This window comes from Devosia aquimaris (assembly GCF_020169335.1).
Classification (GTDB): Bacteria; Pseudomonadota; Alphaproteobacteria; order Rhizobiales; family Devosiaceae; genus Devosia; species Devosia aquimaris.
The window spans coordinates 1,353,238-1,409,222 of record NZ_JAIEZN010000001.1 but is presented as its reverse complement, the minus strand read 5'-3'; the positions used below and the strand labels follow the sequence as shown (position 1 = coordinate 1,409,222).

Here is a 55,985-nt window from a genome sequence, read left to right as displayed (position 1 = left end):
GCAGCCGAGAAATGCGCGTGTTCGCCAAAGATCTGCGGGTCGGGGTGGAAGCGCGTGCTCGTGCCGCGGCGATTCTGCACACGGCCAAGGGCCTCGATCTCGCCGACCGGCTTGCCGCGCGAAAACGCCAAGCGGTGCAACTGCTGCTCCCGCGCCACTTCCACGATCATGCTGTCGGAGAGGGCATTGACCACCGAGACGCCCACGCCGTGCAGGCCGCCTGAGGTCTCATAGGCCTTGGAGTCGAACTTGCCGCCGGCATGAAGCACGGTGTGCACGATCTCAAGCGTGGAGCGGCCCGGGAACTTGGGATGGTTCTCTACGGGAATGCCGCGACCATTGTCGACGACGGTGATGAAGCCGTCTGCGCCCAGATGCACCTCGATGCGCGTGGCATGGCCCGCAATGGCCTCGTCCATCGAGTTGTCGATGACTTCGGCAAACAAATGGTGCAGCGCATTGGTGTCGGTGCCACCGATATACATGCCCGGTCGCCGGCGAACAGGCTCGAGGCCTTCAAGCACCTCGATGTCGGCAGCCGAATAGGCCCCGGCCTGCGCGGCTGGCTTGGAGGGTGACCGGTTTGTCTCGGAAGGCTGCGGCGCTGGCTCAGCGCCGCCGAATAGATCTTCTGCTTGCGACATGCACGTTCCGTCTTTGGCGCCCGAATCAGGCGTTCTGAACGCTAGCATAAACGACGGGCCTGCTGGGGCGGGCCTCCGGCAGCGCTGCGGTTACGCTTTCCCCATAAAGCTGAACTGCCGATGAACAGGTGGTTGGTGTCCGGTTCAACGGGGCGCAGATAGAAACGGACACAAGGGACCAGCGTCGTCCCACCAGACAGCAGGAGCTTCCCATGACCAACTTGACCAACAAGACCCGTTCCGCCTTTCGCAATGCTACCCGTGCCGCCGTGGTTACGCTTGGCCTTGGCCTTGCGGCGGTTTCCGTAGCGCCCGTGGCGGCGCAGGAATTCTCCATTCAGATGCAGGCTGGCGGCAACGGTGGCCAGGGGTTCGGTGACCGTCACCATGGTGGCCACAACGGCGGCTGGAACAACGGGCCGGGCTACAACATGCGCTGCCTGACCAATCGCGAAGTGATCCGCGGCGTATCGGCTTACGGCTATCGCAATGTGCAGATCGTGCGCGAACTGCGCCGCGACCGTGTTGAGGTCCAGGCTGTCAAGCGCGGCTACGTCTATGAGATGCGTGTCGACAAGTGCACCGGCCGGGTGAGCACGCCCGAGCGCATTGGCCGGATCGGTGGCGGGCATGGCGGCTTCAACGGTGGCTACAACAACGGTGGCAGCTTCGGCTTCCAGTTCAATTTCGGCAACTGAAGGCGGCTTTGACGCTGCCAGGAGGATGTGAAGATGAAGTGGGCATCGGCAATGATGCTGACGATGGTTCTGGGTCTGGGCCTGGCGGCCCCGGCTCAGGCCCAGCGCTTCGGCATCATGTTCGGCGATGAGCGCTCTGACTTCTTTCCAGAGCGCATCAGCTGCATGAATGACTATGAAATTCGCAATGCCGTGGCGGACCGGGGTTATAGCCAAATCCTGCTCAATGTGCCGGACAGCAAACATGTGCAGGTGCAGGCGACCAAGGGGAACTGGGTCTATCTGCTCGATTTCAACTACTGCACGGGGCAGATCGAAAGCCATCGCAAGCTTCGGCCGGCGCGCTGACCAGGCCAGATCGAAACAAAGTCGTCCCAAGATCGGGCGTCCGATTTACGTTCCGTTTGCTTCTTGGGAGCACTTTCTTAAACGCCCGCTGATAGACCAGTGGACATACGGTTTTTGTCTGGAGTTGCCGTATGCGAACCGATCGGACTCTTCGTTCTGCGTATCAGAATCCGGCTGGTTCGGTTTCCTTCGGTGTTTGGCCGCAAGCCGGGTTTTCTGGTATTGCGTACCGGCTGGCCAAGCTCTGTGTTCCGCGTGGCGCGGCGGTTTTTCTCGTCTCTGCCTTGTTTTACCTGGTCTGATTGGCTGCGGATTGATTTCCGTGGCCCGTTTGGCTATCGCTAGTGTTGTCGTCAACACCAGTCACAGGAGGGCTGCATGATCGTTTTCGAGCATCATCGTCAGTGTGGCCCTGTGTGTGCCCTGCAGCATTTGATGCAGGGCTGACCGGAGCTGGTTCGGACGCTTTTGGCTATCCCCCTTTCTGGTTTGCCCGTCGTGGCGGTCTTTTGACTGCCTTGTGATGGTCTACAGGCGCCTGTGTGGCGCCACTCCGGAAAGTTCATGACATGGGTTCGATCAGCCTCCGCAATGCTGGCCTGGTAGCCACTGAAACTCTTTTCTCCAATCTCAATGTCGTCATCGGCGACGGCGACCGTGTGGGTCTGGTGGCCGGCAATGGTCGCGGCAAGACCACGTTGCTGCGCGCCATGGCGGGGCAGGGCGAGCTGACCTCGGGTGAGCTTGTGCGCTCACGCGGGCTGACCGTGGGATATGTCGAGCAGGATATGCCTGCCAGCGCGATGGGTATGACGCTCTATGACTCGGTGCTCGACGCGCTGCCGGAAGCCGACCGAGCCAGCGACAGCTGGCGGGTCGATGTCGTTCTGGACGAGTTTGAAACGCCCGAGGCGCTGCGGGGACGGGTGCTCAGCCAGCTCAGCGGCGGATGGCAGCGCATTGCGCTGATTGCCCGCTGCTGGGTGCTGCAACCCGATGCGCTGCTGCTGGACGAGCCGACAAACCATCTGGACCTGGCAAAGCTGTTCCAGCTCGAGGCCTGGATCAATCAGGCGGCGCGCACTATCCCGGTGGTCATTGCCAGCCATGACCGGCAGTTCCTTGACGCCACGACCAACCGCACGCTGTTCCTGCGGCCGGATGCGTCCCCCTATTTCGCCTTGCCCTATAGCAAGGCGCGGCTGGCGCTGGCCGAGGCCGACGAGGCAGCAGAGGCCAAGCGCGAACGCGAGCTCAAGGAAGTCACCCGGCTGCGCAAGCAAGCCGCCAAGCTGACCAATGTCGGCATCAACTCGGGTAGTGACCTGCTTGTCGTGAAGTCGAAATATCTGCGCGAGCGGGCCGAGAAGATCGAGGCCGCGCTGCAGTCGGTGCACAAGGAGCGCAGCGGCGACATCCGGCTGGGCAATAGTGGTGCACAGGCACGGGTGATGCTGGCCGTGGACAATGTCGCGGTGACCACGCCGGCAGGTGAGATGCTGTTCCGCATCGAAAAGCTGCACATCTTCCAGGGGGACCGCATTGTCATTCTGGGTCGCAATGGCGCGGGCAAGTCGCAGTTCATGGGCCTGCTCAACCGGGCGCTGGCGGGAGAGGCGGTGGAGGGAATGCGGGTCAGTCCGCAGATCGTGGCCGGCTATCTCGACCAGGCCATGGCCTATCTGCCGGCCAAGAGTTCGCCGCTCGACTATATCACCGGGCGCTTCGACCTGGGCGATCAGCGCAGCAAGAGCCTGCTGGCGGGCGCTGGCTTTGTGGTGGAAAAGCAGGAACGGCCGATCAGCGAGTTGTCGTTCGGACAGCGGGCGCGACTGGGCCTGCTGGCGCTCCGGCTCAGCGAGCCCAATCTCTATCTGCTGGACGAGCCAACCAACCACATCGACATTGCTGGCCAGGAGCGGCTTGAAGACGAGATCCTCAGCCACGGTGCGACGTCGATCCTGGTCAGTCACGACCGCAGTTTCGTGCGTGGCCTGGGCAGCCGGTTCTTCGAGATCGACCGGCGACGGCTCAAGGAAGTCCCCAGCCCGGAGGCGTTCTTTGCAGCGATGGCCGCTGAAGCGAGCTAACGGAACGGGGCAAACCCTGAATGGTTCGGCCGAAAGGTCGGGCCATTTGCGCGGGCGAATTAAATGCCGCGTTTACGGCATAAGCCTAGGCTGGCAGCACGTGATTGGAGGAGGAGTGCTGCCATGACAGCCAAGTCGCCCGCCGACCAGCTGCACTACATCAGTAGCGTGGCTGGCCGCTATACGTTGGGAGACCGTCCGCAAATTCCCGGGATCAACATCCTGGCGTGCCGCTTACGCGCCATTTCGGAGACCTCGCTGATTGCTACGGCACCGGTTCTGGGCAAGGTGGGCGAGCCCATCAGCTTGCGCTTTGCGCCCTTCGGCACCTTGAGGGGCCACATCAGCCGGCATGTTGCCGATGGCTTTGTGGTGGCGCTTGACAGTTCAGAAGACGAGAGCTTGGCGCTGGGCGACCGCATCGGCCAGTATCAGCACCGGCTATGGACAGGCATGGCGGACAAGCGGGCGCAGAAGCGCTTCATGCCGGCCGAACCGCGCTCGGTGCTGATCCGCGAAACACAAGAGATGCTGCCCTGCCTGGTGGTCGACTATTCGGCTTGTGGCGCGGCTGTGTCTGCGCAGGTGCAGCCCGAACTGGGCGAGCACGTGATGGTGGGGCAGGTGGAGGCTGATGTGGTGCGGCTGTTCGATGTCGGCTTTGCTGTGCATTTTGCCGAGCCGCAGTCGATCGAGGAGATCGAGAGCCTGCTGGAGTCACCGCAGGAGTGGCGGCTGGCGGTGGCCGTGTTGCCGCCACGGGTGGCCGACAGCGACGAGACCATCGAATTCGCCGATCTCATCGGCTTTTGTGACTGAGATATCCGGATAGCCGCACGGTACCTGGCGCCGCCTGGTTGCCAGCCAAAAGAAAAAGGGCCCCTTGCGGGGCCCTTCGTCGTTTCGTACCGGGCGCTTAGGCCGAGTAGTACATTTCGTATTCGACCGGGTGCGGGGTGTGCTCGAACTTGACCACTTCCTGCATCTTGAGGTCGATGTAGCTGTCGATGAAATCGTCGTCCATGACGCCGCCGACCTTGAGGAACTCACGGTCCTTGTCGAGGTTTTCCAGGGCTTCACGCAGCGAGCCGGACACGGTCGGAATTTCCTTGAGCTCTTCCTTGGGCAGCTCGTAGAGGTCCTTGTCCATCGGATCGCCGGGGTGGATCTTGTTCTTGATGCCGTCCAGGCCAGCCATCAGCAGAGCCGTGAAGGCGAGGTAGGGGTTCGCCAGCGGATCGGGGAAGCGAACCTCGACGCGCTTGGCCTTCGGCGACTGGCCGAAGGGGATACGGCAGGACGCCGAACGGTTGCGGGCCGAATAGGCCAGCAGCACGGGGGCTTCGAAACCGGGCACCAGGCGCTTGTAGCTGTTGGTGGTCGGGTTGGTGAAGGCATTGATGGCCTTGGCATGCTTGATCACGCCGCCGATGTAGTACAGGCAATCCATCGACAGACCGGCATACTGGTCACCGGCGAACAGCGGCTTGCCGTCCTTCCAGATCGACTGGTGGCAGTGCATGCCCGAGCCGTTGTCGCCATAGACGGGCTTGGGCATGAAGGTTGCCGACTTGCCATAGGCATTGGCGACCTGCTGGATGACATACTTGTAGATCAGCACGTCGTCGGCCGACTTGATCATCGGCTGGAACTTGATGCCGAGTTCGTGCTGAGCCGACGCCACTTCGTGGTGGTGCTTCTCGATGACGACGCCCATCTGGCCCATGGCCTCGAGCATTTCACCGCGCATGTCCTGGGCGCTGTCCAGCGGGGGAACCGGGAAGTAGCCCTTCTTGAGGCCGATGTGGTGGCCGTTGTTGCCGCCTTCGTACTCGCTGTCGTTGTTGGTCGGCAGCTCGGAGTGATCGACCTGGAAGCCAACCTTGTAGGTGGTGTTGGAATACTTCACGTCGTCGAAGATGAAGAATTCGGGCTCGGGGCCGAACACGACCGCGTCGCCGATGCCGGACGACTTGACCAGGGCTTCAGCCTTCTTGGCGATGGAGCGCGGATCGCGGTTGTAGGGCTGGTAGGTGGCGGGCTCGAGAATGTCGCAGTTGATGGCGAGGGTCGAGGCCGAGAAGAAGGGGTCGATATAGGCCGAGTTCGGATCGGGCATCAGCACCATGTCGGACTCGTTGATGGCCTTCCAGCCGGCGATGGAGGAACCGTCAAACATGACGCCTTCCTCGAACATGTCGGCATCGACCACGGAAGCGTCCATGGTGACGTGCTGCAGCTTGCCGCGCAGGTCGGTGAAGCGCACGTCGAGATACTTGATGTTCTCGTCCTTCATGCGCTGAACGATATCGGCTCCGGTGGTCATGAGGTCTTCCCCTGTCTAATTCGGAATGCTTGTTGGTCGGAACGGCGGAACGCCCGGGACTTCTGCCCTAGAGTGCGTCGTCGCCGAATTCTCCGGTGCGGATGCGGATGGCCTGCTCGATCGAGTAGACAAAGATCTTGCCATCGCCAATGCGACCGGTTTGCGCAGCGTTACGGATGGCCTCGATGGCCTTTTCTGCCAGGGCGTCGGGGCACACGACCTCGACCTTCACCTTGGGCAGGAAATCCACGACATATTCCGCGCCGCGATAGAGTTCGGTATGGCCCTTCTGGCGGCCAAAGCCCTTGGCTTCGGTGACGGTGATGCCCTGGAGCCCGACTTCCTGCAGTGCTTCTTTGACTTCGTCGAGCTTGAACGGCTTTACGATAGCCTCGATTTTCTTCATTTGAGCCTCCCGGGTCTATCTGCACACATACCGCAAACCGGTATGCACGGCCTGTGCCAGCTGAATCTGCGATGCAATTGCCTAGTTATATCAATGTGTTAAGCGCAACTCCGCCGCCTGTGACGGGGGTGGTGCCGGCAAGGCGTGACCATAAAATAGGCAATATGCACTCAAACTAGGCAGAATTGGCGATTTGGTCCAGCCGATCGTGGCAATTTCGCCGCTACATTGTGCAGTGTCGTGACGCTATCGATGAAACGCCGCGCAAAGCCGTCGTCGGGCCTCTGGCATTCGGCGCAAAACGCGCAGCAAGGCTTTGACTGGCTTTCCGTCTTCATATAGATGCAACGCCAACCCGGCCAACGGGTCCCCTGCGGGTGTGGCGGAACTGGTAGACGCACTGGATTTAGGTTCCAGCGCCGCAAGGCGTGGAGGTTCGAGTCCTCTCACCCGCACCAAACATGGGCCCTGGCCCCCTGATCAATGAATACGGGATTGAACCGAATGCAGGTTACCGAAACCCTCAATGAAGGCCTGAAGCGCAAGTTGAGCGTCACCATTCCGGCCGCCGACCTCAATACGCGCCTGAGCGCCAAGCTCGAAGAGCTCAAGGGCCAGGCCAACATCAAGGGCTTCCGTCCCGGCAAGGTTCCGCTGGCGCATATCAAGAAGATGTTCGGTCGCTCGGCCATGTCCGAAGTGATGACCGACGCCATCAACACCACCGTTTCCGAGACCCTGGACAAGCGCGACGAGCGCGCTGCTGCCCAGCCCAAGGTTGACCTGCCCGACGATCAGGCCGTTATCAACGACGTCCTGGACGGCAAGGCCGACCTGGCTTTCGAAGTCGAATACGAAGTGCTGCCGCCGGTCGCGCTGATGGACCTCAAGGGTGTTCCGCTGACCAAGCCGGTCGTGGCCATCACCGATGAGGAAGTGACCGCCGAAGTGAACCGCGTGTTCGCCCAGAACCGTGGCTACACCGACAAGGGCGACGGCGCTGTCGTCGAGACCGGCGATCGCCTCGGCCTGTCCTTCGTGGGCAAGATCGACGGCAAGGCGTTTGACGGCGGTTCCTCCGACCATGCGCATCTGACCGTTGGCTCGGGCGAATTCATCCCCGGCTTCGAAGAGCAGCTGGTGGGCATGAAGAAGGGCGAGCCGCGCGAAGTGAAGGTGACCTTCCCCAAGGACTACCAGAACGCTGAACTGGCCGGCAAGGATGCAACCTTTGACGTGACCGTGCTGCACATCGACGGCCCCAATGCCGGCGAGCTGGACGATGAATTCGCCCAGCGCCTGGGTGTTGAGAACGTCGAAGCTCTGCGCAAGGCCGTCAAGGACCAGATGGAAGCCGCGCTGGGTTCCATGAGCCGCCAGCACATGAAGCGCCAGGTGCTCGATGCCCTGGACGATGGCCACAAGTTCGACGTCCCCGCCCAGCTGGTCGAGGCCGAGTTCGCCACCATCTGGCAGCGCGTCGAGCATGAAGTGCAGAGCCATGGCCGGTCCTTCGAAGACGAAGGCACCACCGAGGAGGCTGCCCGTGAGCAGTATCGCTCGATTGCCGAGCGTCGCGTGCGTCTGGGCCTGGTTGTTGCCGAAATCGGCAACAAGAATGAAGTGAATGTGACTGAGGAAGAACACCAGCAGGCGCTTATCGCCGAGGTGCGTCGCTTCCCTGGCCAGGAACAGCAGGTTTACGACTACTACCGCAAGAACCCGCAGGCTCTGGCTGGCCTGCGCGCCCCGGTGTTCGAGAACAAGGTCGTCGACTTCATCATCGACCAGGGCAAGATCTCCGAGAAGGCCATGAGCCGCGAAGAACTCGCCAAGCTCATCCAGGCCGACGAGGACGAGGTTCCCGAAGAGCATCACCACTAAGATGTCTCGCGCTTGATTTTGAAGCCGCCCAGAATTGGGCGGCTTTTTCGTTTCCAGTGACTGGCGTCCAGTATCCCAAGCGAGTTTTCATGGCTCCCACCAGCATCGATATTCTCCTCACGCCGCAGCAGATGGCCCAGGCTGATCGCCTCGCCATGGAGGCGGGCACTCGTTCGCTCAAGCTGATGGAGTCTGCCGGCAAGGCTGTCGCCGAGGCCGTGATCGAGCATTACTACCAGCGCTCTGTGCTGGTGCTGTGCGGGCCGGGCAACAATGGCGGCGACGGCTTTGTGGTCGCCAGGTTGCTCAAGGACAAGGGCTGGCCAGTGCAGGTGCGTCTGGTGGGCGAGATGGCCGCCCTCAAGGGCGACGCAGCGGCCATGGCGGCGCAGTGGAGTGGCCGCGTCGTGGCGCCGAGCGTGCAGGATATCGAGGACGCTGACCTGGTCATCGATGCGCTTTTGGGCGCGGGGCTTGACCGCGATGTCGAGGGCCCAATGGCCGAGATTATCGAGGCCGTCAACGCCAGTACGCGGCCGGTGGTGAGCATCGACGTCCCCAGCGGCCTGGATGGCGCGCTGGGCCGCGCCCGGGGCACGGCCATGATTGCCGAGATGACGGTCACCTTCTTCCGGCTCAAGCCGGGGCATCTGTTGCAACCGGGTCGGGACCTGTGTGGCGAGGTGGTGCTGGCCGATATCGGCATTGCCTCAGACGTGCTGGAGACCATTGGCGCCCGGGCGTGGCAGAATAGCTCGACGCTTTGGACGCTCCCGTCAGCGGAGACTGGCGGCAACAAGTTCGACCGTGGCCACTGCATCGTGGTCTCCGGCGGCGCCCTGCAGACCGGCGCGGCGCGCCTGGCGGCAATGGGCGCGTTCCGGGTTGGCGCAGGACTGGTGTCACTGGCCGGGTCGGAGGAGGCTCTTCTGGTGCACGCGGCGCATGTTACGGCCGTCATGCTCAAGCCCGTCGAGGCCCCCGAGGATCTTGTGGACCTGCTGAGCGACAGCCGGATCACGTCAGTCGTGATCGGGCCGGCAGCCGGAGTCGGCCCGCAGACGCGCGCGGCAGTGCTCAGTGTGCTCGAATCCGGCGCCGCGGCCGTGGTGGATGCCGATGGGCTCACCAGCTTTACCGGCGGTGCCGAGACTTTTTTCGAGGCTGTGAAGGCAGCCGATCAACCGGTGGTCATTACGCCGCATGAGGGCGAGTTCGAGCGCCTGTTTGGCGCGGTGCCGGGCAGCAAGCTGGAGCGGGCGCGCGCCGCGGCGGATCATAGTGGGGCCATCGTCGTGCTCAAGGGCAGCGATACGGTTATCGCCAGCCCGGATGGGCGTGCTGCCATCAATGCCAATGCGCCGGCCTGGCTGGGCACTGCAGGGTCGGGCGATGTGCTGGCAGGGATGATCGCCGGATTGATGGGGCAAGGCATGGATGGCTGGGAAGCCGCCTGTGCCGGGGTCTGGATCCATGCCGAGGCCGCCAACCGCTTCGGCGGCCCAGGGCTGATCAGTGAAGACTTGCCGCTCCTGGTCCCGGGTGTCCTGGCGAGCCTTTAGTCCCAGCGCACCATGAGCTTTTCCAGCCCGTGGAAATGGTAGACGTCGTTGTAGCGTGGGGCCTCGGCAAGGCGTAGCCGGGGCAGGCGGCGGAACAGCTCGCTCATGGCGACCTGCAGTTCGATGCGGGCCAGCGGTGCGCCGATGCAGAAATGGATGCCGGCGCCGAAGCTGACATTGGCGCCGTCCTTACGGAACGGGTCGAAGCGGTCGGCATGGGCAAAGCGGGCAGGGTCACGATTGGCGGCGCCCAGCATGAGGCCGACGACATCGCCCTTTCGCAGGTGGATGCCCTCGTATTCGAAGTCGCTCAGGGCATAGCGGGTGAACAGATGCAGCGGCGCATCAAAGCGCAGGCATTCTTCCACCGTCGCTTCGGTCTGCTCAGGGGTAGCAAAAAGCGTAACTGGATCGATACCGCTTTCGAGGATCGATTTGACGCCATTGCCCGTGGTGTGGACCGTGGCCTCATGGCCGGCATTGAGCAGGAGGATGGCGGTGGACATGACTTCGTCGTCGCTGAGACGGTCGCCGCCGCGATCTGAGGTCAGCATGTGGCTCAGCAGGTCTTCGCGGGGTTGCTTGCGGCGCTCGGCAATCACGCTGGCCAGATAGTCCATGAAGTCCTGCGATGCCTGATTGGCATCGAGTTCTGTTTCGTGGCTGACTCCATACATATACATGGCCACCATGCGGTTGGACCAGGCGAGCAGCTGCGGGGCGCTCTCTGCAGGCAGGCCAATCATTTCGGCAATGATGATCGCCGGCAGCGGCGCGGCGAAAGCCTTGATGAGATCAACGCTGTCCTCGCCCTCGAAGCCGTCGATGATTTCGTTGGCGAGCTTGATGATGCGCGGACGCAGTTGCTCAACATGGCGCGAGACGAAGGCCCGGTTGACGAGGGTCCGCAGGCGGGTGTGGGCTGGGGGCTCGAGATTGAGCAGGGAGTGCTTTTCGGTCAGGTCAAAGGCGGCAGTGTGGGCCTTGGGTTCAGGCAGGCCGATTTCCTCGCGTGTGGCGACATGCAGGATTTCGCGGCCGAAGCGCTTGTCGCGGAGCAGGGCGCTGACTTCCTTGAAACCAGCAAAACACCAGTGACCATATTGCTCCCAGAAGAAGTTGGGTGCTGTCGCATGTCGCTCGGCATAGAAGGCATAGGGGTTCTGAAAGAAGGCAGGATCACGCGGGTCGGCGCTGGCGCGGTGGGCGGCGGAAACGTCAGTGATCGGCTTGATCTGGAGAATGGCGGCCATGATGGTCCAAGCGAGGTAAATCGCTGACACCATAGGCGGCGGCAGCGCCGTTGCAACTGCTCTTGCGTGTGACTTGCGCGTGGCCGCACAAAAATAGTCGATTGGAGGCGGAGCCGTTCGTCGGGTCTGTGCTCAACACCTGGAGACCTGACCATGAAGTTTCTCTGCCTAGTCCATTTCGAGCCCGATGCCTTCGCCGACGCGAGCCCCGACGAGATGCGGCGCCTGGACGACGCCACCATTGCCCATGACCACAAGCTGCGAGAGAGCGGGCACTTGTTGATTGCCTCGCCGCTGATGGCGCCAGAGACCGCGGTCAATATTGACCGGCGGACCCGAATGACCATGGACCGGCTGGATGGTCCGTTTGCCGAAGCCAAGGAAATGGTGGGCGGTTTTGTGCTGATCGAGGCCGCCGACATGGCCGAGGCGGTGGCGCTGTTCGACGATGACCCGATTGCCGCCTATTCCCGGGTCGAGATCCGGCCCCTGATGGTGGATCACCGCCACAGCGAAACCGGCGTAGCGCGACCAGATTTTGAGGCGCGGTGAGCCTTCGAGACTGTCTCGGAGTGGGCAATGCGGTCAGACGGCTTGAGCGCCGGCGCCGCATTGCCGTCAAAAGGGCTTGGCAAGGGGCGTGCAATCATGTCTTGAAGGCGGCCAAACGACCAAGGACTTTGCCATGAGCGACATCACCGTTTCCCAGGCGATCGATGCGATCTACGCCTCGATCAAGAACAACAACGAAGACATTGACCTCCATATCGCGGCGCTCAAGGCTGCCATGGCTCGCGAAGGCGTGACCGAAGCGGTGTTCGAGCCGTCCAAGCTGGCGCAGCCCAATCGGCAGGGCCGCAAGATCATGCAGTCCTACTTCAAGAAGAAGGGCGTCACCGTCGGCTTTTCGGCCTGACGGGGCCTGGGAGCGGCTCTGACGGGGTAGTGGCCCTATTAACCCCGCCGAGGGAGAAATTGGTGAGCGCCCCGACCGCCTATTGAAGCTGGGGCCATTGCCGCCTATCTCTGCCTTTACCGCGCGTTAAGGCGGTCTGGTCTGCAATCGACCAGTACCGCTGATTCGAATTCGACATGATTGCGCTGGTCCGGGCACTCGCCCCGGTCACTGATCGTGTCCCAAACAAACGACACCGCTCGCCCGGTCCGCGACCCGGCACAGCAAAGGGGCATTCCATGCGGGATCCGCACGATACTTATATGAACACCCTCGTTCCGATGGTGGTGGAGCAATCCAACCGGGGCGAGCGCGCCTTCGACATCTATTCGCGCCTGCTGCGCGAGCGCATCATTTTCGTGACCAGCGTTGTCGAGGACAACATGGCTTCGCTGATCGTGGCGCAGCTGCTGTTCCTCGAATCAGAGAACCCGAAAAAGGAAATCTCGCTCTACATCAACTCGCCTGGCGGCGTTGTGACGGCTGGCCTGTCGATCTACGACACCATGCAGTTCATTCGCGCACCGGTGGCGACGATGGTGATGGGGCAGGCTGCTTCGATGGGCTCGCTGCTGCTGGCCGCCGGCGAGCCGGGCATGCGCACTGCGCTCCCCAATGCCCGCGTGATGGTGCACCAGCCGTCCGGCGGCTTCCAGGGTCAGGTGACCGACATCCTGATTCATGCCAAGGAAGTCGAGGGTTTGAAGCGGCGTCTTAATCAGATTTATGAGAAGCACACCGGCCGCACCTACGAGGAAATCGAGAACGCGCTCGAGCGCGATCGTTTCCTGTCGCCCGAAGAAGCCAAGACGTTTGGCCTGATCGACAACGTCTGGGACAAGCGCGTCGTTCCGGAGTCGGCGAGCTGATTGGGCGTGCGTTAAGCACATTGCTGACACGCCGTGGACTGTGATCCGCGTGCGATTGCACCGAGCCGGATCGATCTTTAGGATCGGTTCGGCTTAGACTTTCTTTAGGCTCAAGCGATACCGTCAGGGAATGGCTTGGTTTTGGAGGCGCTCTGCCTCCGGGAGTAACAGGATGTCCAAAGAGACAACGAACGGCGAAACCTCCAAGAACACGCTTTATTGCTCGTTCTGCGGGAAATCCCAGCATGAGGTTCGCAAGCTGATCGCCGGCCCGACCGTCTTCATCTGCGATGAATGCGTCGAGCTGTGCATGGACATCATCCGCGAAGAGAACAAGACCAGCATGGTCAAGTCCTCCGATGGCGTGCCGACACCTGCCGATATCTGCAAGGTGCTCGACGACTACGTCATCGGCCAGTTCCGCGCCAAGCGCGTGCTCTCCGTGGCCGTCCACAATCACTACAAGCGTTTGCACCACGCCACCAAGAACCAGGACGTGGAGCTGAGCAAGTCTAACATCCTGCTGATCGGGCCGACCGGCTCGGGCAAGACGCTGCTGGCACAGACGCTGGCGCGCATTCTGGATGTGCCCTTCACCATGGCCGATGCGACCACGCTGACCGAAGCCGGCTATGTCGGCGAGGACGTGGAAAACATCATCCTCAAGCTGCTGCAGGCTGCCGACTACAATGTCGAGAAGGCGCAGCGCGGCATCGTCTATATCGACGAAGTCGACAAGATCAGCCGCAAGTCCGACAATCCGTCGATCACCCGTGACGTTTCGGGCGAAGGCGTGCAGCAGGCGCTGCTCAAGATCATGGAAGGTACCGTGGCTTCGGTTCCGCCCCAGGGTGGCCGCAAGCATCCGCAGCAGGAATTCCTGCAGGTGGACACGACCAATATCCTGTTCATCTGCGGTGGCGCCTTTGCGGGCCTGGAGAAGATCATCTCGGCGCGCGGTGAAGGCTCGGGCATCGGCTTTGGCGCTACCGTCAAGGATCCGCAGGACCGTCGCGTGGGCCAGATCCTGGCCGATGTGGCGCCGGAAGACCTGGTGCGCTTTGGCCTGATCCCGGAATTCATCGGCCGCCTGCCTGTGCTGGCAACGCTGGAAGACCTGGACATTGCCGCACTGATCGAAATCCTGACCTCGCCCAAGAACGCCCTGGTGCGTCAGTACCAGCGCCTGTTCCAGATGGAAGAGGTCGAGCTGACGTTCCACGAAGACGCCCTCAAGGCGATCGCGGAAAAGGCCATTGAGCGCAAGACCGGCGCGCGTGGTCTGCGCTCGATCATGGAAGGCATCCTGCTCGACACCATGTATGACCTGCCGTCGCTGGAAGGCGTGGAAGAGGTGGTGATCTCGGCCGATGTGGTGAATGGCAAGGACGTGCGTCCGCTGTACATCTACTCGGAGCGCAAGAAGGAAGACCTGCCCGCTGGTGCATAAGGTTTTCGTCAGACCGAATTGAAAACGCCGGGCCCTTGGGTCCGGCGTTCTTGTTTTTGGATTCCGATACGGTCACGCGGCTTGCTGCGGCACCGGCCCCACATAGACGGACATGGGACGGATGAGGCGGCCGGTCTCTGCCTGTTCGCGGGCATGGGCGAGCCAGCCGCCCGTGCGGCCCATGGCGAAGACGCAGGTGAAGGCGTCGCGCGGGAAGCCCAGGGCCTCGAGCAGCAGGGCGGTATAGAACTCCACATTGGTGTCCAGCGCCCGGTCGGGCTTGCGTTCGCGCAGCACGACGAGGGCCGCGGCTTCGACTGCTTCGGCGAGAGCCAGGCGTGCGGCGTCGATGGCGCCGCCGCTGGCCAGGATCTTCACTGCGCCCTTGAGGGCATCGGCACGGGGGTCGCGCACACGATAGACACGGTGGCCGAAGCCCATCAACCGGTCACCACCATCGAGTGCGGCTTCCAGCCAGGCGCGGGCATTGGTGGGCGTGCCAACACCGTCGAGCATGTCCAGCACCGGACCGGGCGCACCGCCATGCAGCGGGCCCTTGAGGGCGCTGAGCGCGGCCAGAACGGATGACGTGAGCCCCGCTTTGGTGGAGGCGACGACGCGGGCAGCGAAGGTCGAGGCATTCAGGCCATGGTCGGCAACGGTGACCAGGTAGCGATCAAGTGCGGCGGTCTGCTGCGGGCTGGGTAGGGCGCCGTGCAGCATGCGCAGGGTATCGGCAGCGTGGGTGAGGCTGGCATCGGGCGCAAGCGGCGTTTTCCCGGCGCGCAGGCGCAGCAAGGCTGTGGTGAAAACGGCCGGGCCGGCGACGAACTGCAGTGCTGTGTCGAGGTCCTCGCCGTCGCCCAGCCTAGCCAGTAGGGCGCGCATGGCATCAACAGGTGGCAGGGCAAGCAGCGCGGCGTCCGCGGCAGCAACATGAGCAAATACGGTCTCCCGGGCCCGCCCCAGCGCCAGGCGCAGATCATCGGGCTCAGTGAAGAAGCCGTCAAACAGCAGTGCCAGCACGTCCTCGTAGCGGCTGTGGCTCACCAGTTCATCGAGGGACTGCCCGCGCACGATCAGGCGCCCATTCTTGCCGTCGACATCGGATAGCACCGTCTGAGCAGCGATCACATCTTCCAGACCAGAGTTCATGGTCATCTCCTGTGGTTGTTGCGCGGCAAATTAGGAGCATTTACATTGACGTCAATCTTGACCAATTGGATCAATGTATTGCCATGGACTGGTTGACCGCCGCCGAGGCTCTGGCGCTGTTGGGCACGCAGCCGCAGACGCTCTATGCCAATGTCAGCCGGGGCCGCATCAAGGCACGGCGCGACCCCGCCGACAGCCGCAAGAGCCTCTATCGCGGCGATGACGTGCGCCGGCTGGCACAGCGGGCCGCCGGCCGCCGCAAGCAGGAGGCGGTGGCTGCTGCCGCCATCGACTGGGGCGAGCCCGTGCTTCCCACAAGGCTCTCCACCGTCCAGGGCGGGCGGCTGCTTTATCGTGGTGTAGACGCTGTGGTGCTGGCCGAAACGGCGACGCTGGAGGATGTTGCGCGGCTGTTGTGGCAGGCGCCGTGCCGAGTGGGAGACGCTGGTCCGCAATCGACAGGTTACGGTTTGCGCGGCGCCTTCCTGGCGCTGGCGGCTAGAGCCGCCGAGCCAGCAGGACAGATGCTGGGCCCCGCAGCGCTGGGGCAGCAGGCCGGTGTTGTTCTTGACGCGGTAGCGGCGGCTTTGTGCGGTCAAAGCGATCTCGGGCTGCCGCTGCATGCGCGGCTGGCAGAACACTGGGAGCGACCGGAGGCTGCTGACATCATCCGCCGCAGCCTAGTGCTGCTGGCGGACCACGAGCTCAATGCGTCAACATTTGCCGCGCGCGTCGCGGTATCGACCGGGGCGTCGTTGTGGGCCGGGGCGCTGGCCGGGCTGGCGACGCTCAATGGTCCGCGGCACGGCCTGGCGTCGCGCAGTGTCACTGCGCTGGCTGAGGATATCGGCAGTGAACCGGCGGGGGCCAGCGCGGCGCTGCGTGACTGGCTGGACGAGGGGCGCGCGGTGCCTGGCATGGGCCATCCGCTCTATCCGGATGGCGATGTCCGCAGTACGGCCTTGCTTGAGTGCTTTGACGTGCCGCCCGCCTTCATCGCCTTCCGCGCGGCTGCGGAGGCGATAACGGGGGACGTTCCCAATGTGGACTTTGCTCTGGCGGCCATGGCGAAGGCCTATCAGTTGCCCACCAATGCACCATTGGTTCTGTTTGCCCTGGCGCGCAGCGTCGGGTGGTTGGCGCATGGCATTGAACAGGCTTCCAGCGGGCAGCTGATCCGCCCGCGGGCGCATTATCTTGGTCCGGGTGCTGCGGGCTAGATGGCGGTCGGCGCCTCGCTAATGCCGTCCTGTACGGTCTGGCGCGGCATAATCTGGCGACCAAACAGGCTGGCCGTCAGATCGACCAGCAGGCGGGCGCTCATGCCGGCGTGATCGAGATAGGGGTTGAGCTCGACAATATCGAGCGAGCCCAGCGTGCCGCTGTCGTGGATCATCTCCATGGCCAGATGCGCCTCGCGGAAGGTCAAACCGCCAGCGACAGGCGTGCCGGCGCCTGGGGCAATGGCGGGGTCAACCGCATCGACGTCGAGGCTGACATGCAGATGCGCCCCGGCCGCCGTCACACGGGAGAGGACGTCGCGCATCAGCGCCACCACACCCATCTCGTCGATCTGGCGCATGTCGATGACGGTGACGCCGCGGCGTTCCAGCAATTGCCGCTCGGGCCGGTCAATGGAGCGGGCACCGAAAACGGTGACGTTGCGCGGATCCACGACATTGCGCCAGGGGCCGTCATAGTCGGCGCCGAAGTCCGGTTCACCGCAGAGCAGGGCCAGCGGCATGCCATGGATATTGCCCGTCTCGGAACTGGCCGGGGTGTTGAAATCACCGTGAGCGTCGACCCAGAGCACATGCAGGGGACGACTGGCCGCCCTGCAATGGGCGGCAACGCCTGCGAGCGTGCCGATGGAGAGGCTGTGGTCACCACCGATGAAGGCGGGCAGGGCGCCACTGGCAAGGCTGGCGAGGGCCCTGGACTGGCTTTGCGCGGCCATGGACAGGACTGCGGTGCGACGGGCCTCGAGGCTGGCGCCGGACTGCTCTGCGGCACTGCCGATGTCCTGGCCGAGGTCGCCATAGTCGGTGACGGCATGATCGAGCGCCGTCAATGTGTCGGCCAGGCCTGCCACCCGCATGGCAGCTGGTCCCATGCCACAGCCGCGCACTGAGGCACCCGCGGACGTGGGAATGCCGTAGAGGTCGATGCGGCGCGATCTGGTCATGCTGATATCCTTGTGGCTGGCCTGATGATGCCCAAATGCAGGCGCACGGCAAGGCGGTTCCTGCCCGACGAATCGGATGATGTCATGACAGGGCGCGGCGATGCCCCACATGCACGCCGAAGCCAAGGCACACCGGTGTTCCCATGGGGAAAAGCATATCTTGTGTGCACTGTCGCGTTAACTGTCACTTTTCCGGACAGGTTGACTTGCGGCGGCCTCAGGGGGACCTATTTATTAACCGGAATCAGCCCAGCCTTGAGGCTTGGAGCTGTCTACTACGGGCGCGCACCTCTCCCTTCCTCCGCGCGCCCCGGAAAGGATACGAGATGACGGACGTCAATCCCACAGGCGGCGAATCCAGCCGGGATCGCGTTTACCCAGTGCTTCCGCTGCGCGATATCGTCGTTTTCCCAGGCATGATCGTGCCGCTGTTCGTCGGCCGCGAGAAATCGGTCAAGGCGCTGGAAGAGGTCATGCGCGATGACAAGCACATTCTTGTCGTCACGCAGAAGAACGCCCAGGACGATGATCCTGCGCCCGACCAGATCTATGAGACCGGCACCATTGCGACCGTGCTGCAGCTGCTGAAGCTGCCCGACGGTACCGTCAAGGTACTGGTCGAGGGCTTGAGCCGCGCGACCATCGATCGCTATCTGCAGACCGTCGATTATTTCGAGGCGGAAGCCTCGGTGCTGCCCGAACCGGTGGAAGACGCCACCGAAATCGAGGCGCTGTCGCGCTCTGCCGTCAACGAGTTCGAGAACTACGTCAAGCTGAACAAGAAGATCTCCGCCGAGGTGGTTGCCGCCGTCGGCCAGATCGAGAACGCCTCCAAGCTGGCCGACACCATTGCCAGCCATCTGGTGATCAAGATCCATGAGAAGGAAGACCTGCTGTCCACCGTGTCGGTGGTCGACCGGTTCCAGAAGATCCTTGGCCTGATGGAAGGCGAGATCGGTGTTCTGCAGGTGGAAAAGCGCATCCGCAGCCGCGTGAAGCGGCAGATGGAGAAGACCCAGCGCGAGTACTATCTCAACGAGCAGATGAAGGCGATCCAGAAGGAACTGGGTGACGGCGAAGAAGGCTCCAATGAGATCCAGGAGATCGAGGAGCGCATTGCCAAGACTCGCCTGAGCAAGGAAGCCAAGGCCAAGGCCGAGGCTGAGTTGAAAAAGCTCAAGGCCATGAGCCCGATGTCGGCCGAAGCCACCGTGGTGCGTAACTACCTCGATACGCTTCTGGGCTTGCCATGGGGCAAGAAGAGCAAGGTCAAGCGTGACCTGGTCCTGGCCGAGAAGGTTCTGGACGAGGATCACTATGGCCTCGAGAAGGTCAAGGAACGCATCCTCGAGTATCTGGCAGTGCAGGGTCGTACAGGCACCCTCAAAGGCCCGATTCTCTGCCTCGTTGGTCCTCCGGGCGTCGGCAAGACCTCGCTGGGCAAGTCGATCGCCAAGGCGACCGGGCGCGAGTTCGTGCGCATGGCGCTGGGCGGTGTTCGGGACGAAGCCGAAATCCGCGGCCACCGCCGCACCTATATCGGCTCGATGCCCGGCAAGGTGATTCAGTCGCTCAAGAAGGTGGGCAAGTCCAACCCGCTGTTCCTGCTCGACGAAATCGACAAGATGGGCCAGGACTTCCGTGGCGATCCGTCTTCGGCGCTGCTTGAAGTGCTGGATCCGGAACAGAACCACACCTTTGCCGATCACTATCTCGAGGTCGACTATGACCTGAGCGACGTGATGTTCGTGACGACCTCGAACACGCTCAACATTCCCGGCCCGCTGATGGACCGCATGGAGATCATTCGCCTGTCCGGCTACACCGAGCAGGAGAAGCACGCGATCGCCAAGCAGCACCTGATCCCGGAAACGCTCAAGGAAAACGGGCTGGCCCATGGTGAGTTCGAGCTGAGCGACGAGATGCTGACCGCCTTGATCCAGCGCTACACGCGTGAAGCGGGCGTGCGCAATCTCAAGCGCGAAATCAGCAAGCTGATGCGCAAGGCCGTTGCCGAGATCGTCAAGACCAAGGTGAAGTCCATCGTCATCGATGAGGCCAAGCTGACCCAGTATCTGGGGGCGGACATCTACAAGCATGGCGAAATCGAAGCCGAAGCTCAGGTGGGTCTGGTGACAGGCCTGGCCTGGACGTCGGTGGGCGGCGAGCTGCTGACCATCGAAGGCGTGATGACGCCGGGCAAAGGCCGGATGACGGTCACCGGCAACATCAAGGAAGTGATGAAGGAATCGCTGACTGCGGCCACTGCCTATGTGCGCTCGAAGTCGATCGATTTCGGCATCAAGCCGCCTATGTTCGACACGCGTGACATCCACGTGCACCTGCCTGAAGGCGCCACCCCCAAGGATGGCCCGTCGGCCGGTATCGGTCTGGCGACCGCGATCGTGTCGGTGATGACCGGTATTGCTGTACGCAATGATGTCGCCATGACCGGCGAAATCACCCTGCGTGGCCGGGTGTTGCCGATCGGGGGCCTGAAGGAGAAGCTGTTGGCCGCATTGCGCGGTGGCATCAAGACCGTGCTGATCCCGGAGGAGAACGTTCGCGATCTCGCCGAGATCCCCGACATCGTCAAGGATGGCATGGAGATCGTGCCCGTCAGCCGCATGGATCAGGTGATCGAGCGCGCGCTGGTGCGCAAGCCCGAGCCGATCGAGTGGAACTTCGACGAGACGACCCCGTCTGTGTCGACCACTGTGGAAGCAGGCGGCGAAGATACCACTGCCGGTCTGCCGCACTGAAAAGCGGTAAAGTGAATGAGAACGGCGGCCTTCGGGCCGCCGTTTTTTATTGAGCCTGGTGCCGTCCTAGTTTTGCTGTGTCCTGGCGCGAAGGCTTTGGGCGATGCCGTCGATGAAGTAGCGCAAGCCGCTCTCAAACGCCTTCTCCGTGTTGATCGTTCCGGTTTGCAGCAATGACTGCGCGGCCCGCCGGAGGAGAGGAAACTCGGCCAGGTCTTCGTCGAATGTGCTTGCGTCGGCGGTGTCCTGCTCGTTGCGCGCTCGCTCGCCCTGTTCCTCCAGCACGTAGCCAACCACATATCGCGCCATCGACAGGGCGATATTGAGTGCCTCTTCAGCGGTGAACCCAGCATCGACATAGAGCCTGAGCACCTGTTCGGTATCGGCAAAGTCTGGTGTCGATGGCCTGGTGCCGGCAGTCAGTCGCGCGCCGTCCCGCACGGAGAGCAGGGTGTGGCGCATGCTCCGGGCGTTTGCCAGGGTGAAGGCAATCCAGTCCTCGCCTGGCTGGGGCAGGCGATGAGTGTGGTAGCGCGCCAGCATGGCGCTGTTCATTGCATCGAGCAGCGCCGACTTGTTGCCGAAGTGCCAATACAGCGCCGGCTGGGCCACGCCGAGGCGTTCGGCGAGCTTGCGCGTGGTCAGTTTGTCGATCCCCACCTCGTTCAGCAGCGACAGTGCCTCGTCGACAATGTGGTCGCGATCTATGGCCATGCGTCTTCTCCTCTTGACTTATCGTTGATAAGGCGCTTATCGATGATAAGTGAATTTATCGCTGATAAGGTACTTGAGGAGGTCTGTGTGAACAAGGCCCTGTATGTCATTCTCGCGACAGTCGCCCTGGACGCTATTGGCGCAGGGGTGATTGTTCCCATCCTCCCAGACCTGCTGACCGAGGTGACCGGCAGTGGTGACTTTGGCCTGTTGTTTGGCCTGATGCTTGCTGCGTATGCGTTGATGCAGTTCGTGTTTTCACCAGTGCTCGGGGCCCTGAGCGACCGGTTCGGGCGGCGCCCGGTGCTGCTGTTGTCTCTTGCCGGAACGCTGCTGGATTATCTGGTGATGGCGCTGACGCCGCTTGGCTGGGTGCTGGTGATGGGGCGCGCTGTGGCCGGCATCACCAGCGCCAACATGGCAGTTGCATCGGCCTATATCGCGGACATTACCCCGCCCGATCAGCGGGCGCAGCGCTTTGGCTTGATCGGTGCGGTGATGAGCAGTGGCTTCATCGTCGGTCCGGTGATCGGCGGCCTACTGGGGACCTGGTGGCTTCGGTCGCCCTTTGTGCTGGCTGCCCTTCTCAACGGCATCAACCTGCTGGTGGCGCTCTTTGTTCTGCCCGAGAGCCGGCGAGGTAGCCCTACCAGGTTTGCGCTCAAGGACTTCAATCCCCTGGCGCCATTGGTCTGGCTGTGGAATTTCAAGGCGCTGTTGCCTTTGGTGCTGGTATCGGTGACCTTTGGCCTGGTTGCGGCAATACCGGGGACGGTCTGGGTGGTCTATGGTGCCGACCGCTTCGGTTGGGACCCGGTACACATGGGTGTGTCGTTCGCGATCTTTGGCGTCTCGGGAGCCCTGGCACAAGCGCTGCTGGTGGGGCCACTGTCGCGTCGCTTTGGCGATCTTGGCGCGCTGATGATCGGCGTGTCGTTTGACGCGCTTGCCTATGTGCTCATGGCCTTCGCCAACCAGGGCTGGATGGGTTATGCCGTCACGCCGCTGTTTGCCCTGGGGGGCGTGGCCATGCCGGCGCTGCAGTCGCTGCTGACGGCCCGCGTTACGGCCGAGCAGCAGGGACAGTTGCAGGGCGTGATGGCCAGCCTGATGGGGCTGGCTGGCATTGTCGGACCCGTATTGACTACAGTGGTGTTCTTTTCGACCCGCAATGTGTGGATCGGCACAGTGTGGATCGTGGGGGCAGGGCTCTATCTCGCGGCGACGCCATTGTTTGCGACGTTCCGGCGGCCGGGGAGCGTTGCAGCCCCGGCTGGCTGAGGCGGCGGCTACTCCGGCAGGCCGGGCGGCAGCTGCCCCAGACGCAGCAGCACCTTGGGCTCGTCATAGGTGTCGGTCTCGATGTCGACGTCCTGGGAGAAGCAGAAGACGCCGGCGCGGCTGGTGGCCATGCGTTCAGCCAGCAAAATGGCATCCTCACGGGTCTTGGCGGTGCGCGCCTGGTCGGGCAGCAATTTGCGGCCCCTGAGTTGAAAGCCCTGCACGATGAAAGCAACGACCATAAGTTCCTCGAGGTTCTGAGGCTCTGGCCTATCACACCCACCGCCAGACACCGCCTGCCAAATGGTGCTGCCGCGATCTGACAGCACAAGGCGATAGACCCGGAGGCGGTGGAAGGCCTTGCCTCGGATCGACGGACGCCTTACGCCCACAGGCGCCAAAATGGCGGTGGAGGAGAGAAGCCGTGAACAAGCCCCTGATCGTCATCCTTGGCGCGGTGATGCTGGATGCCGTGGGGATCGGGCTCATCTTCCCCATTCTGCCGGCACTTTTGCGCGAAGTGGGCCATACCAGCCAGATTTCAACCATGCTGGGTCTCATGCTGGCGCTGTACGCAGCCTGCCAGTTCCTGTTCTCGCCAGTTTTGGGCGTGCTCAGCGATCGGTTCGGACGCCGGCCAGTGCTGCTGATCTCCCTGGCCGGCGCGGCGATCGACTATGTCATCATGGCATTCGCACCAGAGCTATGGATGCTTGTGCTGGGGCGCGCTATCGCCGGCATCACCAGCGCCAACATGGCGGTGGCGACCGCCTATATCACCGACATTTCCACCGAGGAGCAGCGCGCCAAGCGATTCGGCTATTTCCACGCCATGTTCGGCATCGGCTTCATCATCGGGCCGGTGCTGGGCGGTATTCTGGGAGAGGCCTGGGTGCGGGCGCCGTTTATCGCCGCTGCCCTGCTCAATGGCGTCAATTTTGCGGTGGCGCTGTTCCTGCTTCCAGAGTCGCGACGCGGCTTTGCAGGTGGACGGGTGACGCCGGACACACTCAACCCCTTCAAGCCTTTGCGCTGGGCGCTAACCTTCAAATCGCTGATTCCGCTGATGGCACTGTTTGTCATCCTCAATTTCGTCGGCACGATCTACGGCACCACCTGGGCCATCTATGCCGAGGACACATTCCAGTGGACGGGTTTGACCATCGGCCTGTCGCTGGGGGCGTTTGGCGTGTTCCATGCCCTGGCACAGGCCTTCCTGACCGGGCCAGTGGTGGCGCGGCTGGGAGAGCGGCGCGCGCTGTTGCTGGGCATGGCCTTTGAGATCGGCGCCATGCTCACGCTGGCGCTGACGCCATTCGGCTGGGTGTTGTTCGCGATGGCACCTATCTTCGCCATGGGTGGCATTGGCATGCCGGCTTTGCAGTCGCTCACGACCCGTCAGGTCGACGGTGAACGGCAGGGGCAGCTGCAGGGCGTTCTGGCCAGCCTGGTGAGTCTGGCTGCGGTGTTCGGGCCGCTGTTTTTCAGCTCCATCTATTTCCTGGTGCGGCCGGGCTGGCCGGGAATGATCTGGCTGGTTTCCATTGCGGTCTATCTGTTGGCCCTGCCGCTCATGCTGGGAATCGGGCGTTTGCCGCGTGTGTTGCCGCCAGCCGCCGATGCGGCAGGATAGCCGCGGAAAAGCCCGGAAAACCTTGGCATAGGCACTTTCCGGACTTGCCCGGGCTGTTTTTCAGGTTCATTAACGGTTTTGTACCGTCCGGCCTCGCGTTATGCCCGGAAATCCTTGCGTTTGGTCCAGAATCGACCAAGGGTTGCCGCGTTTTAAAGTTCGCCAGCGAGGGCGGGCACTTCACTGTGAGGAAACGCAATGAACAAGAACGATCTGGTTGGCGTCGTCGCCGACAAAGCGACGATTACGAAGGCTCAGGCCGCCGAGGCGGTTGACGCAGTGTTTGAAGCCATTACCAACACCCTCAAGGCTGGCGAAGAAGTTCGTCTGGTCGGCTTCGGCACATTTGCCGTGTCGCAGCGCAAGGCCTCGACTGGCCGCAACCCCGCCACTGGCGCCGAGATTCAGATTCCGGCCTCCAACCAGGCCAAGTTCAAGCCCGGCAAGGGCCTGAAGGACGCGATCAACTAAGATCGGTTCTTTTTTGAACTTTTGATCGGCCCCGTGCGCTTTGCGCCGGGGCCTTTCATTTTGCCGGTTGACGGCATGGGGCAGGGACCTTAATCAGGGCCACCTTGCAGCGGCAATGCCCTGCGGGCGATTAGCTCAGTTGGTAGAGCGCTTCGTTTACACCGAAGATGTCGGCGGTTCGAGCCCGTCATCGCCCACCATTCCCCTCCCAGGCGGCGCATCGCGCCGGAGATTTCATCCCACACAGAGTCGCTGGCATCGCGCTGGTGGTGCGGGATAGTGCGAATCTGACGTTTCACATCAAGCATTGCGCGCTAGGGGCTGATCCGGCGTGGTTTTTCCACAGCCGATGGCTGTTTCTTGAAAATGTCGCATCAATGTGGATTTGGTCGCTTGACTTGATCATGGCCGGTCGGTAAACGACACCCACGTTGCGCAGATGACCAGTCATCAGCCGCTGCGGGAGTAGCTCAGTTGGTTAGAGCGCCGGCCTGTCACGCCGGAGGTCGCGGGTTCGAGCCCCGTCTCTCGCGCCACCCTTTCTCAAGGGTTTGCGCCGTCATCTCCCCCATATCTCTATGTGCCCAGCGGTCGTTCGTGTTTCGACCAATCTGTCGGCGCGTGTCTTGGTCTGCTGAATTGTTTGTTTGCGAGGCGGTCGGCTAAGTTGGCGCGGATCGCGTCCAGGTCAGTTTGGTCGTGCCGGCAAATCCGCTTAGGTCGCCCTGAGAGCGCCGCTGGCGGCATGTTTGGCTGCGGCTGAGATGATCTGAGCGGAATAGGCCTTGCGCCCTCCAGCATTGCGCTGGGGCCAAAAAGCGGGCCGCTCGCCGTCGAGCTGTTTAGCGCGTAGCGCCAAGCCCCGTCACAGCGCTGCTAGGGCAGACGGGCTCGACGCCCTGCGTCTGGTTGGCGACTGGCTGGTGCCTAGACTGGAATGGGGCGGATGAAGTGATTGTCGCCTACCTGCCGCGTTTCCGGCTGGGGCCGGGCGGCCTGTTCGCGGATGACTTCAATGCTCTCCAGCTCGGTGCCGGGCGGGGTGTCGGCAAAGCGGCGGTCCGGATCGGGCACGGCCGCCAGCAGCAGGCGCGTATAGGGGTGCTGCGGATTGTTCAGCACGCTTTCGGTGTCTCCCCATTCCACAACCTGTCCGGCATACATCACCATGATTTCCCCGGCCACGAAACGGGCCGTGGCGATATCATGGGTGATGTAGAGCAGGGCGAGGCCAAGCTGGCTGCGCATATCGTTGAGCAGGTTCAGCACACCCAGGCGGACCGAGACGTCAAGCATCGAGGTGGGCTCGTCGGCCACAATCACCTGTGGATTGACGGCCAATGCACGGGCAATTGAAATGCGCTGGCGCTGTCCGCCCGAGAGCTCATGCGGAAACTTGGCCAGCAATTGATCCGGGTCGAGCTTGACCCGCTCAAGCAGTTCCCGCGCGTGCGCCAGGCGCTCGCTGGCTGAAAGCTGCCGCTGGTGCAGCCGCAGCGGGCGCTCGAGATGGTAGCGGATGGTGTGGGTGGGGTTGAGCGAGGCGAAGGGGTCCTGAAAGACCATCTGGACGGCGGAACGGTAGGCTTTGACCGCCTTGGCGTCACGCGCGTCGAGGGCTGCGCCCCGATACAGCACGCGCCCGCCGTCGGGGACATATTCCCGCATTATCAGGCGCGCCACGGTGGTCTTGCCCGAGCCGGATTCGCCGACCAGTGCCAGCGTCCGTCCAGGCGTGAGGGTGAGTGAGACATTGCGGGCAGCATGGACCAGACCACGTCCCTGCCCGAAAATCTTCGAGACGGAATCGAGCTGAAGAATGGGCTCGCTCATAGATTGGCCTCCGGCTTGATCTGCTCCCCATGCAGGCGGGGCATCGAGGCCCAGAGGCGCCTGGTATAGGGGTGCTGGGGCGCGTTGTAGATGGTGATGGCGTCGTTCACCTCAACCAGTTCACCCTCAAGCATGATGCCGATGCGGTCGCTGACCTGCACCATCAGGCCCAGGTCGTGGGTGATGAACAGCACTGCGAAGCCCAGCTTTTTTCGCAGCACATCAATGCGTTGCAGGATTTCGCGCTGCACCACCACATCGAGCGCGGTTGTGGGTTCGTCCATGATCAGCAGGCGCGGATTGAGTGCCAGGCAGATGGCGATGACGATGCGCTGGCGCATGCCGCCGGAACACTGGTGGGGATAGGCCGAGAGGCGGTCGGGCGAGATATCGACCAGTTTGAGCAATTCGGCGGCGCGTGTGCGGGCCTGCTCGCGGGTGACCTGACTGTGGGCCCGCAATACGTCATAAAACTGATCAGCAATGGTTAGCACTGGGTTCAGCGAATTCATCGCACTTTGAAACACCATTGCGACTTCCCGCCAACGGAAGCTGCGCAGGGCTTCGTCGTCGAGGTCGAGCACATTGCGTCCACCAACCAGGATCTCGCTGCCGCTACGGATGAGCGCCGGCGGGCGATGCAGTCGGCTGACGGCGAAGGCAATCGTGCTCTTGCCACAGCCGGACTCACCCGCCAGGCCAAAGAACTCGCCGGGCGCGATGTCAAAGCTGACGTCTTTGACGGCACGGAAATTGCTGTCGCCGCCGACATAGTCGATGGTCAGGTTGCGGATGGAGAGAACCTGTTCGGTCATAGCTTGCCCTCACCGAGGCGGACCATCCGGGTCCAGGACTTGAGCATGCCGCCGGTGCGCAGGCGCGGATTGGCGACCTCGTCGATGGCAAAGTTGAGCAGGGCCAGGCTGAGGCCAAGCAGGGCCAGAGCCAGGCAGGGCGACAGCAGGTCCCACCAGGCGCCGACCGACAGGGCGGAGGCGTTCTGCGCATTGAACAGCATGATTCCCCAGGAGACGGTGTTGGGGTCGCCCAGGCCCAGGAATTCCAGAGTGGCTTCGGCAATGACGGCAAAGATCACGCTGCCGATCAGGTTGATGCCGACGATGGAGAGCAGGTTGGGGAAGATCTCGAAGGCCATAATCCGCCAGGCCGGTTCGCCCAGCATCTCGGCGCTCTTGATATAGTCCCGCTGCCGGATCGAGAGCGTCTCGGCGCGGGTGACGCGCACGCCCCAGGCCCAGGATGTGGCGCCCAGGATGATGGCAATGACCAGCGGGCTGGCCTGCCCGATGAAGGCGGCGAGCACCAGCAGCAGCGGCAGGTTGGGCACCACCAGCACCATATTGGTGAAGAAGTTGATGACCTCGTCGACAACACCGCCGCGATAACCGGCAATGATGCCCAGGACCGTGCCGACCACGGTGATCATCAGACCGGCGCCAAAGCCGACGGCCAGCGAGACGCGTGCGCCATAGACGAGGCGGGAGAAGACGTCGTGGCCCAGGCGCGTGGTGCCCAGCCAATGGTCCCAGGACGGCGGCTGGTGCGGTCGCCCGACGCGCTTGACGGGGCTGTATTCGGTCAGCACTGGCGCAAAGATCGCCACCAGGATGATGAGGATGAGCAGGGTGAGGCCCACCACGGCCTTGCGGTTGCTCATCAATTGCTTGAGCAGGGTCATGGCCTAGGCCTTCTTCAGGCGCGGATCGAGCAGCAGGTAGCTGAGATCCACGACGAAATTGGAGATGAGCATGGCGCCGGTCATGATCAGGAGCTGGCCCTGGATCACCGGATAGTCGCGCGCGAGGATGGCCTGGTAGAGCGTATTGCCCAAGCCGGGATAGTTGAACACGACTTCGACGATTAGGGAGCCGCCCAGAACGGTGCCCATGGCGATGGCGAGGCTCGATACGGTGGGCAGCAGGGCGTTGCGCGCGGCGTACCAGAGCATCACGTGGCTGTCGGACAGGCCCTTGGCGCGGCCCATCACGATGTAATCCTCGCCCAGGAGGTTGATCATGTTGTTGCGCATGGTGACAGCGAAGCCGCCCGTGAGCACGAGCACCAGCGTCAGCATGGGCAGAGTGCCGTGGTAGATCACCGAAGACACATAGGTCCAGTTCAGGCCCGGATCGAGCAGCGGGTCGGCGGCATAGCCGTTGGGGAACCAGCGCAGGGTGTAGCCGAAAACGAACAGCAGGATCAGCGAGACAACGATCGCCGGGACTGAGCTGGAAAAGATGGCGATCAGCGAGACCACCGAGTCGAAGAGCTTGCCACGGCGCCAGGCGGCCATGATCCCCAGGATCGTGCCCAGGGAGAAGCTGACGATGGTGGCCGTGCCGACCAGGCCCAATGTCCACACCAGGGCGCGACCGAGCAGCTCGGAGACGGGCAGGGGGAAGTATTTGATGGAGCGGCCGAGGTCGCCGGTAAAGACGCTCTTGAGATAGGCCAGATACTGCTCATGCAGCGGCGCATCGATGAAGCCGAAGGTGAGCTTGAGGGCGTTGAGGTTTTCCAGCGAGAGCTCCGAGCCGGCACTGGCAAACATGATCTCGATCGGATCGCCCGGCATCAGGCGCGGCAGGAAGAAATTGATGGTGGCCGCGGTGATGAAGGCGGCCAGATAGAAGGCGATACGCCGGAGCAGGAAGGTCATGAGCTTTGGTGTTCTCCCTGGGTCTGGACGGACCGGTGTTGCGCCCGGTGTCGGCGTGGTTCGGCAGGTGGCAGTGGTGGCGGGAGCGAAAGGCTACGCTCCCGCCAGTCGGCGCGTCTACTTGGCAACCGGCTCGAGATCGAGCAGCTGCAGCAGGCGTGCCGGGTTCGCATTGGAAACAACCGGCGAGTACTTCGGATCGTCGGCGTCGGCCCAGCCGGTGAAGCGGCTGGTGTTGTATTCATAGAACGACGGGCTGTTGTAGACCGGGATGATCGGCATGGCTTCGGCCACGATCATCTGGATGCGGTCCATGGCGGTCTTCTGCTCGGCAGCATCCTTGGTCTGGGTGTATTTGCCCAGCAGTTCCATCACTTCGGCATTCTGCCAGTGCGGCGCGGTGAAGCGGCTCTTGCCGAAGTCGTCGGGGTTGAACGAACGAATGTAGGGAAAGTAGGGGTTGGCGGCAGATGCCAGGGCGTTGAGTGTCATGGAATAGTCCCCGGCGATCAGGCTGGAGGTCCACACGGCGGCCTCGGGCGTGCTCATCTTCACGTTGAGGCCAGCCTCGGTCATGGTCTCCATGGCGATCTGAACGGCATCGATCCAGTCCGTCCAGCCATTGGGCACCATCACCTCGATGGCGATGGGGGTGCCATCGGGATTGTCGCGGAAGCCGTCGCCATCGGCATCGACATAGCCTGACTCGTCGAGCAGGGCTGTGCCGGCGTCGAGGTCGAACTTGCCGTACTTGCCGTATTCAGTCTCGACTTCGGGATTGGCGAAGGCGCTATAGAGCTGGCCGAGCGAAGCTGGATCCTCGTTGACGAGCGGATAGCCATAGCCGGCAATGTCAACGATGGTCTGACGATCGATCAGCATGGACAGGGCCCGACGGAAGTTCACGTCGGTGAAGGCCTTGCGGTTGTTCTCGTCGGGCGTGACCTGGCTGAGCTGGAACGACACCAGGCTGGAGGGCGTGAACCAGTATTTGTGGTGCTCGGGGTCCTTGGCGACAAAGGTGTTGTCGATGTCGGGCACAAAGCTGGTTGCCCAATCAAGCGAGCCATCGGCCAGAGCCGCCAGCACCTGCGGGTTATCTGCCAGCTGGGGCATGCGCAGGCAGTCGACCTGGAGATTGTCGGCATCCCAATAATGGGGGTTGCGGCACTGCTCGTAGACCTGGGGGGTGAAGCGCGTGATCTCGGTCATGGGACCGGAGCCAACCGGGTTCTCATTGGCAAAGGTCACGGGATCAGCGATGTCGGCCCAGACATGCTGCGGCACGATGGGCATGCCGACAATGGTGTTGGCGATCAGGGAGTTGGGCTCGTTCAGGTTGAAGCGAACGGTGCGATCATCAACCTTTTCCACCGACGCCAGCTGGGCCGAAACCGAGATGAAATCGAGCGCGGGGAACTTCTTGATGTAGTCATAGGTGAAGACGACATCGTCGGCCGTCAGCGGCTCACCGTCGGACCACATCAGCCCGTCGCGCAGGGTGAACGTGATGGATTTGAGGTCGTCAGCCAGTTCAAAACTCTCGGCCAGCCGGTAGTGCGGCGTGTTGCCCTTGAGGCGATTGAACACCACGAGCGGCTCGTAGATGAAGTCGAGCGTGGTGTAGCGCGCCGAGGTCTGGCCGAAGGGGTTGAAGTTGCGCACGAAAGTGGTGGTCTGCTCGGACGACAGCGTCAGCACGTTGCCCTCCTGCGCCTGGGCCGGAATGGCCGACAGCAATGCTGCCGCCGACAGGGCCGCAAACAGCGAAGTTCTCAGCATCAAAGTTCTCTCCTTGCTTGTATGGCCCTGCCATCAGGCGAAGCCATTTTCCCTCAGAATGTGTTCCGCCTCGGCATGCAGGGCATGCACGTCGACGCGGGTTGACCCAAGCCGGCTTTGGCCCCGGGCAATGCGGGCGAGACTGTCTGCGCTCAGCGGGTTCGCCGCCTTCGCCGCCGCCTCGCTGGCGGTCAGATCGCCCTGGCTGTGCAGGGCAATGTCGTAGCCGGCGTCGAGCGCCGCGCGGACCCGCTCCGGCCAGGTGCCCGAAAGGGCCTCCATGGTCAGGCAGTCGGTGATGAGAACGCCATCGTAGCCGATATCCTCGCGGATGACGCGACACACGGCCGGCGACACTGAGGCGGGCAACGTCTTGTCGATGGCCGTAAAGACCAGATGGGCGACCATGGCCCAGGGGGCGTCGCGCAGCGCCACGAATGGCTTGAAGTCACTGCCGCGGAGGTCCTCGACGGCGGCATCAACGACCGGGCAGTCAAAGTGCGGATCGACCTGCACGCGGCCATAGCCGGGAATGTGCTTGATGATGGGCATGGCGCCGACCTCAAGCATAGCATCGACGACAATGCGCCCAAGGGCGGCCACCAGCTCGGGATCGTCGCCAAAGGCACGCTGACCGATGACGTCATGGGTGTCCTTGCGGGCCAGGTCGATGACCGGGGTGGTGCCGCTGCCCAGACCGAGCTCGACCATCATGGTGCCCATGGCCAGGCTCGACAGGCGCAACGCCTTGCTGGCCTGCTCGAAATCCTTGCGCGCCAGGGCGCCGAATGTTCCCAGCGGGCGGAAGAGGGGCCAGTTGCCATTGTCGAGCCGCTGAACGCGGCCGCCTTCCTGGTCGATGTAGACTGGCGCGTCCTCGCGCCCCACTGCCTCGCGGAACTGGGCGCAGAGACGCCGTATCTGCTCAGGATTGTCCAGATTTCGGCGAAACAGGAACAGGCCGAAGGGATTGGCCTCCCGGAAGAAGGCGATTTCCGAAGGCGACAGCGAGAGGCCCGGCATGCCGACAAACAAGGCCAGTGGGGGTGTCGAAGGCATGGTCATTTGTCCGAAATCGAGGGGGATTTGATGCGCAGGAGCCCCTGGTAGATGTCTTCCCGGTCGCTCGGGATGGGCAGGGCGTTGACGGCATCGACGTAGAAATCGACCGGGCCGGCCGAACCGATGACGGCATAGGCATAGCCGTGCGCCTTCATAGCCATCAGCGTGTGGTAGAGCAGGGCGAGGCCAATGCCTTTGCCGCGCTGATCTTGCGATACGCCCGTGGGGCCAAAGAAGCCGCGGGCCGTCGCGTCATAACAGGCGAAGCCGACCAGTTGGCCATCGATGGTGGCGATCAGGCAGCCGGGCGGCTGATGCGCCATGGCTGCGGTGACTTCGCTGACCCAGTATTCGCTGAAATGGGTGCGCACCCAGTCCTTGATGATGTGCTGTTCGGGCGGCAGGGCGACACGGATGGTGGCAGGCGTACTGTTGACGCGCTGGGCGAGCGCTTCCATCTTCCGGCTGTAAAGATTGACAAGCAGATCCATGGGTTCAGCTCAGCCTATGGCACAGGTTTGGGTATCGCCAGCTTGGCGCAGTACATCGGCAGTGCGCATGCATGACCCGGCTCCGCGCTCCGCCAGTTCCGCAATAAGGGTCGTCTTCACCATGCCGCCTTCGCTGAAATCTGACAGGGATGCTATGAGTGAATATTCCGACTGTCAACGCAGTTAGGAATAACTTATTCCAATTTCAGAGCTTCGCCATGTGTCGGGCTCAAGGGCCTTTGGACGCCTCTCCTGAGCGCCTGGGTTGAGCGCCTGTCGGTCGATCCAGATGGTGTCGGCTGCACAGACGCGAGGCGGCGTCGCCGACTGGTCGCGGGCCAAATAGAGGCCAGCCGGCCAGTCTTTGTGGGCCGCAGCCGAACACCAGGTGCCGTGTCCGTGCAAGGCGACTGCCACAGATGGATCATTGGCAATTTGAGCAGCGTCCAGTCGAGGTTGCGCAGGCAATCAGTGGCGCCAAGAAACGGTGCTTGAATATTCAGGAAAACACACACCGGTGGAATTTAACATTCCAGCGGGGCTACTGATCCGCTGACCGACCCGATGGGGTGGGTAGACGACTTGGTTCAACACGCGGTCGCGCTTGTCGCCAGACACGCATTAGACGGGTCTGCCACCGCGCCTTCGGCGACATTGCCGCCCCCGCGGCTGACCACCGCATGGCCTAGCGGTGCAGAAACTGTGTGATGGGGCCAACTTAGCGCACAAGATACACGTGGCCGACCGGCATAAGTAATATGACAACCGTGGTCAACAAAGAAAACCGGGCTGAGCGCGCCTTGCACCCAGAAAACATGATTGATGCAATCATGTTAGTGGCCTATCCCCGTCAACAACTGGTGCGACAGAGGAGATATGGCGGTGACCGAGGGTCAGCTTGCGGCCGGGCGAACAAATGCGCGCTTGCGTGCCGCGTCCGTGTCGGCTGGCTATGGGGCGACGCCGATCCTGTCGGATGTGTCGCTTTCGGTGCCAGACGGGCAATTGACGGCGCTGATCGGGCCCAATGGCTCGGGCAAGTCCACGCTTCTCAAGACCATGGCGCGCATCCTGGCACCCGAACGTGGATCGGTGCTGCTGGACGGCAAGGCCATTCATCAGTCCAGCACCAAGGACGTGGCGCGGAGCCTGGGGCTGCTGCCGCAGGGCCCCGTGCCTCCAGAGGGGCTGACCGTGCGCGAACTGGTGGCGCAGGGACGCTTTCCGCATCAGGGCCTGCTGCAGCAGTGGACCGCAGAAGACGCTGCGGCGGTGGGGCAGGCGCTGGCGACCGCCGGCGTTGCCGATTTTGCCGACCGCGCCGTGGACAGTCTTTCGGGCGGCCAGCGGCAACGCTGCTGGATCGCCATGGTGCTGGCCCAGCAGACGCCGATTCTGCTGCTGGATGAGCCAACCACCTTCCTCGACCTCAAGGTGCAGGTCGACCTCATGGAAATGCTGGCTGATCTCGCCCACACCGGTGGGCGCACGCTGGTGGTGGTGCTGCATGATTTGAGCCTGGCGGCCAGCTATGCCGACACCCTGGTGATGCTGCGGGACGGACGCATCGTGTGTGCCGGCGCGCCCCATGAGGTGTTTACAGCAGACCGCCTGAAGGCCGTGTTCGATCTCGAGGCGCGCGTCAGCTGGGATGCCGAGACCGGGCTGCCCGTCTGTCTGCCCCTTGCACCGCAGGCGCAGCGGCGCCGCCGGACCCGTGCGGCATGACACAAGCCGCAGGTCTCTTGGCCAGGCGATCCGGTTCGCTCATGGCCCTGTTGCTGATGGCCCTGGCTGGCGCCATCTGCCTGCTGTTTGCGCTGCATATTGCCGTGGGCGCCAAGCCCTTGCCGCTGGGCACGGTGATTGAAGCCCTGCTGGCGCGTGACCCCAAGGCCTTTGACCATTCCATCATCTGGGACCTTCGCCTGCCGCGGGCCCTGATTGCCATCACCGTCGGCGCGGCGCTGGCGGTGTCCGGCGCGCTCATGCAGGGCGTGACCCGCAATCCGCTGGCCGATCCCGGCCTGCTGGGGCTTATGGCTGGCGCTTCGTTTGCCGTGGTGATGACATCGCTGGTGTTTGGGCCTGCCATGACGAATTGGGCGCCCTGGATTGCCGCGCTGGGGGCGTTTGTCACGGCGCTTGCCGTCTACGCCGTGGCGCATTGGACGCCGGGCGGGCCAACGCCGCTGACACTGACGCTTACGGGTGCGGTGATCTCGGCGTTCCTGGCCGCGCTGGTCAGCATTGTCCATCTGCTCAACGAGGACAGCTTCGACAATCTGCGGGTCTGGCTGTCGGGTTCGCTGTCCGGGCGAAGTCTGGAAACGCTCGGCGTCACAGCGCCGCCGATCATCGTTGCGCTGCTGCTGGGTCTCGCCTTGGCGCCCCGCGTGACGGCGCTTGCCATGGGTGATGATGTTGCCAAGGGGCTCGGCATCAAGACCGGGCAACTCAAGCTGCAATTGCTTGTCGTGGTGGTGGTGCTGACGTCCAGCGCCGTGGCGCTGGCTGGTCCGCTGGGATTTGTCGGGCTGGTCATTCCACATGTGGCACGCCTATTGGTGGGGTCGGACTATCGCTGGATCGTGCCGTTTTCGGCGCTGATCGGCGCGGCCTTCCTGCTGGGCACCGACACGCTGGCGCGTATAGCCATCCCGCCGCGCGAGATCTCGACTGGCATCATCACCGCAATGGTCGGTGCGCCGGTGTTCATCCAACTGGTGCGGATGCGGGCGCGATGAGCATGGTGTCGGAAAAGGGCCATATCATCCTGCGTACGTCGCGCCAGGGCCTGGCGCTGCGGCTGCCGGTCTGGGGCATGGCTGCCTCGGCATTGCTTGTCTGCGGGCTGGTGCTGCTGTTTGCGGCGTCGATGGTTATCGGCAGCTATGACATAGACCTGCCAACGCTGCTGGCGACGCTGTCGGGCGAGACGGTGTCAAAATCGATCGACAATGTTGTCTGGCAGTTCCGTATGCCGCGCGCTCTTGTCGCCATGCTGGTCGGCGCCATGATGGCCTGTTCGGGTGCGGCGCTGCAGAACGTCACGGGCAACAGCCTTGCGGACCCATCGCTGGTGGGGATCAGCCAGGGGGCGGCGTTGACGGTTGTCAGCGCCATCGTTGTCTTTCCCGGGCTCTCGCCTGACGTTCGACCGCTGCTGGCCTTTGTGGGCGCGCTTTGCGTTGCCAGTCTGGTCCAGGCGCTGAGTGCCGGCCAGCGTGGTCCGTCACCGGTGCGTTTCATCCTTATCGGCATTGGCCTGTCGGCGTTTATCTCCTCATTGACCTCCGCCATGCTGACCTATGGCAATATCGACCGGGTCATGTCGGCGCTCGCCTGGCTTGCCGGCGGCGTCAACGCTGCCACCTGGCGCGACGTGTTCATCCTCTCGAGCTGGTCGATTGTGCTGCTGGCGGTGTTGCTGTTGCTGAGCCGCTCGATGGCGGCTCTGCGGATGGGGGAGGCGACGGCGATCGGACTGGGCGCCGAGGTGCGTCTGGTACGGCTGGGGCTGGTTGCTATCGGCGTCGGCCTTGCCGCCGTATCCACTGCCATTGTCGGGCCGATCGGCTTTGTGGGCCTGGTCGCCCCGCATGCAGCGCGTCGGCTGGCGCACACCGGCCCGGCCTTGCACCTGGTCCTCACCGCACTCTGCGGCGCATTTCTGGTGGCAGCGGCCGACCTCATTGGCCGCGCTGCATTTGCGCCCATCCAGCTGCCCGCAGGGCTGCTGACGGCCCTTTTGGGGGTGCCGATCTTCATTGCGCTGCTGCGCCGCAGCGCACGCGCCCAATATTGAAGGAGAACCCAATGCGTTGGCTTTGGTTGGTTTTGTTGATTGCAGCTGGCTCGGTTGCGCCTGCGACTGCAGAAGATTGTGCGGCGGGCCTGCGTCCATTTTCCGATGCCCGGGGTGTTGCCTGCATTCCGGAGCAACCGCAGCGCATCGTGGCGCTCAACGACCAGATCGTGGCCCTGCCGCTTTATGAACTGGGCGCGCCGGTGGTCGGCAGCGCGGGGCGGGTCCAGGCGGATGGCACGGTCTACCTGCGCGGCGGCATGGACACGCTGGGGATCGATTTTGCCAATACCGACATCACCTATGTCGGCGGCTTTGATGCCCTCGACATCGAGGCCATCGCGTCGCTGCAGCCCGACCTGATCATTGGAGGCAGCTATACCGATGCTGCCCAGATCGAGCAGTTGCAACTGATCGCGCCGACGATTGTGATCGACAATGGTGCGCTCGGCCTAGTGGGTACGCTGCGGGCCCTGGCGGATGCCAGCGGCAGATCCGGCGATTTCGAGGCGCGGTATCAGCGCTACCTTGGCAATCTCGAGCGCACCAAATCCTACATCGGTGACCCGTCCAAACTGTCTGCGACGCTGACGTTCATGTTTCCGAATGGCGAGGATCTTTGGGTCTATCGCGCCGGACTGGGCGCCATTTCGCAACTGTTGTCGGATCTGGGCGTGTCGCAGCCGCGGGCGGTGGCTGCGCTGCCCGATACCCAGGCGTCCTGGAGCCCTGAGCTGATCCAGCAACTCGATGCCGATTTCATCTTTGGCTTCTATCGTCAGCAGCCGGACGCCACGCCACAAGCGGTGCGCGATGCCTATGAACACTTTGCGCCGGGCTGGTGCGAGGCGCTGAGCGCCTGCCGAAATGGCCAGTTCATCCTGCTGCCGGGGCCGACTTTTGGGTCGACCATGACCGGGTTGGAACTGGCTCTTGATCTGGTGGAGACCCATATCGCCGCTCGTGCCTACACCCCACGCGAGGGCGAGTGATGGGCAAGCACGTCTTCTGCACCGACCTGTGCCGCGAGCGTGGCGAGCCCTTCGAGGGGCTCGGTCACGCGCCGCAGCGCATCCTGATGCTGGCGTGGCCGCGCGGCCACTGGCGCACACCGCGCTGGGAGTCGGTCGACATGTCACCTGCGCTGGCCGAGGCGATCCACAATGCGGCGCATGCCGGTGTGCATGTGGCCCTTGTGGACAAGGTCGAAGCGCCCGGCAGCCTGCCGATGCTCCATGCCCTGCCGGAGGGGATCTTTGCCAGCTTTGAAGATGAGGCGGACCTGATCGCCGCGATCAATGGCTATGCCGATGGCCAGGTCTTTGCCGGTGAATCCGATCCGCGCACGACGATCATTTGCTGTACAGACAGTCGTCGTGATGCGTGTTGTGCCCGTTACGGGTTTTCGACCTACAAGGCCCTGGTCGCCGTTGCCGATACGGCGCGGTTCAACATTGTGCAGGCAACTCATATCGGCGGCTGTCGCTTTGCCGCCTCGCTGGTGGTGATGCCACAGCGCCAGCGCTATGGGCGCATGACAGCAGGACTGGCGCCGGCGTTCCTGGCCGCCCTCGAGCGCGGCGAAATCTTCCTGCCGGGCTACAAGGGCCGGGCAGACCTGCCCGAGCCGGCACAGGTTGCCGAAATCGCCGCCCTGCGCTGGGGCGCTCAGCGCGGCGAGGTGCTCGATCGCGTCGAACTGACCGGCGAAGTGCCGGAAGAGGCGGCGGATGGCATGGCCCTGACGCTCGGCGCAGAACTGGGCGGCCAGCGGCTGGCTATTCGTCTGCTGGCGCGCAATTTCACCGTCCAGGGCAATTGCGAGATTGTCGCCGAGGGGCACGAGGAGACCGTGGTGCGCTGGTGCCTTGATGAGGTCCGCGCCGCCGCCGCCGACGATGCGCACAATCCCGTTGGATTCTGAAACGCCTGGAGACTATCCATGATCAAATTCCTTTTCGCTGGGGTGCTGCTGCTGGCCGCCGGCAGCGTGGTGGCCCAGGAGACGCAGAGTTTTACCGATGATCTCGGTCGGCAGGTCGCCGTGCCGGTGGCGCCGCAACGGATTGCCGCGCTGCACGATATCGAGCTGACCGTGCCGCTGCTCGAACTTGGGGCGCCAGTGATTGCCAGCCACGCGCGTCCGGGCGCCGATGGCGCGCAGACGATCCGCTCGTCGCTGTTGTTGACCGGGCAGGACCTGGCGCCCGGTCAAATCGCCGATCTGGGCAACAATCCGATCGACATCGAGGCGCTGGCGGCGCTGGAGCCCGACCTGATCATCACGACGGTGTGGCAGAAGGCGCCGGTCGAGCAGCTCGAGCTCATCGCGCCTACGATCGTGATCGATACGCAGTCGGGCGTTCGCGACGACTATGCGCTTTATGACCTGCTTGCCGGCATCACCGGGACCGGTGACCGGCTTGCTACGCTCAAGGCGCGTTACCAGGCCCAGATCGAGCAGCTGCGGCGCGTGGCGGACGTGAACAGGACGGTCAGTACCTTTCACGCGCAGAACGGTAAGCTCTCGGTGTGGAATCCCTATGGTGCATTCGGCAAGATCCTGCTGGACGCAGGCTTTTCCTTTCCGCCCGTGATCGCGGACATGGCCGCCGGCACGTCCGAGCAGCTCAGCGCCGAAGTCCTGCCTGAGCTCGATGCCGACGTCATCTTTGTCAGCTACCGGGGCGACGAGGGCCAGACGCCCGCCGATGCCCACGCCGAACTTGAGACCACGCTGCCCGGATATTGCGCGCAGTTGGTGGCCTGCCAGCAGGGCCGCATGGTGCTGCTGCCGCGCGAAGAGGGCTGGGCGACCTCCTATACCGGCCTGACCATGGTTGCCTATGCCATCACCACGGCCCTGGGCTCGCTGGACTTCCGCTCTTTCAACTGATGTTCCCATATTGCAAGGAAACCCATCCGATGTTTTCCCTACATGCCTTTGCCCGGGGCGCCGCAGTTGCGGCTGCCTTGAGCGCCGCCATGCTGACCGCGGCCGTGTTCGCCCAGGATATGCGGCCCTTTACCGATGATACCGGCCGCACTGTCGACATACCGGCTGCGCCGCTGCGCATCGTGTCGCTGCATGATCTCGTCATCACCGTGCCGCTGCTGGAGCTGGGCGTGACGCCCATTGGCAGCCATGGCCGCACCACGGCGGACGGCGTGCCGTTCATCCGCTCCAGCGAGGTGCTGACCGGCGTCGACTTTGACAATTCCGACATTGCCTTTGTCGGCAATCTGCCGGCCGATGTGGAGGCGGTGGCGGCTCTGGAGCCCGATCTGATCCTGACCACACCCTGGCAGAGCGCACCTCTCGAGCAGCTGGAGGCCATTGCGCCGACGCTGGTGCTGGACGACAGCCTGCATCAGGACATGGGCATGCACGAAGTGCTGGCCGACATTACCGGCACGCAAAGCCGACTGGCGACGCTCAAGACCCGCTATGACGGCCAGATCGCCCAGATCAAGCGCCTGATCGATACCAACACGATCAGCGTCAATGTCATCCAGGGCGTCGATGGCCAGGTGCTGAGCTGGCATACCTATGGCGCGCTGGGCAAGGTGCTGCGCGATGCCGGTTTCCGCTTTCCGGAGCGCGTCGATGCGATTCCCGAAGGCGACTATGCCACCATGAGCGCGGAGGAACTGCCGGCGCTCGATGCAGACTTCCTGTTTGCGACCTATCGCACCGATACGCTGGAAACGCCTGACGATGCCCGCAAGGCGCTGGAAACGGTGATGCCGGGCTATTGCGACTATCTGCATGCCTGCCGGGAGAACCAGATGATCGTCATCCCGCGCGAAGAGGCTTCGGCAGCGTCGTATTATGGGCTGGGCGTGCTGAGCTATATGGTGGTGGCCAATATCTCGGGGCGCACGTTCGTGCCGATGCCGCGCTGAGGGCGGGAAAAGCCCCGGAGAAGACCTATGGTATGCCGCGCAAAATAGGCTTTGCGCGGCATTTTTTCGCTTGAGTGGGGCGACGTCCGGTTGGGCGTCAGAGCTTGACCGGTAGCCCCGAGCGCACGCTTTCGTCGGCGGCCAGACAGATGTGGAGCGAGTTGACCGCGTCGCTCATGTGTCGCTCCAGATCGAAGTTCTCGGTGATGGCGCGATAGACGAAATCCTGCTCGCGATCGCACAGGCCCTGATGATCGGGTTCGCCATGCATGTCGAGCCAATCATCGGCGCGGGCGGGCTGGTTCGCAGCGTCGAGGGCAGCATGGTGCACGCGGATGCGCGAGGTCTGGGTGTGGGCGTTGATGTCGGCGGAGGCGGCGCCTTCATCCATGACGATGGACACGGCGCCATTGGGTGAGATCACATCCTTCACGAAGAAGGCGGTCTCGGACATCATCGGGCCCCAGCCGGCTTCGTACCAGCCGACGCTGCCATCATCGAACAGCACCTGGAACTGGCCGTAATTGTACATGCCCTGCGGCAGGCCCTTGGCCAGCTGCAGACCCATGCCGCGCACCTCGACCGGCTTGGCATCGGTGATCTGGCACATGACATCGACATAGTGCACGCCGCAATCGACGATGGGCGAAGTGGTCTGCATGATAGCGCGGTGAATGTCCCAGGCGGCGCCGCTCGACTGCTGATTGAGATTCATGCGGAACACGTAAGGGCCACCCAGGATACGGGCCTGCTCGATGAGCTTGAGCCAGGAGGGGTGGTGGCGCAGGATATAGCCAACGATGAGCTTGCGCTCGTGCTTTTGGGCGGCGGCGACGACGCGTCGGGCGTCTTCGACGGTGGCCGCCAGGGGCTTTTCGACAAAGACATGGGCGCCGGCCTCGATGGCGGCGACGGCATAGTCGGCATGGGTATTGGTGTGGGTGGCGATCGAGACCACATCGGGCTTGAACTCGGCCAGGGCTGCCGCAAAGTCATGCCGCAGCGGATAGGTCGACAGCTCTTCCGGCAGGGTCGGGGTGGAGCGGTTGACCAGGCCGACGATCTCGAAGCCGGGATGGGCGTGATAGGCGATGGCGTGGCTCTTGCCCATCTGGCCGAGGCCGACAACCAGAACCTTGAGGGGGGAATGCGTCATAGTCTGGCTCCTCGCGATCAATGGGTGCGGCGCGCCTTGGCGATCTCGGCGGCCCCGAAACTGGCCAGGGCCAGCGAATAGAGCGTGGGATTGGTGGCCGTCACGGTGGGGATGACGCCATTGCCGGCGACATAGAGATTGTCAAAGCCCCAGACGCGGCTGTTGCGATCGCAGACGCTGGTGCCGTCGTCGCTCTCGCCCATGCGGATGGTGCCCTGATAGTGCAGCGAGCTGCCGACTGGCAACACGATGGTGGCAAAGCCGGGGGCAGGGCGACCGATGATCCCGGAAATCTGGCGGGCGATGCCCTTGGCCAGTTCCAGCCGCGCCCGGTCGGCGTCGGATTGCTTCCAGCGGATGGAAATGGCGGGCAGCCCCATCCAGTCGCGGCGGGTGTCGTCAAACAGCACGCGATTGTCCGGGCTGATGTCCGCAGGCACGAAAAAGCCCATGCCAATGGGCTGGCCGGTGAAATCGGGGGACAGCGGCATGGTGTTGAGGCTTGCCGGCGCGATGGTGACCGAGAAGGGGAAGGTTTCGGTGGCCGGGATCCAGCTCATGGCCTGCATGGGCACGTCGGTGGTCATCTCGCTGATCTGGGAGATGATGTAGTGGTCGTTGATATAGCGGCCCAAGGCCTGGGGGCGGATGCCCGATGCATGCAGCAATTGAGGCGAGTGCAGGGCATCGCAGGCGACGATGACGGTGCCGGCGGCGACAAACCAGCTATCGTCCGAGCCGGGCCTGCAGAGTTCGACGCCGGTGACCACGCCGTCCTCGTGGACGATGCGGCGGCAGGCGGTTTCGGCCAGGATGGTGAAGATCTCGGCGGGTTCGTCGACCATTGGGCCAAGGACAACGTCGGTGCCATGGTAGCGCAGGCCGTCGGCGGTGGGCGTGGCGGCCAGCGGCATGGGCTGCACGAAACGGTCTGGCGTGCGGCCGGGATTGAACACGGCGCCAAGGCGCTCGCGCATGGCAATGGCGGTCGGGTCGCCAGCGCGCGGGTCCTTGTGCGTGCCCAGCAGCATCTCGGCGGTGGCGATCGCGGCCTGCATCTCGGCTGCCGGAATGAAGGGCACGCGCTCGGTCAGCGAGGGCGTGGGCGTGCCGGTGGACCATTTGGTGCCCATGCCGCCGACATTGGCGGCCGAAAAGCCGGCGAAGAGGTCTTCGGCGGGGTCTGCATCATTGGCGATGAACAGGCCGGAACGGCGCAGCTGGGAGGCATCGAAGCCGCCGGCGCGACGGGCCTCCCATTCTTCCTTGTTGATCGGGATGCGCGGGGTACGGTCGCCGCCCTGGGCCAAGACTTCCAATGCGCCACGCTCCTCGAGATCAACGATATTGTCGAGATGCGCGCCGGTCTGCGGCAGGATCTGAGGGCCAGCCTCGACCATCAGGATGCGGGCCTCGGGCCAATCGCGGCGGATCAGCCTGGCATAGGCGCTGCCGGCAGGACCGCTGCCGATGATAACGACGTCTTTGGATTGGGGAGCCATGGCGCATCCGCTGGTTTCGATAGGTGGCATTGAATTGGTATCAACCGTCTGCATGCCCGGCAATGGGGCAATCGGGAAAGTTACTGTGTTGCCTATGCTTGTGCGCCATGCACAGGAAACAAGTGGCCTAGATTGGTATTTATGGCATGATGCCGACCAATCGATGCGTGTCCACGTCCTGCGGAGCCATACCCATGAAGATCGGCCTGTCGTCCTATAGTTTTCGCCCATTGCTGGCCAATGGCAGCATGACCGTGGAGGGCCTGTTCGACTGGCTGGTGGCGCATGAGGCCGAGCATCTGGAGATCGCCAGTTTCAGCTTTGCGGCCGCCGGGACGGAGGTCAATTATGACTTGACGGCGGACACGGAAATGATCACGCGGATCGAGACTGCGGTGGCGCGGAGCGGCGTGCCGATCTCTGGCATCTGCCTGGGCGCGAGTTTTCTGGGCACAGCAGACGAGCGAGCCGCGCAGGTGGCCATGGTCAAGCGGCATGTGGAACTGTGCGACCGGCTGGGCGCCAGGTTCCTGCGCCATGACGTGGTGCCCTGGTCGCTGCGGCTGACCGATACGGCAGAGTTTGAGGCGGCATTCGACGGGATTGTTGCGGGTTGCGCTGAGGTCGCCGACTTCGCCAAGGGACTAAGCGTGGTGACGAGCGTGGAGGACCACGGCTTCTTCATGAACTCGGCCGAGCGCCTGCTGCGCCTGCACCACGCGGTGGCGCGCGACAATTTCAAGCTGACGGTGGATGTCGGCAATTTCCTGTGCGTGGACGACAATCCCGATGTTGCCACAAGGCGGACGCTGCCGCTGGCCAGCTTCGTGCACGTGAAGGACTTTTATGTGCGCCAGACCGAGCCGGGCCCGGGCTGGCTGAGGACACATGGCGGGCAGTTCATCCGCGGCGCCGTGTTCGGCTACGGCGACCTCGATACGGCCGGACTGATGAAGGCCATCGTAGCGTCTGGCTACGATGGCTTCCTGTCGCTCGAATATGAGGGCAATGAGCCCACGCTGTTTGGCTGCGAGACCGGGCTGGGCAATACCCGCCGCATGCTGGCCGAAATCAGAGGCTGACGATCCGGTCCAGCCGCTGCTTGAGGTCGGCAAGATGGTGGCGGTCGCCTCCCGGCATTTCGACTGAAACCCAGCCGGAATAGCCGACGGCGGCGAGGCTGGCGTTGACGCCGGCCCAGTCGACATCGCCTTCACCCAGGGCAACGTCGAAGCCCTTCCAGGGGCCTTCGGCATTCATGCGGGTGAGGCTGTATTCCTTGATGTCGATGCGCAGGATGCGGCTGCCGAGCGCCTCGATCCAGTCGGCTGGGCGACCATAGCGCATGACATTGCCGACGTCGAAGTACCAGCCGAGGCGGGGACTGTCGAAGCCATCGACCAGATGGGCGGCCTCGAGCGGGCTGAGCAGGAAATTGTTCCACACATTCTCAAGCGCGATGGAGATGCCGATCTCCTCGGCATGAGGCAGCAGGCGGTCGATGCCCTCGACGGCGCGGTCATAGGCAGCGGCATAGCTGGTGGCGTCGTTGACGACGCCGGGGACCAGCAACATGGTTTGTGCGCCATAGGACTTGGCCAGGGACATGGCCTCGATGGTGGCGGCGACACAGGCTTCGCGGACAGCCGGGTCAGGATCGGTCAAGGGCGTCTTCCAATGCACCGAATTGATGACCCCTGGAATGGCGACGCCGGTGGCGTCGCGGGCGGCCAGAACCTCGTCGCGCGGCAAGTCATTGGGTGCGTCGAGCTCGACGCCGTCAAAGCCGAGATCGGCAATCAGGCGGAAGGTGTCGGCGACCGAGAGTTTTTCCTCGATCATGGACCATTTCAGGCTGGTCCTGGCCATGGGGCGGCGGCTGGTGTCACTCAAGGGGCATACTCACGCTCGGGGTGTGTGCGTCATGCTAGGGGATGGCCGTGACAAGTCCAAGGCGCGAAATGCCACCGGCACAAGGGTTTATCGGTAATGAACGCGTTACCCTTCTTCGCGCAGGCGATCGGCCGGGCGCGTGGACATGGCGGACCAGGTGGTTGCCGCACCAGTGAGCGTAGTGACAGCAACCACGAGAAGCGTCAGGAGCGCCAACTGGCCGGGCTGGACGGCAAAGTCGATGTCGAGCAGGAAGTTGGCTGCCGCCCAGGCGCCGGTGAGCGCGATGGCGCCGGCAACCAGCGCCGCGATTGCGCCGAGCAGGGCATATTCAAGCATGAAGGCGGCAATGACCTGGCCGCGGCGGGCGCCCAGAACCTTCATCAGCACCGCATCGGCCTCGCGCTGGCGGCGGCCGACGCTGAGGGCGCCGGCCAGAACCAGAATGCCGGCCACAACGGCAGTGGCGCTGACCAGGGCAATGGCGTTGACGAGGCCATCGAAAATGGACTGCACGCGCGACAGGGCATCGCCAACCGGCACGAAACGCAGTTGCGGGAAGGTTGAGACCAGCGCGGCCTCGAGCCCGGGGGCATCGGCGGGCGCAGCCATGACGGTGCTGAAATAGGACTGCGGCGCCTTCTCGATCAGGCCCGGCGAGGCGAGAATATCAAAGCTGAAGGCAGCATTGCGCCGGTCGGTGGCGCGGAAATTGGCGATGGTGAAGGTCAGCGGTCGGCCAGCGATGGAGAGGGTGATGGTGTCGCCCAGGGCAAGACCGAGGCCGTCGCGCAGTTCGGTGGTCAACGAGACGAGCGGCGGACCATCATAGGGCGTGGGCCACCACTCGCCTTCAGCAAGGACGGTCTTATCGGGCTGGGCCACGGACCAGCTGAGTGCGGTATCGCCCCGGAAGATGCCGGCGAGCTCGGGCGGGACATCGTCGGCCGAGGGAGGCGGCGCATCTTTGAGCTGGGTGACGGTGCCGCGCAGCATGGGGAATGTCGTCAGTTGCTCGATGGCGGGCGTTGTGGCGGCAAAGCCGGTAACGGCGTCGGTTGTGGCCCGGTCCATATCAAAGAGCACGAAGGCGGGCGCCTCGGCGGTGACCTCGCCCGATATCTGGCTATTGATATTGGACTGGGTGGTGACGATCAGCAGCAGCAATGACAGGCCCATGCCCATGGAAACCAGCACGGTGGTGGTGGGGGCGCCGGGACGAATGATGGCCGAGCTGGCCTGACGCAGCAGGCGTTGGCGTGGCGGCGGCAGGCGACGCAGCAGCCATGCGAGCCCAGCGGCGGCTAGGCGCAGAAGACCAAAGGCCAAAAGAGTGGCGGCGAAATAGACGCCGACCAGCCGCCAGTCATTGGCGATCTGCAAGGTGAGCAGCACCACAAGGACGAAGCCCGCCAAAAGGGGCAGCACAAGGCCCGGCGCCAGCAGGGCGCGCCAGGGCAGGGCGAGGGGCGCACCCGAGGCGCCGGCGCGGAACAACAGGGCCGGGCGCACGGCCTGGGCCTGGCGCAGCGGAATCCAGGAAAAGAGCAAGGCGGTGACAAGGCCAATGGCGCCGGCCACCAGCATGGCCCGCAGATCGAGCACGGCAGGCAAATCGAGGCCGATGAGATCGGACAGCAGCGGCAGCAATGCCAGGGTTGCGATGACGACAATGACCAGCCCAATGAGCGTCGCCAGCAGCGAGAGCGCGGCGATCTGGGCGAGGAAATGCACCAGGATGCGTGGGCTGCGCGCACCCAGCGCGCGCATGGTGGCTATGGCACCCTGGCGCTCGCCGACATAGGCGGTGACGGCATTGGCCGCGCCCAGCCCGCCCACGATCATGGACGAGAGGGCGACCAAGAGCATGAAATTGCCGAAGACGGCGATGAAGCGCTCGATGGTGGCTGTGGCCTGGCTGGGCGAGCGGATCTGCCAGTCATGGTCGGGAAACTGGCGCTCGAGCCGGTTGCGGGCGGCCTCGATGTCGCTATCCCTAAGCAGCAGTTTGTAGCGGAACTGGCTGAGCACGCCTTCTTCGCGCAGGCCGGCGGGGGCAAGGGCGTCGGCCGAGACAAGGGCCGGGGCGCCGAGCTGGAAACCGGCCGTAGCCTGATCGGGCAGTTCCATGATGATGCCGCGCAGGGCGAAGTCCAGCGTGCCGATGCGGACCGTGTCGCCAAGGCTGACGCCCAGGCGCTGGGCCGCCTGCTGGCCGAGCAGGAGGCCATAGATGTTGTCGCGCGGGGGCAGCAGGGCGCTGGCCGGGCTCACCTCGCCGCCGGGGGCCAGAGTGACGCTGCCGACCAGGGGGTAGGCCTGGGTGACGGCGCGCAGGGTGAGGAATGCGGATTGGCCATTGGCACTGGCCTGGGCATTGATCTCGACCTCGCGGCTGACCTGGCCGAGGCCATCGAGGGCGGTGACAACGTCTGTCGCGAGGTCTGTGCGGAAGCTGCGGATTTCCAGATCGCCGCCCAGGATGACGCGGGAATCGCGGGCAACGGCGGTCTCGACGCTGCTGCGCACCGCGCTCACGGTGCCGATGGCGGCGACCCCCAGGGCGAGACAGGCAATCAGAATACCGAAGCGGGCGAGACCGCCGCGCAGATCAACCAGGGCGACGCGCAGCCAGCCGAGCAGGCGTCTCATGCCAGCGCCCCGACGCGTTCGGTCAACTCGCCATGGTCCATGCGCATCTGTCGGTCGGCGCGGCGAGCCAGGGCATTGTCATGGGTGATGAGCAGCACGGCCATGGTGTTGCGACGGGCGAGATCAAAGAGCAGCTCAATGGCCGCGGCGGCAGTCTCCTGATCGAGATTGCCGGTGGGTTCATCGGCGAGCAGCAGGCGGGGGCGGGTGACGATGGCGCGGGCGAGGCCGACGCGCTGCTGCTCACCACCCGAGAGGGCGCTGGGCAGATGGCTTTCGCGCGCCGACAGGCCCACTTCCGCTAGGGCGGCGCGGGCACGGGCGCGGATCTCGGCGAGCGGCAGATCGTCAAAGGCGATCTCCAGCGCCAGGGCGACGTTTTCCAGCGCCGTCATTGAGGGGATGAGGTGGAAGTTCTGGAACAGGATGCCGATGTTGCGCCGGCGCATGTCAGCGAGTTGGTCTTCGCCCAGGCCGGCTAGACTGGTGCCGCCCACCGAGACTGCGCCGGATGTGGCCCGCTCGAGCCCGCCCATGACCATGAGCAGGCTGGTCTTGCCGCTGCCCGAGGGGCCGACAATGGAGACCACTTCGCCCGGGTTTATCGCAAACGTGATGGACTTGAGGATATGAAGGCTGCCGCCCCCGGACTTAAGGTGCAGGTGCATATCCCGGGTGTGGGCGATGGGGTCGGTCATGAATGGGGCCGGGGTGTGGGGAACAGGAGCGAACGAGCGGGATGGCAGGCGTGATGACAAGATGGGGCCGGGCGCTCGGCGCTGCAATGGCTGCGCTCACCATGATTGTGGGATTGGCGCTGCCGGCCCTGGCCGACGCGCGCGTTGTGCTGCTCTATGGCGATTCCGTGCTGGCCGGGCTGGGGCTGAGCGAAGCGGACGGCTTCATGGGCCAGATGCAGGCCGCCATGGACAAGGCCGGGCTCGACGCCAAGCTGGTCAATGCCAGCGTGTCTGGCGACACCAGCGCCGATGGACTGGCGCGGCTGGAGTGGACACTGGGCACGCCGGCGGATGCCGTGATCCTGGGCCTGGGGGCCAATGATATGCTGCAGGGACTGCCGCCCGCGGAGACGCGGGCCAATCTGGAGGCCATGCTGAGCGGTATCGATGCGCTGGATGTGCCGGTGCTGCTGCTGGGCATGAAGGCCAATCGCGGGCTGGGCCCGGACTATGTGGCCGATTTTGATGCGATCTATCCGGCGCTGGCGGCCGAACACGGCGCCTTGCTCGACCCGTTCTATCTCGAGGGCGTGGCGCTCGATCCCGGGCTCAACCAGGCCGATGGACTGCATCCCAATGCGAAGGGCGTCGCGGTGATCGTGGCGCGGCTGCTGCCGCTGGTGCAGCAATTGCTGGCAGAGGCGGGCTAGCCGGCCGTTCATATCGGCGTGATGGCGCTGATCCGGCGTAACCAAAAGCGCCTATAAAGCGAAATGACGGGCACAGCTCATCAAGCGAGGTTAAGCGAATGCACACTCAAGACACAGCAACTCCCGCCCGCCGCAGCGGCTGGCGCAAGGCACTGGGCGGACTGCTGGTGCTGCCGGCGATGGCGGTTGGCCTGCTGCAGGTGGGCGCAAGCGCTCAGGAGGCGCCCGTCGTTATTCCGGCGCCTAGCCAGGACCTGACCGAGACCGGCAGTACCGCCACGGCAGTGTTCGCCGGCGGCTGCTTCTGGGGCGTGCAGGGCGTGTTCCAGCACGTCAAGGGCGTGACGCGGGCGGTGTCGGGCTATTCGGGCGGCAGCGCGGAGACCGCCACCTATGAGCTGACCGGCAGCGGCACCACGGGCCATGCGGAAAGCGTCGAAGTCACCTATGACCCGAGCGTGGTCAGCTATGGCGACCTGCTGCACATCTATTTCTCGGTGGCGCACAACCCGACCCAGCTGAACTACCAGGGTCCCGACCACGGCACGCAGTATCGCTCGACCATCTTCCCGCAGTCGGACGCGCAGGCCGAGACGGCCAAGGCCTATATCAACGAGCTCAATGCCACCGGCCTGTTCGAGCGGCCAATCGTGACGACCATTGAGGCGTTCCAAGGCTTCTATCCGGCCGAGCAGTATCACCAGGACTTCCTGACGCTGAACCCGACCTGGCCCTATATCGTGGTTCATGACCTGCCCAAGATCGCGGCGCTCAAGGCGATATTTCCGCAGGAGTATCGGGACACGCCCGTGCTGGTCGGCACGCTCTAGAGGCAGCCTATATATAGAGAGACGGCGGGCCCTGCGGGGCCCGCCTGCTTTTGACGGAGGGCCCTGCGGGGCCCGTCTGCTTTTGGGCGCATCGCATTTGCCGCAAAATTGCCCCCTGGTCGGCAGCATTTCGCCAGTTCCGGGGTGAATACTGGTCGTCAGAGTGAAATGGTCGCGTGCCCTGAGACGGATCGCAGGGTTGGTTGCACAGCACAGGAGGCCGGGATGCGCATAATTATTCGCTACGCCACCGCAGTGGCGCTGTGTCTTGCCTGCGTGCCAAGCCAGGCTGCCGAAACAATCGGGCTCTCCAGCAATGCGCAGGCCGAGGTGCCGGTCGCAGCGCCCTCGGCCTTTGACTGGTCCGGTTTCTACGCCGGCATCTATGGGGTGGCCGAGAGCGACTCCGGCAATGGTGCTGTCGGGCTTGGCGTGCAGGCCGGTGTGAACGCGCAGTTCGACTTCTACCTGGTGGGCGCGGACGTTGCGGTGCAGGGGCTCGATGGCGCCGGCAGTGGCGGCGCCGACGGCCAGTTGCTGGGGCGCGCGGGCCTGGTTGTGACCGACAATGTGCTCGTCTATGCCGCCGGCGGCTATGGCCTGGCCCTCAATAATCCAAATGACGGGGCCGGTCTGCTTGGCGGCGGCCTTGAAGTGGGACTGACTGATTCCGTGTCGCTGGAAGGTCGTTACCTGCGCAGCTTTCCAGTGGATGGCAGCGCGCCGGCCCAGCAACTCACGCTGGGCGCCAATTTCCACTTCTAGGGCGGCCGCAGTCCTTTAGCTGGCCGAGAAACCGAGTCGATCGACCGCCGTGGCGGCTCGATTCGGCGCTGCCGTACGCATGATTACCGGACCCCTTGACGGCAGGCCTCGGCATCGCCCATATTGCGCCACGATCTCGCCGCATTTGGGCAGGCTTTGGTCGCATTTGTATCGAATTGGATCAAATGCGCTGCATTGGGGCAACACTCGCCCCCTATTGGTCATCAAATTTTATCCGCACCCACGAGTTTAGGTCGCCGAGCTCTTGTCACGCGCGTCGGGTTGGAGCATGTAGGGCTCGACTACGGTTAACCTATACGGGAGTGCAAGATATGTTTGTACGTTCGCTTTCTCTCGGTGTGGCTGCTGCCGCGCTGCTCGCTGGTGGTGCTCAGGCCGCCGACCTCATCGTTCCCTCGACCCCGGTTCCGATCTATGAAGCTGCTGGCTTCAACTGGGAAGGTCTGTATGCCGGTGTGAACCTCGGCGGCGTCTTCACCAACGCCAATGGCCTGACCAACCTCGACGTCAACGTCTCGAAGCTCTCGGTCGGCGCTGCTGCCGGTGTGAACTTCATCGTTGCCGACCCGATCCTGCTGGGTCTGGAAGTCCAGGGTGACTACGTTGCTCAGGCCGTTGACGGCGCTGGCATGTTCCTGGCCCTGGCCCGCGTTGGCGCCGTTGTCACCGACAACGTGCTCGTCTACGCAGCTGGCGGTGTTGGTCTGACCACCAAGGCTGGCACCACCGACAGCATCTACGCCCTGGGCGGCGGTGTTGAAGTCGCCGTGACCGACGCTGTGTCGGTTCGTGGCGAAGTGCTCGGCCTCGGCGATTTCTCGAACGCCGCTGGCGACCAGTTCTTCGACGGCGCCAAGGCCACCGTCGGCGTCTTCTACCACTTCTAAGATTGCTACTCGGATGGGCGGCCTTGCCGCCCCTCCGAACGGAGTCTTGCAACCCATTGCGACGAACCGCTCTCGCGGTTCGTCGTTTTGGTTTTTGGCGGGTGCAACTGCCAGGGTCGTGCCCATCCGCGGTTGAGTTTCACTCCCGCATATCTTCTCAGCCCGTTTGACCATTCGCCTGCGTGGCCTGGCCGCGCGCCGTTCGTCCTGTGCGCGGCATCCGTGCCGGCGTGACGTAGCCGCGTCGACGCCGTGGTGGCCTGTTGCCCGTGGCCGGACCGACGAGGCTAAGTGGTTCGTATGAAATAAGTCTCGGATAGAGTGCGGCTTGACGTCTTGCCGAGAGGCTTCAACAACTTGCGACAGGGAGTCGGGTGCTTTCTGTCAGCCTTGGTTTGCTACTGTTGCAGAACAGCCATAGCGCGAAAACAAACAACTTGGCGCGTTGCGGCCGATTGTGGGGAAACACAATTTGAGGCATGCTTGTCTCGAATGCTAAGTTTCCTTCCAGAGGGCTCTGAAGATGCTTGTACGTTCGTTTGCTGCCGCCACGGCGGCGTTCTTTCTTGTGGGTGGTGCGGCTCAGGCCGCTGACCTGATCATTCCCTCGACCCCAGTGCCGATCTATGAGGCCGGTGGGTTCAGCTGGGAGGGTCTGTATGTCGGTGTGCGCGGCAGCCTGTCGACCTATGGCGACAATGGTGCTGCCCAGGTTGGCTTCGGCCAGGTCGGCGGCGCGGTGGGTGTCAACTTCATCCCGGCTGATCCGGTCCTGCTCGGTCTGGAAGTCACCGGCGACTACTACTGGAACAACACCACTTCGGGCAGTGCCTTCTACGCCAACATCAAGGCAGGCGCTATCGTGACCGATCCGGTGCTGATCTATGCAATTGCCGGTATCGGCGTCGACACGGCTGCTGGCGTCAGCACCGGCATGTACCAGGTTGGTGGTGGCGTCGAATTCGCCGTGACCGATGCTGTCACGATCCGTGGCGAAGCCGTAGCCCAGGGTGATTTCACCGGCGGCGCTGGCGACAATCTGTTTGAAGGCGCGACGGCCACCATCGGCGTCTTCTACCACTTCTAGTTTGGTCTTCGGCTGAGGCGACCGAGCGCCGCTTCACAATGCCATATCGCCTGGGCGACGAACCGTGACCGGTTTGTCGCCCTTTCTGTCTGGTCTCAGGACCGTTCACGGTATTGCCATGGCTTGGGGCCACACCGAGGGTGTGCATCGGTGCCGGAAGCGTGACCGTTGCACCGACCTGCGTTGGGCATGCGTTTCCCGGGCGGTGAAAATGCGACGCAAGCCGTTGGCCAGTGTACGTGCAATAGACGCAGGCGTTCTGGCACCGTTCCCAGCAGAGGCGCTGTGCCGCCCGAGAATCAGCGGATGGTCGTTGCCTGGGCGGGCCGCTGATGCGGGTCATTTGAGCGAAATCTGGCGGGCGTAGAACGGGATGTTGATCCCAGATGGGGGCGCTGAATTTGATCTGCCGCGGCGGGCGCAGACAGAGGGCAGGGCAGGTCGGCAGGCGGCATGCCCGTTGAAGCGCCTGAGACGGCACGCTTCTGCACTAATGTGGCCGGTTGCCGGGTCTTGCTGCACCGCTCCTGGATCTGCGGTGGCTCATATATGATTGTTTGCGTCATATTTTCTTTCCCTTGAAACCGCTTGGCCAAAGGTCTAAGCCCAGACACCAACTGTCGCGTCGGTTTGCTCGCCCCAATTGCGAGCAAAACTCGCAAGACGCCGGTCGCCCGACCGGACTAGAAAACAGGCTGCCGCATGACTGATTTGCTCAGCGACTATTTGCCCATTGTCATCTTCCTGGGCCTCGCCGCCGTTATTGGTATGGCGCTTTTGGTGACCCCGTTCATCGTTGCGATCAAGAATCCCGACCCAGAGAAGGTATCTGCCTTCGAGGCCGGGTTTGACGCCTTCGATGACGCCCGCATGAAGTTCGACGTTCGCTTCTACCTGGTGTCGATCCTGTTCATCATCTTCGACCTTGAAGTGGCGTTCCTGTTTCCCTGGGCCGTGGCCTTCCGCGATGTCGGCTGGTTCGGCTTCTGGGCGATGATGGTCTTCCTGGGCGTGCTGACGGTCGGCTTTATCTACGAATGGCGGAAAGGCGCACTGGAATGGGATTGAACGAGAACAATACCCTGGTTGCGCCGCGTCCGTCCGGCCTGATCGACCCGCGGACCAACAAGCCTGCCGGGGCAACCGATCCGTTCTTCACCGATGTGACCGACGAGCTGGCGGACAAGGGTTTCCTTGTCTCCACCGTTTCGCAGCTGGTGACCTGGGCGCGCACGGGCTCGCTGATGTGGATGCAGACGGGCCTGGCCTGCTGCGCCGTGGAAATGATGCAGATGTCGATGCCCCGCTACGACATCGAGCGCTTCGGCACCGCGCCGCGCGCCTCACCGCGTCAGTCCGACGTGCTGATCGTTGCCGGCACGCTGACCAACAAGATGGCTCCGGCCCTGCGCAAGGTCTATGACCAGATGCCCGAGCCGCGCTACGTGATCTCGATGGGCAGCTGCGCCAATGGCGGCGGCTATTATCACTATTCCTACTCCGTGGTGCGTGGTTGCGATCGCGTGCTGCCGGTGGACGTCTATGTTCCCGGCTGCCCTCCGACCGCCGAAGCACTTCTGTATGGCATCCTGTTGCTGCAGAAGAAGATTCGCCGCACCGGCACCATCGAACGATAGGACCGCTGAAAAATGGATGATGCCGTCCAGATTGATCCGCTCGAGGCCCTGGGTCAGCATATCGCTGACGCGCTGGGCGATGCTGTCGTCCTGCGCGAAGTGCTGTTCGGCGAATTGACGCTGACCGTGGCGCGCGATTCGATCGTTTCTGTGGCGCAGTTCCTGCGCGATGATCCGAAATGCCGGTTCATCAGCTTCGTGGATGTCTGCGGTGCGGACTATCCCGAGCGTGATGAGCGCTTTGACGTGGTCTACCACTTCATGAGCCCGCATCTGAACCAACGCGTGCGCGTCAAGCTGAGCACGGACGATGTGACCCCGGTGCCGAGCATCACGGGTGTCTATCGCGGTGCCGACTGGTTCGAGCGCGAGACCTATGACCTGTACGGCGTGCTGTTCTCGGGTCACCAGGACCTGCGCCGCATCCTGACCGACTATGGTTTTGACGGCCATCCGCTGCGCAAGGACTTCCCGCTGACCGGCTTCGTGCAAGTTCGCTATGACGAAGAGCGCAAGCGCGTGGTCTATGAGCCCGTGCAGCTGATGCAGGAATTCCGCACCTTTGACTATTTGTCGCCTTGGGAGGGTACCGACTATGTGCTGCCCGGTGACGAGAAGGCCAAGCAATGACCGTTGAAGCCAACGTCCGCAACTTCACCATCAATTTCGGCCCGGTTCACCCCTCGGCCCATGGCGTGCTGCGCCTGATCCTGGAGCTGGACGGCGAAGTCGTCGAGCGCGTCGATCCGCATATTGGCCTGCTGCACCGCGGCACCGAGAAGCTGATCGAATCCAAGACCTATCTGCAGGCCGTGCCCTATTTCGATCGCCTCGACTATGTGGCGCCGATGAACCAGGAGCATGCCTTTGCCCTGGCCGTCGAGAAGCTGCTGGGCCTGGAAGTGCCGCGTCGTGGCCAGCTGATCCGCGTGCTCTATTCGGAAATCGGTCGCCTGTTGGCGCATCTGATGAACGTGACGACGCAGGCCATGGACGTTGGCGCGCTGACGCCGCCGCTGTGGGGCTTCGAGCAGCGCGAAAAGCTGATGGTGTTCTATGAGCGCGCTTCGGGCGCGCGCATGCATGCCGCCTATTTCCGTCCCGGTGGCGTGCACCAGGACCTGCCGCAGGCGCTGATCGACGATATCGGCGTGTTCTGCGAGACCTTCCCCAAGGCGCTGGCGGACATCGACTCGCTGTTGACCGAGAACCGCATCTTCAAGCAGCGCAATGTCGACATCGGCGTGGTCAAGCTCGAAGACGCCTGGAACCTGGGCTTCTCGGGCGTGATGGTCCGCGGCTCGGGCGCGGCCTGGGATCTGCGCAAGAGCCAGCCCTATGAATGCTATGCCGAAATGGACTTCGATGTGCCGATCGGCAAGAACGGCGACTGCTTTGACCGTTACCTGATCCGCATGGAAGAGATGCGCCAGTCGACGCGCATCATGAAGCAGTGCGTGGACAAGCTGAATGCCGCCGATGGCAAGGGGCCCGTCTCCTCGCTCGATGGCAAGGTGGTGCCGCCCAAGCGCGGTGAGATGAAGCAGTCGATGGAAGCACTGATCCATCACTTCAAGCTCTACACCGAAGGCTACAAGGTGCCCGCCGGCGAGGTCTATGCCGCTGTCGAAGCGCCCAAGGGCGAATTCGGCGTCTATCTGGTCAGTGACGGCACCAACAAGCCGTATCGCTGCAAGATCCGGGCTCCGGGTTTTGCGCATTTGTCGGCCATGGATTTCCTGTGTCGCGGCCACATGCTGGCTGACGTCTCGGCCATCCTTGGTTCGCTCGATATCGTGTTCGGAGAGGTTGATCGCTAATGGTTGCGCGGCGCCTAGCGGACGAGTCGGTTCAGCCGGCCAAGTTCGCGTTTACTGCTGAGAACGCCAAGTGGGCGGAATGGAAGATTGGTCTGTA

At 63.3% G+C, this 55,985-nt stretch carries 53 protein-coding genes and 3 tRNA genes (2 of these 56 only partly in view); 36 read left to right on the top strand and 20 right to left on the bottom strand.

Annotated features, from left to right (window positions below):
* A protein-coding gene (gene parE, locus K1177_RS06775) for a DNA topoisomerase IV subunit B (protein ID WP_224702539.1) crosses the window boundary here: on the bottom strand, positions 1–644 show its beginning. Its footprint begins 1,369 nt before the window's first position; 644 of the gene's 2,013 nt are visible here — the first part of the coding sequence; its start codon is at positions 642–644; its stop codon lies off the left edge, out of view.
* A gap of 212 nt (positions 645–856) precedes the next feature.
* Here parE and K1177_RS06770 point away from each other — a divergent pair, with 212 nt between their 5' ends.
* The 4 genes from K1177_RS06770 to K1177_RS06755 all read left to right on the top strand — a co-directional run bounded on the left by K1177_RS06770 (position 857) and on the right by K1177_RS06755 (position 4,599).
* A complete protein-coding gene (locus K1177_RS06770) occupies positions 857–1,342 on the top strand; it encodes a hypothetical protein (RefSeq protein ID WP_224702538.1) in 486 nt (161 codons plus the stop codon).
* A gap of 33 nt (positions 1,343–1,375) precedes the next feature.
* A complete protein-coding gene (locus tag K1177_RS06765; protein WP_224702537.1) occupies positions 1,376–1,690 on the top strand; it encodes a hypothetical protein in 315 nt (104 codons plus the stop codon).
* A gap of 569 nt (positions 1,691–2,259) precedes the next feature.
* The gene (locus K1177_RS06760; RefSeq protein WP_224702536.1) at positions 2,260–3,780 is read left to right on the top strand and encodes an ATP-binding cassette domain-containing protein; all 1,521 of its coding nucleotides are present in this window, start codon (positions 2,260–2,262) and stop codon (positions 3,778–3,780) included.
* Between the two features lie 123 nt (positions 3,781–3,903).
* The gene (locus tag K1177_RS06755) at positions 3,904–4,599 is read left to right on the top strand and encodes a hypothetical protein (protein WP_224702535.1); all 696 of its coding nucleotides are present in this window, start codon (positions 3,904–3,906) and stop codon (positions 4,597–4,599) included.
* A 97-nt stretch (positions 4,600–4,696) separates the two neighbouring features.
* On the opposite strand, the gene glnA is transcribed toward K1177_RS06755, so the two are convergent.
* Positions 4,697–6,106 (bottom strand): type I glutamate--ammonia ligase, encoded by a 1,410-nt coding sequence (glnA, locus tag K1177_RS06750; RefSeq protein WP_224702534.1) that lies wholly within the window; start codon positions 6,104–6,106, stop codon positions 4,697–4,699.
* Positions 6,107–6,173: 67 nt separating this feature from the next.
* Complete coding sequence (locus K1177_RS06745) at positions 6,174–6,512, bottom strand: P-II family nitrogen regulator (protein WP_224702533.1); 339 nt, start codon at positions 6,510–6,512, stop codon at positions 6,174–6,176.
* 373 nt (positions 6,513–6,885) lie between these two features.
* Between K1177_RS06745 and K1177_RS06740 the strand changes: the two genes are divergently transcribed.
* The 3 genes from K1177_RS06740 (at position 6,886) to K1177_RS06730 (ending at position 9,958) form a co-directional block, all read left to right on the top strand.
* Positions 6,886–6,970 (top strand) — tRNA-Leu (locus K1177_RS06740).
* A gap of 46 nt (positions 6,971–7,016) precedes the next feature.
* Entirely contained in the window at positions 7,017–8,396 is a 1,380-nt protein-coding gene (tig, locus tag K1177_RS06735) for a trigger factor (RefSeq protein ID WP_224702532.1), read from the top strand.
* Between the two features lie 89 nt (positions 8,397–8,485).
* Entirely contained in the window at positions 8,486–9,958 is a 1,473-nt protein-coding gene (locus tag K1177_RS06730) for an NAD(P)H-hydrate epimerase (RefSeq protein ID WP_224702531.1), read from the top strand.
* Here the strand turns inward: K1177_RS06730 and K1177_RS06725 are convergent.
* Positions 9,955–11,211 (bottom strand): cytochrome P450, encoded by a 1,257-nt coding sequence (locus tag K1177_RS06725; protein ID WP_224702530.1) that lies wholly within the window; start codon positions 11,209–11,211, stop codon positions 9,955–9,957. The two genes, K1177_RS06730 and K1177_RS06725, sit on opposite strands and share 4 nt — an antisense overlap.
* A gap of 153 nt (positions 11,212–11,364) precedes the next feature.
* Here K1177_RS06725 and K1177_RS06720 point away from each other — a divergent pair, with 153 nt between their 5' ends.
* The 4 genes from K1177_RS06720 (at position 11,365) to clpX (ending at position 14,485) form a co-directional block, all read left to right on the top strand.
* Positions 11,365–11,763: a YciI family protein gene (locus K1177_RS06720; RefSeq protein WP_224702529.1), complete on the top strand. Its 399-nt coding sequence runs from the start codon at positions 11,365–11,367 to the stop codon at positions 11,761–11,763.
* 133 nt (positions 11,764–11,896) lie between these two features.
* On the top strand, positions 11,897–12,127 hold the full coding sequence (locus K1177_RS06715) for a hypothetical protein (protein ID WP_224702528.1): 231 nt from the start codon (positions 11,897–11,899) through the stop codon (positions 12,125–12,127).
* 278 nt (positions 12,128–12,405) lie between these two features.
* Complete coding sequence (locus tag K1177_RS06710) at positions 12,406–13,035, top strand: ATP-dependent Clp protease proteolytic subunit (RefSeq protein WP_224703706.1); 630 nt, start codon at positions 12,406–12,408, stop codon at positions 13,033–13,035.
* A 172-nt stretch (positions 13,036–13,207) separates the two neighbouring features.
* On the top strand, positions 13,208–14,485 hold the full coding sequence (clpX, locus tag K1177_RS06705) for an ATP-dependent Clp protease ATP-binding subunit ClpX (RefSeq protein ID WP_224702527.1): 1,278 nt from the start codon (positions 13,208–13,210) through the stop codon (positions 14,483–14,485).
* Positions 14,486–14,557: 72 nt separating this feature from the next.
* Here clpX and K1177_RS06700 read toward each other — a convergent pair whose 3' ends face one another.
* Entirely contained in the window at positions 14,558–15,640 is a 1,083-nt protein-coding gene (locus tag K1177_RS06700; RefSeq protein WP_224702526.1) for a citrate synthase/methylcitrate synthase, read from the bottom strand.
* Between the two features lie 83 nt (positions 15,641–15,723).
* Between K1177_RS06700 and K1177_RS06695 the strand changes: the two genes are divergently transcribed.
* On the top strand, positions 15,724–16,860 hold the full coding sequence (locus K1177_RS06695; protein WP_224702525.1) for a citrate synthase: 1,137 nt from the start codon (positions 15,724–15,726) through the stop codon (positions 16,858–16,860).
* Here K1177_RS06695 and rocF read toward each other — a convergent pair.
* The gene (rocF, locus tag K1177_RS06690) at positions 16,857–17,825 is read right to left on the bottom strand and encodes an arginase (RefSeq protein ID WP_224702524.1); all 969 of its coding nucleotides are present in this window, start codon (positions 17,823–17,825) and stop codon (positions 16,857–16,859) included. The two genes, K1177_RS06695 and rocF, sit on opposite strands and share 4 nt — an antisense overlap.
* 326 nt (positions 17,826–18,151) lie before the next feature.
* Between rocF and lon the strand changes: the two genes are divergently transcribed.
* Positions 18,152–20,587, top strand: a complete 2,436-nt coding sequence (gene lon, locus K1177_RS06685; protein WP_224702523.1) for an endopeptidase La — start codon at positions 18,152–18,154, stop codon at positions 20,585–20,587.
* A 66-nt stretch (positions 20,588–20,653) separates the two neighbouring features.
* Here lon and K1177_RS06680 read toward each other — a convergent pair whose 3' ends face one another.
* Positions 20,654–21,301, bottom strand: a complete 648-nt coding sequence (locus tag K1177_RS06680; RefSeq protein WP_224702522.1) for a TetR/AcrR family transcriptional regulator C-terminal domain-containing protein — start codon at positions 21,299–21,301, stop codon at positions 20,654–20,656.
* An 87-nt stretch (positions 21,302–21,388) separates the two neighbouring features.
* Between K1177_RS06680 and tet(30) the strand changes: the two genes are divergently transcribed.
* On the top strand, positions 21,389–22,582 hold the full coding sequence (gene tet(30), locus K1177_RS06675; RefSeq protein WP_224702521.1) for a tetracycline efflux MFS transporter Tet(30): 1,194 nt from the start codon (positions 21,389–21,391) through the stop codon (positions 22,580–22,582).
* An 8-nt stretch (positions 22,583–22,590) separates the two neighbouring features.
* On the opposite strand, the gene K1177_RS06670 is transcribed toward tet(30), so the two are convergent.
* Entirely contained in the window at positions 22,591–22,824 is a 234-nt protein-coding gene (locus K1177_RS06670) for a hypothetical protein (RefSeq protein WP_224702520.1), read from the bottom strand.
* 218 nt (positions 22,825–23,042) lie between these two features.
* Between K1177_RS06670 and K1177_RS06665 the strand changes: the two genes are divergently transcribed.
* The 4 genes from K1177_RS06665 (at position 23,043) to K1177_RS06650 (ending at position 25,222) form a co-directional block, all read left to right on the top strand.
* Positions 23,043–24,215, top strand: coding sequence for a TCR/Tet family MFS transporter (locus K1177_RS06665; RefSeq protein ID WP_263574888.1), 1,173 nt, complete (start codon positions 23,043–23,045; stop codon positions 24,213–24,215).
* A gap of 198 nt (positions 24,216–24,413) precedes the next feature.
* On the top strand, positions 24,414–24,686 hold the full coding sequence (locus tag K1177_RS06660) for an HU family DNA-binding protein (protein ID WP_224702518.1): 273 nt from the start codon (positions 24,414–24,416) through the stop codon (positions 24,684–24,686).
* A gap of 124 nt (positions 24,687–24,810) precedes the next feature.
* Positions 24,811–24,886 (top strand) — tRNA-Val (locus K1177_RS06655).
* 259 nt (positions 24,887–25,145) lie between these two features.
* Positions 25,146–25,222, top strand: a tRNA-Asp gene (locus K1177_RS06650).
* Between the two features lie 391 nt (positions 25,223–25,613).
* Here K1177_RS06650 and K1177_RS06645 read toward each other — a convergent pair.
* The 7 genes from K1177_RS06645 to K1177_RS06615 form a co-directional block, all read right to left on the bottom strand.
* Positions 25,614–26,519 carry an ABC transporter ATP-binding protein gene (locus K1177_RS06645; protein WP_224702517.1) on the bottom strand — a complete coding sequence of 302 codons (906 nt, stop codon included), beginning with the start codon at positions 26,517–26,519 and terminating at the stop codon, positions 25,614–25,616.
* Entirely contained in the window at positions 26,516–27,334 is an 819-nt protein-coding gene (locus K1177_RS06640; protein ID WP_224702516.1) for an ABC transporter ATP-binding protein, read from the bottom strand. Before K1177_RS06640 ends, K1177_RS06645 begins: the two co-directional genes overlap by 4 nt.
* The gene (locus K1177_RS06635) at positions 27,331–28,218 is read right to left on the bottom strand and encodes an ABC transporter permease (protein WP_224702515.1); all 888 of its coding nucleotides are present in this window, start codon (positions 28,216–28,218) and stop codon (positions 27,331–27,333) included. The genes K1177_RS06640 and K1177_RS06635 overlap by 4 nt, the downstream gene beginning before the upstream one ends.
* A 3-nt stretch (positions 28,219–28,221) precedes the next feature.
* Positions 28,222–29,199, bottom strand: a complete 978-nt coding sequence (locus tag K1177_RS06630; protein WP_224702514.1) for an ABC transporter permease — start codon at positions 29,197–29,199, stop codon at positions 28,222–28,224.
* A gap of 117 nt (positions 29,200–29,316) precedes the next feature.
* Positions 29,317–30,981 carry an ABC transporter substrate-binding protein gene (locus tag K1177_RS06625; protein ID WP_224702513.1) on the bottom strand — a complete coding sequence of 555 codons (1,665 nt, stop codon included), beginning with the start codon at positions 30,979–30,981 and terminating at the stop codon, positions 29,317–29,319.
* A 33-nt stretch (positions 30,982–31,014) separates the two neighbouring features.
* On the bottom strand, positions 31,015–32,040 hold the full coding sequence (locus tag K1177_RS06620) for a glycoside hydrolase family 3 N-terminal domain-containing protein (RefSeq protein WP_224702512.1): 1,026 nt from the start codon (positions 32,038–32,040) through the stop codon (positions 31,015–31,017).
* 2 nt (positions 32,041–32,042) lie between these two features.
* Positions 32,043–32,534, bottom strand: coding sequence for a GNAT family N-acetyltransferase (locus K1177_RS06615; RefSeq protein ID WP_224702511.1), 492 nt, complete (start codon positions 32,532–32,534; stop codon positions 32,043–32,045).
* A gap of 882 nt (positions 32,535–33,416) precedes the next feature.
* On the opposite strand from K1177_RS06615, the gene K1177_RS06610 reads away from it, so the two are divergent.
* The 7 genes from K1177_RS06610 to K1177_RS06580 are packed head-to-tail and all read left to right on the top strand — an operon-like array spanning position 33,417 to position 40,248.
* On the top strand, positions 33,417–34,262 hold the full coding sequence (locus tag K1177_RS06610; protein ID WP_224702510.1) for an ABC transporter ATP-binding protein: 846 nt from the start codon (positions 33,417–33,419) through the stop codon (positions 34,260–34,262).
* Positions 34,259–35,281 carry a FecCD family ABC transporter permease gene (locus K1177_RS06605; RefSeq protein ID WP_224702509.1) on the top strand — a complete coding sequence of 341 codons (1,023 nt, stop codon included), beginning with the start codon at positions 34,259–34,261 and terminating at the stop codon, positions 35,279–35,281. The genes K1177_RS06610 and K1177_RS06605 overlap by 4 nt, the downstream gene beginning before the upstream one ends.
* Positions 35,278–36,342 carry a FecCD family ABC transporter permease gene (locus tag K1177_RS06600; protein WP_224702508.1) on the top strand — a complete coding sequence of 355 codons (1,065 nt, stop codon included), beginning with the start codon at positions 35,278–35,280 and terminating at the stop codon, positions 36,340–36,342. Before K1177_RS06605 ends, K1177_RS06600 begins: the two co-directional genes overlap by 4 nt.
* Positions 36,343–36,353: 11 nt before the next feature.
* Positions 36,354–37,334 (top strand): ABC transporter substrate-binding protein, encoded by a 981-nt coding sequence (locus K1177_RS06595; protein ID WP_224702507.1) that lies wholly within the window; start codon positions 36,354–36,356, stop codon positions 37,332–37,334.
* Positions 37,334–38,266, top strand: coding sequence for a sucrase ferredoxin (locus tag K1177_RS06590; protein WP_224702506.1), 933 nt, complete (start codon positions 37,334–37,336; stop codon positions 38,264–38,266). The genes K1177_RS06595 and K1177_RS06590 overlap by 1 nt, the downstream gene beginning before the upstream one ends.
* An 18-nt stretch (positions 38,267–38,284) precedes the next feature.
* Positions 38,285–39,238 (top strand): ABC transporter substrate-binding protein, encoded by a 954-nt coding sequence (locus tag K1177_RS06585; protein WP_224702505.1) that lies wholly within the window; start codon positions 38,285–38,287, stop codon positions 39,236–39,238.
* A gap of 29 nt (positions 39,239–39,267) precedes the next feature.
* The gene (locus K1177_RS06580; protein ID WP_224702504.1) at positions 39,268–40,248 is read left to right on the top strand and encodes an ABC transporter substrate-binding protein; all 981 of its coding nucleotides are present in this window, start codon (positions 39,268–39,270) and stop codon (positions 40,246–40,248) included.
* A gap of 97 nt (positions 40,249–40,345) precedes the next feature.
* Here the strand turns inward: K1177_RS06580 and K1177_RS06575 are convergent, their stop codons facing one another.
* Together K1177_RS06575 and K1177_RS06570 are read right to left on the bottom strand one after the other, a co-directional pair.
* A complete protein-coding gene (locus K1177_RS06575; RefSeq protein ID WP_224702503.1) occupies positions 40,346–41,404 on the bottom strand; it encodes a Gfo/Idh/MocA family protein in 1,059 nt (352 codons plus the stop codon).
* 17 nt (positions 41,405–41,421) lie between these two features.
* Complete coding sequence (locus K1177_RS06570; protein ID WP_224702502.1) at positions 41,422–42,906, bottom strand: GMC oxidoreductase; 1,485 nt, start codon at positions 42,904–42,906, stop codon at positions 41,422–41,424.
* 194 nt (positions 42,907–43,100) lie between these two features.
* On the opposite strand from K1177_RS06570, the gene K1177_RS06565 reads away from it, so the two are divergent.
* The gene (locus tag K1177_RS06565) at positions 43,101–43,988 is read left to right on the top strand and encodes a sugar phosphate isomerase/epimerase family protein (RefSeq protein WP_224702501.1); all 888 of its coding nucleotides are present in this window, start codon (positions 43,101–43,103) and stop codon (positions 43,986–43,988) included.
* On the opposite strand, the gene K1177_RS06560 is transcribed toward K1177_RS06565, so the two are convergent.
* The 3 genes from K1177_RS06560 to K1177_RS06550 form a co-directional block, all read right to left on the bottom strand.
* Positions 43,978–44,799 carry a sugar phosphate isomerase/epimerase family protein gene (locus K1177_RS06560; RefSeq protein ID WP_224702500.1) on the bottom strand — a complete coding sequence of 274 codons (822 nt, stop codon included), beginning with the start codon at positions 44,797–44,799 and terminating at the stop codon, positions 43,978–43,980. The two genes, K1177_RS06565 and K1177_RS06560, sit on opposite strands and share 11 nt — an antisense overlap.
* Before the next feature lie 105 nt (positions 44,800–44,904).
* Positions 44,905–47,451: an ABC transporter permease gene (locus K1177_RS06555; protein ID WP_224702499.1), complete on the bottom strand. Its 2,547-nt coding sequence runs from the start codon at positions 47,449–47,451 to the stop codon at positions 44,905–44,907.
* Positions 47,448–48,149, bottom strand: a complete 702-nt coding sequence (locus K1177_RS06550; RefSeq protein ID WP_224702498.1) for an ABC transporter ATP-binding protein — start codon at positions 48,147–48,149, stop codon at positions 47,448–47,450. Before K1177_RS06550 ends, K1177_RS06555 begins: the two co-directional genes overlap by 4 nt.
* Before the next feature lie 53 nt (positions 48,150–48,202).
* Between K1177_RS06550 and K1177_RS06545 the strand changes: the two genes are divergently transcribed.
* From K1177_RS06545 to nuoE, 10 genes are all read left to right on the top strand, one after another.
* Positions 48,203–48,841 carry an arylesterase gene (locus K1177_RS06545; RefSeq protein ID WP_224702497.1) on the top strand — a complete coding sequence of 213 codons (639 nt, stop codon included), beginning with the start codon at positions 48,203–48,205 and terminating at the stop codon, positions 48,839–48,841.
* Between the two features lie 98 nt (positions 48,842–48,939).
* Positions 48,940–49,671 (top strand): peptide-methionine (S)-S-oxide reductase MsrA, encoded by a 732-nt coding sequence (msrA, locus tag K1177_RS06540; protein WP_396119602.1) that lies wholly within the window; start codon positions 48,940–48,942, stop codon positions 49,669–49,671.
* Positions 49,672–49,896: 225 nt separating this feature from the next.
* Positions 49,897–50,436, top strand: a complete 540-nt coding sequence (locus K1177_RS06535) for an outer membrane protein (RefSeq protein ID WP_224702496.1) — start codon at positions 49,897–49,899, stop codon at positions 50,434–50,436.
* 332 nt (positions 50,437–50,768) lie between these two features.
* Positions 50,769–51,344, top strand: coding sequence for an outer membrane protein (locus tag K1177_RS06530; RefSeq protein ID WP_224702495.1), 576 nt, complete (start codon positions 50,769–50,771; stop codon positions 51,342–51,344).
* 523 nt (positions 51,345–51,867) lie between these two features.
* Complete coding sequence (locus K1177_RS06525; RefSeq protein WP_224702494.1) at positions 51,868–52,431, top strand: outer membrane protein; 564 nt, start codon at positions 51,868–51,870, stop codon at positions 52,429–52,431.
* 702 nt (positions 52,432–53,133) lie between these two features.
* The gene (locus tag K1177_RS06520) at positions 53,134–53,499 is read left to right on the top strand and encodes an NADH-quinone oxidoreductase subunit A (RefSeq protein ID WP_224702493.1); all 366 of its coding nucleotides are present in this window, start codon (positions 53,134–53,136) and stop codon (positions 53,497–53,499) included.
* Complete coding sequence (locus K1177_RS06515; RefSeq protein WP_137152020.1) at positions 53,490–54,068, top strand: NuoB/complex I 20 kDa subunit family protein; 579 nt, start codon at positions 53,490–53,492, stop codon at positions 54,066–54,068. Before K1177_RS06520 ends, K1177_RS06515 begins: the two co-directional genes overlap by 10 nt.
* 12 nt (positions 54,069–54,080) lie before the next feature.
* On the top strand, positions 54,081–54,698 hold the full coding sequence (locus tag K1177_RS06510) for an NADH-quinone oxidoreductase subunit C (protein WP_224702492.1): 618 nt from the start codon (positions 54,081–54,083) through the stop codon (positions 54,696–54,698).
* Positions 54,695–55,888 (top strand): NADH-quinone oxidoreductase subunit D, encoded by a 1,194-nt coding sequence (locus tag K1177_RS06505; RefSeq protein WP_224702491.1) that lies wholly within the window; start codon positions 54,695–54,697, stop codon positions 55,886–55,888. The genes K1177_RS06510 and K1177_RS06505 overlap by 4 nt, the downstream gene beginning before the upstream one ends.
* Positions 55,888–55,985 carry the start of an NADH-quinone oxidoreductase subunit NuoE gene (nuoE, locus tag K1177_RS06500; protein ID WP_224702490.1) on the top strand. The gene runs 1,168 nt beyond the window's last position, so the window shows 98 of its 1,266 coding nt (coding positions 1–98); the start codon lies at positions 55,888–55,890; its stop codon lies beyond the right edge, outside the window. Before K1177_RS06505 ends, nuoE begins: the two co-directional genes overlap by 1 nt.

Coding starts and splice junctions, on each gene's coding strand:
- K1177_RS06680 (WP_224702522.1), bottom strand. CDS start 21,301: ATGGCCATAGATCGCGACCACATTGTCGACGAGGCACTGTCGCTGCTG.
- K1177_RS06575 (WP_224702503.1), bottom strand. CDS start 41,404: ATGACGCATTCCCCCCTCAAGGTTCTGGTTGTCGGCCTCGGCCAGATG.
- K1177_RS06600 (WP_224702508.1), top strand. CDS start 35,278: ATGAGCATGGTGTCGGAAAAGGGCCATATCATCCTGCGTACGTCGCGC.
- K1177_RS06730 (WP_224702531.1), top strand. CDS start 8,486: ATGGCTCCCACCAGCATCGATATTCTCCTCACGCCGCAGCAGATGGCC.
- K1177_RS06630 (WP_224702514.1), bottom strand. CDS start 29,199: ATGACCTTCCTGCTCCGGCGTATCGCCTTCTATCTGGCCGCCTTCATC.
- K1177_RS06535 (WP_224702496.1), top strand. CDS start 49,897: ATGCGCATAATTATTCGCTACGCCACCGCAGTGGCGCTGTGTCTTGCC.
- clpX (WP_224702527.1), top strand. CDS start 13,208: ATGTCCAAAGAGACAACGAACGGCGAAACCTCCAAGAACACGCTTTAT.
- K1177_RS06530 (WP_224702495.1), top strand. CDS start 50,769: ATGTTTGTACGTTCGCTTTCTCTCGGTGTGGCTGCTGCCGCGCTGCTC.
- K1177_RS06760 (WP_224702536.1), top strand. CDS start 2,260: ATGGGTTCGATCAGCCTCCGCAATGCTGGCCTGGTAGCCACTGAAACT.
- K1177_RS06695 (WP_224702525.1), top strand. CDS start 15,724: ATGGACTGGTTGACCGCCGCCGAGGCTCTGGCGCTGTTGGGCACGCAG.
- K1177_RS06595 (WP_224702507.1), top strand. CDS start 36,354: ATGCGTTGGCTTTGGTTGGTTTTGTTGATTGCAGCTGGCTCGGTTGCG.
- K1177_RS06570 (WP_224702502.1), bottom strand. CDS start 42,906: ATGGCTCCCCAATCCAAAGACGTCGTTATCATCGGCAGCGGTCCTGCC.
- lon (WP_224702523.1), top strand. CDS start 18,152: ATGACGGACGTCAATCCCACAGGCGGCGAATCCAGCCGGGATCGCGTT.
- K1177_RS06525 (WP_224702494.1), top strand. CDS start 51,868: ATGCTTGTACGTTCGTTTGCTGCCGCCACGGCGGCGTTCTTTCTTGTG.
- K1177_RS06625 (WP_224702513.1), bottom strand. CDS start 30,981: ATGCTGAGAACTTCGCTGTTTGCGGCCCTGTCGGCGGCAGCATTGCTG.
- K1177_RS06755 (WP_224702535.1), top strand. CDS start 3,904: ATGACAGCCAAGTCGCCCGCCGACCAGCTGCACTACATCAGTAGCGTG.
- K1177_RS06765 (WP_224702537.1), top strand. CDS start 1,376: ATGAAGTGGGCATCGGCAATGATGCTGACGATGGTTCTGGGTCTGGGC.
- K1177_RS06585 (WP_224702505.1), top strand. CDS start 38,285: ATGATCAAATTCCTTTTCGCTGGGGTGCTGCTGCTGGCCGCCGGCAGC.
- msrA (WP_396119602.1), top strand. CDS start 48,940: ATGCACACTCAAGACACAGCAACTCCCGCCCGCCGCAGCGGCTGGCGC.
- rocF (WP_224702524.1), bottom strand. CDS start 17,825: ATGACCAGATCGCGCCGCATCGACCTCTACGGCATTCCCACGTCCGCG.
- K1177_RS06635 (WP_224702515.1), bottom strand. CDS start 28,218: ATGACCCTGCTCAAGCAATTGATGAGCAACCGCAAGGCCGTGGTGGGC.
- glnA (WP_224702534.1), bottom strand. CDS start 6,106: ATGACCACCGGAGCCGATATCGTTCAGCGCATGAAGGACGAGAACATC.
- K1177_RS06710 (WP_224703706.1), top strand. CDS start 12,406: ATGCGGGATCCGCACGATACTTATATGAACACCCTCGTTCCGATGGTG.
- K1177_RS06620 (WP_224702512.1), bottom strand. CDS start 32,040: ATGCCTTCGACACCCCCACTGGCCTTGTTTGTCGGCATGCCGGGCCTC.
- K1177_RS06725 (WP_224702530.1), bottom strand. CDS start 11,211: ATGGCCGCCATTCTCCAGATCAAGCCGATCACTGACGTTTCCGCCGCC.
- K1177_RS06745 (WP_224702533.1), bottom strand. CDS start 6,512: ATGAAGAAAATCGAGGCTATCGTAAAGCCGTTCAAGCTCGACGAAGTC.
- K1177_RS06590 (WP_224702506.1), top strand. CDS start 37,334: ATGGGCAAGCACGTCTTCTGCACCGACCTGTGCCGCGAGCGTGGCGAG.
- K1177_RS06555 (WP_224702499.1), bottom strand. CDS start 47,451: ATGAGACGCCTGCTCGGCTGGCTGCGCGTCGCCCTGGTTGATCTGCGC.
- K1177_RS06580 (WP_224702504.1), top strand. CDS start 39,268: ATGTTTTCCCTACATGCCTTTGCCCGGGGCGCCGCAGTTGCGGCTGCC.
- K1177_RS06550 (WP_224702498.1), bottom strand. CDS start 48,149: ATGACCGACCCCATCGCCCACACCCGGGATATGCACCTGCACCTTAAG.
- K1177_RS06670 (WP_224702520.1), bottom strand. CDS start 22,824: ATGGTCGTTGCTTTCATCGTGCAGGGCTTTCAACTCAGGGGCCGCAAA.
- K1177_RS06520 (WP_224702493.1), top strand. CDS start 53,134: ATGACTGATTTGCTCAGCGACTATTTGCCCATTGTCATCTTCCTGGGC.
- K1177_RS06645 (WP_224702517.1), bottom strand. CDS start 26,519: ATGAGCGAGCCCATTCTTCAGCTCGATTCCGTCTCGAAGATTTTCGGG.
- K1177_RS06605 (WP_224702509.1), top strand. CDS start 34,259: ATGACACAAGCCGCAGGTCTCTTGGCCAGGCGATCCGGTTCGCTCATG.
- K1177_RS06660 (WP_224702518.1), top strand. CDS start 24,414: ATGAACAAGAACGATCTGGTTGGCGTCGTCGCCGACAAAGCGACGATT.
- K1177_RS06720 (WP_224702529.1), top strand. CDS start 11,365: ATGAAGTTTCTCTGCCTAGTCCATTTCGAGCCCGATGCCTTCGCCGAC.
- K1177_RS06715 (WP_224702528.1), top strand. CDS start 11,897: ATGAGCGACATCACCGTTTCCCAGGCGATCGATGCGATCTACGCCTCG.
- tig (WP_224702532.1), top strand. CDS start 7,017: ATGCAGGTTACCGAAACCCTCAATGAAGGCCTGAAGCGCAAGTTGAGC.
- K1177_RS06640 (WP_224702516.1), bottom strand. CDS start 27,334: ATGACCGAACAGGTTCTCTCCATCCGCAACCTGACCATCGACTATGTC.
- K1177_RS06615 (WP_224702511.1), bottom strand. CDS start 32,534: ATGGATCTGCTTGTCAATCTTTACAGCCGGAAGATGGAAGCGCTCGCC.
- K1177_RS06515 (WP_137152020.1), top strand. CDS start 53,490: ATGGGATTGAACGAGAACAATACCCTGGTTGCGCCGCGTCCGTCCGGC.
- K1177_RS06505 (WP_224702491.1), top strand. CDS start 54,695: ATGACCGTTGAAGCCAACGTCCGCAACTTCACCATCAATTTCGGCCCG.
- K1177_RS06770 (WP_224702538.1), top strand. CDS start 857: ATGACCAACTTGACCAACAAGACCCGTTCCGCCTTTCGCAATGCTACC.
- K1177_RS06510 (WP_224702492.1), top strand. CDS start 54,081: ATGGATGATGCCGTCCAGATTGATCCGCTCGAGGCCCTGGGTCAGCAT.
- K1177_RS06665 (WP_263574888.1), top strand. CDS start 23,043: ATGCTGGATGCCGTGGGGATCGGGCTCATCTTCCCCATTCTGCCGGCA.
- K1177_RS06565 (WP_224702501.1), top strand. CDS start 43,101: ATGAAGATCGGCCTGTCGTCCTATAGTTTTCGCCCATTGCTGGCCAAT.
- K1177_RS06545 (WP_224702497.1), top strand. CDS start 48,203: ATGACAAGATGGGGCCGGGCGCTCGGCGCTGCAATGGCTGCGCTCACC.
- K1177_RS06700 (WP_224702526.1), bottom strand. CDS start 15,640: ATGAACTCTGGTCTGGAAGATGTGATCGCTGCTCAGACGGTGCTATCC.